The 56644-nt window shown below is 69.4% G+C and carries 56 protein-coding genes (2 of these 56 running past the window's edge); 20 read left to right on the top strand and 36 right to left on the bottom strand.

Annotated elements, in window-relative coordinates; genetic code table 11:
• Positions 1-312: the 3' portion of a VOC family protein gene (locus K1T34_RS02230; RefSeq protein WP_220242633.1), read on the top strand. 126 nt of this gene lie to the left of the window's left edge; 312 of the gene's 438 nt are visible here — the last part of the coding sequence; the start codon falls outside the window, past its left edge; its stop codon occupies positions 310-312.
• A 119-nt stretch (positions 313-431) separates the two neighbouring features.
• Here the strand turns inward: K1T34_RS02230 and K1T34_RS02235 are convergent, their stop codons facing one another.
• Together K1T34_RS02235 and K1T34_RS02240 are read right to left on the bottom strand one after the other, a co-directional pair.
• Entirely contained in the window at positions 432-851 is a 420-nt protein-coding gene (locus K1T34_RS02235; protein ID WP_220242634.1) for a hypothetical protein, read from the bottom strand.
• Positions 852-1033: 182 nt separating this feature from the next.
• The gene (locus K1T34_RS02240) at positions 1034-1813 is read right to left on the bottom strand and encodes a FadR/GntR family transcriptional regulator (RefSeq protein WP_220242635.1); all 780 of its coding nucleotides are present in this window, start codon (positions 1811-1813) and stop codon (positions 1034-1036) included.
• Positions 1814-1958: 145 nt separating this feature from the next.
• Here K1T34_RS02240 and K1T34_RS02245 point away from each other — a divergent pair, with 145 nt between their 5' ends.
• The 4 genes from K1T34_RS02245 (at position 1959) to K1T34_RS02260 (ending at position 5132) form a co-directional block, all read left to right on the top strand.
• A complete protein-coding gene (locus K1T34_RS02245) occupies positions 1959-2666 on the top strand; it encodes a class II aldolase/adducin family protein (RefSeq protein ID WP_220242636.1) in 708 nt (235 codons plus the stop codon).
• 32 nt (positions 2667-2698) lie between these two features.
• Positions 2699-3274, top strand: coding sequence for a cupin domain-containing protein (locus tag K1T34_RS02250; protein ID WP_220242637.1), 576 nt, complete (start codon positions 2699-2701; stop codon positions 3272-3274).
• Between the two features lie 99 nt (positions 3275-3373).
• A complete protein-coding gene (locus tag K1T34_RS02255) occupies positions 3374-4027 on the top strand; it encodes a class I SAM-dependent methyltransferase (RefSeq protein ID WP_220242638.1) in 654 nt (217 codons plus the stop codon).
• Between the two features lie 67 nt (positions 4028-4094).
• A complete protein-coding gene (locus tag K1T34_RS02260; RefSeq protein ID WP_220246949.1) occupies positions 4095-5132 on the top strand; it encodes a HoxN/HupN/NixA family nickel/cobalt transporter in 1038 nt (345 codons plus the stop codon).
• On the opposite strand, the gene K1T34_RS02265 is transcribed toward K1T34_RS02260, so the two are convergent.
• Both K1T34_RS02265 and K1T34_RS02270 read right to left on the bottom strand, forming a co-directional pair.
• Positions 5129-5944 carry an NAD(P)-dependent oxidoreductase gene (locus K1T34_RS02265; RefSeq protein WP_220242639.1) on the bottom strand — a complete coding sequence of 272 codons (816 nt, stop codon included), beginning with the start codon at positions 5942-5944 and terminating at the stop codon, positions 5129-5131. The genes K1T34_RS02260 and K1T34_RS02265 overlap by 4 nt on opposite strands.
• A 105-nt stretch (positions 5945-6049) precedes the next feature.
• Entirely contained in the window at positions 6050-7075 is a 1026-nt protein-coding gene (locus K1T34_RS02270; RefSeq protein WP_220242640.1) for a cupin domain-containing protein, read from the bottom strand.
• A 139-nt stretch (positions 7076-7214) separates the two neighbouring features.
• Here K1T34_RS02270 and K1T34_RS02275 point away from each other — a divergent pair, with 139 nt between their 5' ends.
• From K1T34_RS02275 to K1T34_RS02305, 7 genes are all read left to right on the top strand, one after another.
• Positions 7215-8204: a hypothetical protein gene (locus K1T34_RS02275; protein ID WP_220242641.1), complete on the top strand. Its 990-nt coding sequence runs from the start codon at positions 7215-7217 to the stop codon at positions 8202-8204.
• A gap of 349 nt (positions 8205-8553) precedes the next feature.
• Entirely contained in the window at positions 8554-9645 is a 1092-nt protein-coding gene (locus K1T34_RS02280; protein WP_220242642.1) for an ABC transporter substrate-binding protein, read from the top strand.
• Between the two features lie 44 nt (positions 9646-9689).
• Positions 9690-11471, top strand: a complete 1782-nt coding sequence (locus K1T34_RS02285) for an iron ABC transporter permease (protein WP_220242643.1) — start codon at positions 9690-9692, stop codon at positions 11469-11471.
• 42 nt (positions 11472-11513) lie between these two features.
• Positions 11514-12605 (top strand): ABC transporter ATP-binding protein, encoded by a 1092-nt coding sequence (locus K1T34_RS02290; RefSeq protein ID WP_220242644.1) that lies wholly within the window; start codon positions 11514-11516, stop codon positions 12603-12605.
• A 22-nt stretch (positions 12606-12627) separates the two neighbouring features.
• Positions 12628-14097: a hypothetical protein gene (locus K1T34_RS02295; RefSeq protein WP_220242645.1), complete on the top strand. Its 1470-nt coding sequence runs from the start codon at positions 12628-12630 to the stop codon at positions 14095-14097.
• A complete protein-coding gene (locus K1T34_RS02300; RefSeq protein WP_255638253.1) occupies positions 14094-14900 on the top strand; it encodes a CbbQ/NirQ/NorQ/GpvN family protein in 807 nt (268 codons plus the stop codon). Before K1T34_RS02295 ends, K1T34_RS02300 begins: the two co-directional genes overlap by 4 nt.
• Entirely contained in the window at positions 14897-16885 is a 1989-nt protein-coding gene (locus K1T34_RS02305; protein WP_220242647.1) for a nitric oxide reductase activation protein NorD, read from the top strand. The genes K1T34_RS02300 and K1T34_RS02305 overlap by 4 nt, the downstream gene beginning before the upstream one ends.
• Before the next feature lie 9 nt (positions 16886-16894).
• Here the strand turns inward: K1T34_RS02305 and K1T34_RS02310 are convergent, their stop codons facing one another.
• A complete protein-coding gene (locus K1T34_RS02310; RefSeq protein WP_220242648.1) occupies positions 16895-19201 on the bottom strand; it encodes a protein kinase in 2307 nt (768 codons plus the stop codon).
• Between the two features lie 156 nt (positions 19202-19357).
• Complete coding sequence (locus K1T34_RS02315) at positions 19358-20602, bottom strand: MFS transporter (protein WP_220242649.1); 1245 nt, start codon at positions 20600-20602, stop codon at positions 19358-19360.
• A gap of 97 nt (positions 20603-20699) precedes the next feature.
• On the opposite strand from K1T34_RS02315, the gene K1T34_RS02320 reads away from it, so the two are divergent.
• Both K1T34_RS02320 and K1T34_RS02325 read left to right on the top strand, forming a co-directional pair.
• The gene (locus K1T34_RS02320) at positions 20700-21770 is read left to right on the top strand and encodes a cupin domain-containing protein (protein ID WP_220242650.1); all 1071 of its coding nucleotides are present in this window, start codon (positions 20700-20702) and stop codon (positions 21768-21770) included.
• Positions 21767-22645, top strand: coding sequence for an AAA family ATPase (locus K1T34_RS02325; protein ID WP_220242651.1), 879 nt, complete (start codon positions 21767-21769; stop codon positions 22643-22645). Before K1T34_RS02320 ends, K1T34_RS02325 begins: the two co-directional genes overlap by 4 nt.
• A gap of 72 nt (positions 22646-22717) precedes the next feature.
• Here K1T34_RS02325 and K1T34_RS02330 read toward each other — a convergent pair whose 3' ends face one another.
• The 3 genes from K1T34_RS02330 to K1T34_RS02340 are packed head-to-tail and all read right to left on the bottom strand — an operon-like array spanning position 22718 to position 25466.
• Positions 22718-23698 (bottom strand): ABC transporter substrate-binding protein, encoded by a 981-nt coding sequence (locus K1T34_RS02330; RefSeq protein WP_220242652.1) that lies wholly within the window; start codon positions 23696-23698, stop codon positions 22718-22720.
• A gap of 38 nt (positions 23699-23736) precedes the next feature.
• Positions 23737-24597: an ABC transporter permease gene (locus tag K1T34_RS02335; protein ID WP_220242653.1), complete on the bottom strand. Its 861-nt coding sequence runs from the start codon at positions 24595-24597 to the stop codon at positions 23737-23739.
• Positions 24594-25466, bottom strand: a complete 873-nt coding sequence (locus K1T34_RS02340; protein ID WP_220242654.1) for an ABC transporter ATP-binding protein — start codon at positions 25464-25466, stop codon at positions 24594-24596. Before K1T34_RS02340 ends, K1T34_RS02335 begins: the two co-directional genes overlap by 4 nt.
• 178 nt (positions 25467-25644) lie before the next feature.
• On the opposite strand from K1T34_RS02340, the gene K1T34_RS02345 reads away from it, so the two are divergent.
• Both K1T34_RS02345 and K1T34_RS02350 read left to right on the top strand, forming a co-directional pair.
• Positions 25645-26379 (top strand): FadR/GntR family transcriptional regulator, encoded by a 735-nt coding sequence (locus K1T34_RS02345; RefSeq protein WP_220242655.1) that lies wholly within the window; start codon positions 25645-25647, stop codon positions 26377-26379.
• A 97-nt stretch (positions 26380-26476) separates the two neighbouring features.
• The gene (locus tag K1T34_RS02350; protein ID WP_255638254.1) at positions 26477-27715 is read left to right on the top strand and encodes an NAD(P)/FAD-dependent oxidoreductase; all 1239 of its coding nucleotides are present in this window, start codon (positions 26477-26479) and stop codon (positions 27713-27715) included.
• Between the two features lie 4 nt (positions 27716-27719).
• On the opposite strand, the gene K1T34_RS02355 is transcribed toward K1T34_RS02350, so the two are convergent.
• The 4 genes from K1T34_RS02355 to K1T34_RS02370 are packed head-to-tail and all read right to left on the bottom strand — an operon-like array spanning position 27720 to position 31558.
• Positions 27720-28706, bottom strand: coding sequence for an ABC transporter substrate-binding protein (locus K1T34_RS02355; RefSeq protein WP_220242657.1), 987 nt, complete (start codon positions 28704-28706; stop codon positions 27720-27722).
• Positions 28707-28710: 4 nt separating this feature from the next.
• Positions 28711-29709, bottom strand: coding sequence for an amidohydrolase family protein (locus K1T34_RS02360; protein WP_220242658.1), 999 nt, complete (start codon positions 29707-29709; stop codon positions 28711-28713).
• On the bottom strand, positions 29706-30416 hold the full coding sequence (locus K1T34_RS02365) for a 4-carboxy-4-hydroxy-2-oxoadipate aldolase/oxaloacetate decarboxylase (RefSeq protein WP_220242659.1): 711 nt from the start codon (positions 30414-30416) through the stop codon (positions 29706-29708). The genes K1T34_RS02360 and K1T34_RS02365 overlap by 4 nt, the downstream gene beginning before the upstream one ends.
• Positions 30413-31558 (bottom strand): zinc-binding dehydrogenase, encoded by a 1146-nt coding sequence (locus K1T34_RS02370; RefSeq protein WP_220242660.1) that lies wholly within the window; start codon positions 31556-31558, stop codon positions 30413-30415. Before K1T34_RS02370 ends, K1T34_RS02365 begins: the two co-directional genes overlap by 4 nt.
• Positions 31559-31636: 78 nt before the next feature.
• Here K1T34_RS02370 and K1T34_RS02375 point away from each other — a divergent pair, with 78 nt between their 5' ends.
• Together K1T34_RS02375 and K1T34_RS02380 are read left to right on the top strand one after the other, a co-directional pair.
• On the top strand, positions 31637-32578 hold the full coding sequence (locus tag K1T34_RS02375) for an ABC transporter substrate-binding protein (RefSeq protein ID WP_220242661.1): 942 nt from the start codon (positions 31637-31639) through the stop codon (positions 32576-32578).
• Between the two features lie 3 nt (positions 32579-32581).
• Entirely contained in the window at positions 32582-33022 is a 441-nt protein-coding gene (locus tag K1T34_RS02380; protein WP_220242662.1) for an RpiB/LacA/LacB family sugar-phosphate isomerase, read from the top strand.
• Here K1T34_RS02380 and K1T34_RS02385 read toward each other — a convergent pair.
• The 9 genes from K1T34_RS02385 to K1T34_RS02425 all read right to left on the bottom strand — a co-directional run bounded on the left by K1T34_RS02385 (position 33003) and on the right by K1T34_RS02425 (position 39844).
• Complete coding sequence (locus K1T34_RS02385) at positions 33003-33584, bottom strand: 2,3-bisphosphoglycerate-dependent phosphoglycerate mutase (protein WP_220242663.1); 582 nt, start codon at positions 33582-33584, stop codon at positions 33003-33005. The two genes, K1T34_RS02380 and K1T34_RS02385, sit on opposite strands and share 20 nt — an antisense overlap.
• Positions 33581-34435, bottom strand: coding sequence for an alpha/beta fold hydrolase (locus K1T34_RS02390; protein WP_220242664.1), 855 nt, complete (start codon positions 34433-34435; stop codon positions 33581-33583). Before K1T34_RS02390 ends, K1T34_RS02385 begins: the two co-directional genes overlap by 4 nt.
• An 11-nt stretch (positions 34436-34446) precedes the next feature.
• Entirely contained in the window at positions 34447-35289 is an 843-nt protein-coding gene (locus K1T34_RS02395) for a 3-methyl-2-oxobutanoate hydroxymethyltransferase (protein WP_220242665.1), read from the bottom strand.
• Complete coding sequence (locus K1T34_RS02400) at positions 35286-35762, bottom strand: hypothetical protein (RefSeq protein WP_220242666.1); 477 nt, start codon at positions 35760-35762, stop codon at positions 35286-35288. Before K1T34_RS02400 ends, K1T34_RS02395 begins: the two co-directional genes overlap by 4 nt.
• Before the next feature lie 19 nt (positions 35763-35781).
• Positions 35782-37065 (bottom strand): Rieske 2Fe-2S domain-containing protein, encoded by a 1284-nt coding sequence (locus K1T34_RS02405; protein ID WP_220242667.1) that lies wholly within the window; start codon positions 37063-37065, stop codon positions 35782-35784.
• Positions 37066-37160: 95 nt separating this feature from the next.
• Entirely contained in the window at positions 37161-37487 is a 327-nt protein-coding gene (locus tag K1T34_RS02410) for a 2Fe-2S iron-sulfur cluster-binding protein (RefSeq protein WP_220242668.1), read from the bottom strand.
• Between the two features lie 152 nt (positions 37488-37639).
• Positions 37640-38245, bottom strand: coding sequence for a triacylglycerol lipase (locus K1T34_RS02415; RefSeq protein WP_220242669.1), 606 nt, complete (start codon positions 38243-38245; stop codon positions 37640-37642).
• Positions 38246-38325: 80 nt separating this feature from the next.
• Positions 38326-39015: an MFS transporter gene (locus K1T34_RS02420; protein WP_220242670.1), complete on the bottom strand. Its 690-nt coding sequence runs from the start codon at positions 39013-39015 to the stop codon at positions 38326-38328.
• A 61-nt stretch (positions 39016-39076) separates the two neighbouring features.
• Complete coding sequence (locus K1T34_RS02425) at positions 39077-39844, bottom strand: DUF899 family protein (RefSeq protein ID WP_220242671.1); 768 nt, start codon at positions 39842-39844, stop codon at positions 39077-39079.
• A 136-nt stretch (positions 39845-39980) separates the two neighbouring features.
• Here K1T34_RS02425 and K1T34_RS02430 point away from each other — a divergent pair, with 136 nt between their 5' ends.
• Positions 39981-40499 carry a helix-turn-helix domain-containing protein gene (locus tag K1T34_RS02430; RefSeq protein ID WP_220242672.1) on the top strand — a complete coding sequence of 173 codons (519 nt, stop codon included), beginning with the start codon at positions 39981-39983 and terminating at the stop codon, positions 40497-40499.
• Here K1T34_RS02430 and K1T34_RS02435 read toward each other — a convergent pair.
• The 8 genes from K1T34_RS02435 to K1T34_RS02470 all read right to left on the bottom strand — a co-directional run bounded on the left by K1T34_RS02435 (position 40444) and on the right by K1T34_RS02470 (position 48509).
• Positions 40444-41214 carry a hypothetical protein gene (locus K1T34_RS02435; protein WP_220242673.1) on the bottom strand — a complete coding sequence of 257 codons (771 nt, stop codon included), beginning with the start codon at positions 41212-41214 and terminating at the stop codon, positions 40444-40446. The genes K1T34_RS02430 and K1T34_RS02435 overlap by 56 nt on opposite strands.
• Positions 41211-42254 (bottom strand): LLM class flavin-dependent oxidoreductase, encoded by a 1044-nt coding sequence (locus K1T34_RS02440; RefSeq protein ID WP_220242674.1) that lies wholly within the window; start codon positions 42252-42254, stop codon positions 41211-41213. Before K1T34_RS02440 ends, K1T34_RS02435 begins: the two co-directional genes overlap by 4 nt.
• Positions 42254-42757, bottom strand: a complete 504-nt coding sequence (locus tag K1T34_RS02445) for an SRPBCC family protein (protein ID WP_220242675.1) — start codon at positions 42755-42757, stop codon at positions 42254-42256. The genes K1T34_RS02440 and K1T34_RS02445 overlap by 1 nt, the downstream gene beginning before the upstream one ends.
• A 188-nt stretch (positions 42758-42945) precedes the next feature.
• Entirely contained in the window at positions 42946-43428 is a 483-nt protein-coding gene (locus tag K1T34_RS02450; RefSeq protein ID WP_220242676.1) for a helix-turn-helix domain-containing protein, read from the bottom strand.
• A 170-nt stretch (positions 43429-43598) separates the two neighbouring features.
• Complete coding sequence (locus K1T34_RS02455; RefSeq protein WP_255638255.1) at positions 43599-44999, bottom strand: MFS transporter; 1401 nt, start codon at positions 44997-44999, stop codon at positions 43599-43601.
• Positions 44996-46687: a long-chain-fatty-acid--CoA ligase gene (locus K1T34_RS02460; RefSeq protein ID WP_220242677.1), complete on the bottom strand. Its 1692-nt coding sequence runs from the start codon at positions 46685-46687 to the stop codon at positions 44996-44998. Before K1T34_RS02460 ends, K1T34_RS02455 begins: the two co-directional genes overlap by 4 nt.
• A gap of 94 nt (positions 46688-46781) precedes the next feature.
• Entirely contained in the window at positions 46782-47480 is a 699-nt protein-coding gene (gene npdG / locus K1T34_RS02465; protein ID WP_220242678.1) for an NADPH-dependent F420 reductase, read from the bottom strand.
• Positions 47481-47510: 30 nt separating this feature from the next.
• The gene (locus tag K1T34_RS02470; protein WP_220242679.1) at positions 47511-48509 is read right to left on the bottom strand and encodes an LLM class flavin-dependent oxidoreductase; all 999 of its coding nucleotides are present in this window, start codon (positions 48507-48509) and stop codon (positions 47511-47513) included.
• Positions 48510-48782: 273 nt separating this feature from the next.
• On the opposite strand from K1T34_RS02470, the gene K1T34_RS02475 reads away from it, so the two are divergent.
• Complete coding sequence (locus K1T34_RS02475; protein ID WP_220242680.1) at positions 48783-49811, top strand: LLM class F420-dependent oxidoreductase; 1029 nt, start codon at positions 48783-48785, stop codon at positions 49809-49811.
• Positions 49812-49845: 34 nt separating this feature from the next.
• On the opposite strand, the gene K1T34_RS02480 is transcribed toward K1T34_RS02475, so the two are convergent.
• From K1T34_RS02480 to K1T34_RS02505, 6 genes are all read right to left on the bottom strand, one after another.
• Positions 49846-50355 carry an OsmC family protein gene (locus K1T34_RS02480; RefSeq protein WP_220242681.1) on the bottom strand — a complete coding sequence of 170 codons (510 nt, stop codon included), beginning with the start codon at positions 50353-50355 and terminating at the stop codon, positions 49846-49848.
• A gap of 90 nt (positions 50356-50445) precedes the next feature.
• Positions 50446-52719 (bottom strand): M4 family metallopeptidase, encoded by a 2274-nt coding sequence (locus tag K1T34_RS02485; protein WP_255638256.1) that lies wholly within the window; start codon positions 52717-52719, stop codon positions 50446-50448.
• A gap of 279 nt (positions 52720-52998) precedes the next feature.
• Positions 52999-54432, bottom strand: coding sequence for an MFS transporter (locus tag K1T34_RS02490; RefSeq protein WP_255638257.1), 1434 nt, complete (start codon positions 54430-54432; stop codon positions 52999-53001).
• Between the two features lie 99 nt (positions 54433-54531).
• Positions 54532-55113, bottom strand: a complete 582-nt coding sequence (locus tag K1T34_RS02495; protein WP_220242683.1) for a TetR/AcrR family transcriptional regulator — start codon at positions 55111-55113, stop codon at positions 54532-54534.
• A 133-nt stretch (positions 55114-55246) separates the two neighbouring features.
• Positions 55247-56104, bottom strand: a complete 858-nt coding sequence (locus K1T34_RS02500) for an alpha/beta fold hydrolase (RefSeq protein WP_220242684.1) — start codon at positions 56102-56104, stop codon at positions 55247-55249.
• 204 nt (positions 56105-56308) lie between these two features.
• A protein-coding gene (locus tag K1T34_RS02505; protein ID WP_220242685.1) for a CGNR zinc finger domain-containing protein crosses the window boundary here: on the bottom strand, positions 56309-56644 show its 3' portion. It continues 255 nt past the right edge of the window; 336 of the gene's 591 nt are visible here — the last part of the coding sequence; its start codon lies off the right edge, out of view; the stop codon is at positions 56309-56311.

Below are 56644 nucleotides of genomic sequence, written 5' to 3' on the forward strand. Positions count from 1 at the left end.
CAGCTCGTCGGGCTGGACGACGTCCGGGCGGACCTCGCCTTCCTGCGGGCCCCGGACGGCCACGGCCGGATCGAGCTGTCGGCGTTCCGCTCGCCGGTGTCGACCGCCCCCGCGCCGAGCGCGCCGGTGAACGTCCCGGGCATCCCTCGCCTCACCTTCGTCATCGACTCCGTCGACGACACCCTCGAACGCCTGCGCGCCCACGGGGCCGAGCTCGTGGGCGAGGTCGCGCGGTACGAGGACTACTGCCGGTACTGCTACGTCCGCGGCCCTGCGGGCGTGATCATCGGGCTGGTCGAGGAGCTCGGCTGAGGCACCACGATTCCGCGAGCGCAAGCCGGTGTCGCCGCTGACGCTGCCGGGGGTGTTGCCGGATACGTTGCACAGCCCGAAACCATGGGGCGAGAACGCATCCCTCTCCCTCGCGCGGCTCAGCGCGCACCGAGCAGCGCCGCGATCCTCGGCGCCTCAGCGGTCTTGAACCGCACCTCGACGTGACCGGAGCGATCGGCGTGAAAGGTGGCGGGTTCGTACCCCCACACCAGCCGCCGTTCCTCCGTCCGGACCGTGACGCCGAAGGGCCGGCCCTCGCGCAGCGGCACGTCGATGTGCTTGCCCGTCTGCTCACCGCTGGTGAGCCACACCAACAACCGCCGCCGCGTCACCGCGAGGGCGCCCGCCGCGGCGTCGACGGCGCCGAACCGCCACACCCCCGGCGCGCGATAGCCGCGATAACGCACCGATCCGGTGAGCCCCTCCGCCAGGCACACGACGCCCTCACCCCGCAGCTCCGCACGCATCGGCTCGGGCAGCCGGCCCGATCCCAGCACGGCGCGCGCGAAGAAGTTCACGCTCTCACCCTAAGCGCGCCCCCCGCGCCCGCGAGGGCACTTTCACCGCCCCGCGCGCGCCCTCATTGCGCATTCCGGCCGGTGGGTACGCGCAGCGGCTGGGCCGGCCCGTCCGGGGTCCTCGAACTGTGTTACGTGCCGGCCGACAAATAAGGCCGGTCACGGCGGGGGTCTCGGCGAACCTACACTTCTTTGCCCTTTTCCCGCGAAGCCTGCACGCGCGCGATCCGCTGGGAAGTCCGGCGAAGGTGCTTGGCCATGATCTCGCGCGCCTTTTCCGCGTCCCGCGCGGCGATGGCCTCCACGAACTCGCGGTGTTCGCTGGTGCCCCGGTGGCCCATTAGCGGCGCGGCCACCTGGGCCTCGCGCAGGGACATCAGCAGCGGACCGTGGAACGAGTGCACCAGCATTTCGATGGCGGCGTTGTGGGTGCACTGCGCCACGCGGACGTGAAACGCGGCCGACATCTCCATGCTGTACTCGCCGCGTTTCAGAGCGGCTTGGTGCTCGCGGGTCAACTCGCGTAGGTCCTCGACGTCCTTTTCGGTCGCCCGCTCGATCACCGCGTCGATGATGCCGAGCTCCACTACCTGCCGGGCCTCGATGACTTCCGGCGCTGTCATCGGCGAGAGGTTCACGAGGTCGGCGAGGTTCGCACTGAGCTTCGTCGACGAGGGCGTCGTGACGAACGCGCCGCCGCGCGCGCCGACCCGGATCGCGACCAGGCCGGCGGCTTCCAGTACGCGTAGCGCCTCGCGGACGGTGACCCGGCTGACGCCCATCTGCTCGCACAGGGCGCGCTCGCTCGGCAGGCGATCGCCGGGACGCAGTTTGTCGGCGCGGATGAGCGAGCGGATCTGCTCGACGATGACTTCCGACATCCGGCTCGACGACACGACGTCGAACAGTCCGCTGTCCGCCCGCGGAGCAGCCGCGGATCCACCCCGCCCTGCTGGTTCCATGCGCCGATCCTCTCACAGGAACACCGAAACCCCCGCTGTCGCGGCGCCCGACCAAGGGTTGACCCGCCGCTGGAGGGCGCCTTATGGTCATATCGTCGTTCGGACTAACCAATAGACCAGACCTTCGGAACAAACAGGAGGCGCCGTGAGGGAGTCCGTCGCGCTCGCCTGCCGGGTGCTCGCCGCGACCGGCCTCGTCGAGCACGTGCTCGGCCACATCAGCGTCCGCACGTCGCCGGACGAGCTGCTGGTGCGCTGCCGTGGCCCGGAGGAAGCCGGCCTCCGCTACACGACGGCGGAGGACATCCGGCCGGTGCCGCTGCACGGCACGCCCGAAACCGGCGAGTGGAGCGTGCCCAACGAGCTCCCGATCCACACCGAGGTGCTGCGGCGCCACCCCGAGGCGACGGCCGTGGTCCACGCGCACCCACCCGCCGTGGTCACCATGGCGCTCGCCGGGCTGCCGTGGCTGCCGCTGTTCGGCGCCTACGACATCCCCGCCGCGCGGCTGGCCGCAGACGGCATCCCCGTGTGGCCGCGCTCGGTGCTGGTGAACGACCACGACCTCGCCGGGCAGATGGCCGACGCGCTCGGCGACCGGCCGGTCCTGGTCCTCAGTGGACACGGGCTGGTCAGCGTCGCCGGCGGCGACCCCGAGACCGCGGTGGCCCAGGCCGTGTTGCAGGCCATCGCCGTCGACACGCTCGCCCGGCACACCCTCGCCGTCGCCCACGCCGGCGGGAAACCGGTGGCGATCCCCGACGAGGACCTCGCGCTCCTGCCCGATCTGGGCGGGGCGTTCAACGTCACGACCCTGTGGCGGCACGTGGTGCGGCGCACCGAGAACCCCTGAAGTCCCCCGCGAGTACGACAAGGAGAGCAGCAGTGCGTGACGAGTACCTGAAGGGCGTCCTGGCCAGCGAGAAGAAGAACCTCGATTCCTCGGAGATCGCGGCCCGCGACGAGTTCAACCGGCAGCACCCGCCGAACAAGGGCCTGGTCGTGGAGGACGACCTGAGGAAGATGGAGCTGCCGGCCCGGCCGTGGCGCAACAACCGAGGCCACTACTTCGACCTCGCCGACTACGAGGTGCTGAGCGCGCACATCTCGGAGCTCAAGCCGGGCAACAACTCCGTGCGCCACCGCCACACCACCGAGGCCTACCTCTACGTGGTCAAGGGACACGGTTTCTCGCTCGTCAACTACGACGACGAGCCGATCGAGGTCGTCGAATGGCAGGAGGGCACGCTGTTCGCGCCGCCTCGGTGGGCGTGGCACCAGCACTTCAACCTCGACGGCAATGACACCGCGCGCTACCTCGCGATCCAGGACACGGGACTGCTGCGCACGATGCGCCTGCACAACATTGAGCGCCACGGCGTGCAGCTCTCCCCCGACGAGGGCAAGCAGCTCCTCGACGCGGCCGTCGAGGCCGGCACCACGCACGGCGCCCGCAAGTAAGCGATTCCCTCGGCCGTGCTCCCGCACCCGAGGCGGGAGCACGGCCGAGCCACGAACCCATCCGACCTGTGAGGAGTGCCCGTGCCCGAAGGAACACCCGTGTCCGAATGGCTGGACCCGACCGTCGCGACGTCGTGGCTGGAACAGGACAGCCTCGTCGGATTCCTCGTGCTGCCCCGGCGAATCGCCGCCACGCTGGTGGCGGGCGACCGGCCGCGGACGAAACTGGTGGCCGACATCGGCAGCGGCCCCGGTGACTTCCTGGAGGTCCTGCTCGATCTCTTCCCCGGCGCGCACGGCATCTGGACCGACGTCTCCACCGTGATGGAAGACGCCGCCCGCGCGCGACTCGCCCGCTTCTCCGACCGCGTTTCCTACCAGCTCACCGACATGACGGACCTCGCGGAACTGCCCGGTGACCTCGACGTGGTGATGACCTCGCGGGCCAGCCACCACCTGAACCCGGCGCAGCTGGCGCGGTTCTACACCGAAGCGGCCGAGCACCTGGCGCCCGGCGGCTGGCTGCTGAACCTCGACCACATCGGGCCCGGGCCGGTGTGGGACGCGCGGCTGCGCGCAGCCCGCAAGCAGCTCATCCCGCCTTCCGACAAGGCCGGTGCCCACAAGCACAACGACGCGCTGCCCTCGGTGAACGACCACCTCGAAGGGCTCGCGAAGGCCGGGTTCGGCGACGTCGAGATGCCCTGGCGCGGCCTGTACACCTGCCTGCTGGCGGCTCGTCGTGACGGTTGACGGATCCCACCGGCTCGCCCGCGTCCGCGTCGCGCTCAGCGGCCGCGAATGGGCGTCGCTGGGCGGCATGGCCACTGTCGTCCTGCTGCTGAACCTCGTCGGCTGGGGGGTGCTCGGCCTCGTGGTGGCCCCGGAGCACCACGCGCTGGCCGGCGGCGGGTTCTTCGGCGTCGGGCTCGGCGTCACGGCGTTCACGCTGGGCCTGCGCCACGCGTTCGACGCCGACCACATCGCCGCCATCGACAACACCACCCGCAAGCTGATGGCCGAGGGGGGCCGGCCGCTGTCGGTCGGGTTCTGGTTCTCGCTCGGTCATTCGACCGTCGTGTTCGGACTGTGCCTGCTGCTCTCGATCGGTGTGCGCGCGCTCGCCGGATCGGTCACGGACGACTCGTCGGCGCTGCACCGGGTGACGGGCCTGATCGGCACGTCGGTATCGGGGGTGTTCCTCTATATCATCGGGATCGTCAACCTGGTCGTGCTGTTCGGCATTCTGCGAGTGTTCCGCGAGATGCGCCACGGCCGGTTCAGCGAAGCCGAGCTCGAGGAGCACCTCGCGCGGCGCGGCGTGCTGAACCGGCTGCTGTCCGGCCTGACGAAGGCGGTCCGCAAGCCCTGGCACATCTACCCGGTGGGTGTCCTCTTCGGACTCGGGTTCGACACCGCCACCGAGGTGGGCCTGCTCGTGCTGGCGGCGGGCGCGGCCACTTTCGCCCTGCCCTGGTACGCCATCCTCGTGCTGCCGGTGCTGTTCGCGGCGGGGATGACGCTGTTCGACACCGCCGACGGCTGCTTCATGAACTTCGCCTACGGGTGGGCGTTCGCGAAGCCGGTGCGCAAGGTCTTCTACAACCTCACCGTGACCGCGCTTTCGGTGGCTGTCGCGCTCGTCATCGGGACGATCGAGCTGCTGTCGATCCTCGCCGACCGGCTCGGGATCGTCTCGGGCCCGCTGGCCGCGATCGCCGACCTCGACCTGAACAACGTCGGCTTCGCGATCGCCGGGTTGTTCGTCGCGACCTGGCTCGTCGCCGTGCTCGTCTGGCGGGTCGGCCGGATCGAGGAGAAGTGGTCGGCCCACCTCTCCGTCGACCCCGACCGTTAGGCGGGCGGCCCGCCGAACAGCTCCGCCACGCCCGCGACGGTGATGCCCTCCATCACCTCGCGCGCGGTGTGCGCCACCGGCAGGTCCTGGCCCACGCCGTCGGCCATGCGGAACGCATTGGCCAGATCCTTGCGGTACCAGGTGAAGCGCATCAGTTCGAGCTGCGCGAGCGTGGCGCTCGCGGCCACTCCGTCGAGCAAGGCCCGGCGCAGCTTCGCCGGCTCGACGCCGAGGCTGCGACCGAGCCGCATCGCCTCGACGATCGCCGTGATCTGGCCCCAGTGACACAGGTTGTTCACCGTCTTGCCGACCTGGCCGGAGCCGAGCGGACCGAGGTGGTGCACCGCTTTCGTCCACGGCTGCAGCGCCGGGCGCACCCGGTCCAGCACAGCTTCTTCCCCGCCGACCAGCAGGACGATCTCGCCGTTCTCCGCTCCGCGGACACCGCCGGTGAGCGCCGCGTCCAGGACGGCCACTCCGGCGCCTTCGGCCTCGGCCTCGACGCGGTGCGAGGTCTCGGGCGTCACCGAACTGCAGATCAGCAACGCGGAGCCAGGCTTCGCCGTGGTCAGCACGGCCGCCGACACCTCGAGCACGTCCTCATCAGACGGAACGATCACGAGCACCACGTCGCAACCGCCGAGCCCGGCCGCGGACCCGGCCGCCCTCGCGCCCGCGCCGACCAGTTCGTCCACTGTGGAGCGATTGCGGTCGAATACAACCGTGTCCCAGCCGGCGCCGGCGAGGTGCCGCGCGATCGGCGCGCCCATCGCACCCAGCCCGGCCACGCCAACGCTTCCGTGATCCGACATCAGTACCTTCCTCCCCGCCGACGGGGCCGCACCCCGCGGCAGTCGAAGCGAAAGGGGCCTGCCTCGCGATGAATCCACGAGACAGGCCCCTTCTTCACGGACGCCTCAGACGGCGCTGGCGGCTTCGGCCAGTTCGCCGGTGTACTCCGGAGCGTTTTCGAAGTAGTGCACCTTGTCGTAGCCGATGTGCTTGAACATGCGGTTCTGCGCGGACAGCAAGCGCAACGGAGTGCCGTCTGCGGCGTAGTGCACGGCGATCGTGTTCTGCGGAACGTAGAGCGTGTCGCCCTTCGTGATCTCGTGCCGGGTCGGCGTCTTCGCGACTCGCGCGTAGTACTTCTCCGCGATCTCCTCCTGGACCTCCCAGTGCAGCGAATAGCCGGAGCCATCGAGCACATAGAGGACCTCGTCGGCCATCTTCCAGTGCTTGCCCGAGCGGCTGCCGGCCGGGATGTCGAGCTCGAAGACATCGACGGAGAACTGACGCAGGTCCGTCCGCTCGGGACTGTTGAGCACGCGGACGCGGCCCATCGGGGTCGTTTCCCAGACCGTGTCCTCCTGCCGCACGACCTTCTTGCGCTCCAGCACACCGTCGGTCCAGATCCGCGACCAGTCCTCGCGCTCACCGAACTCGTCCGGCCGCTCGATCGGACCGCCGCGGCCCTGCTGCAGCAGACCCAGGAACATCCACGTGCACTTGGCCTTCATCACCAGCGCGACGGCTTTTTCGTCGTAGGGGTTGTAGTGCCGGTGCACCGAGTCGGTGTGCACGAAGACCAGTTCCCCGGCCTTCCAGTCGTAACGCTGGTCGTCGTGGATCTCGTAGCCGGCACCTTCGAGGATGTAGAAGGACGCCTCGTTCTGGTGTCCGTGTCCCCGGTTGGAGCTGTGCGGCGGCAGTTCGACGAAATGCACCTGCAACGTCTGGGTCAGGAAGTCCTCGTCCCCCGGCCCGATTCGCCACCACGTGCGGGACTTCTCCGAGTCGCCGGAGTGGCCGACCTTCGCGTCGTCGACCACCACCGAGTCGTCGCGGACTCGTTCGGCGGCCAGCTGGGCCTGACGGAACTGACCGAGCCCGTAGGTCTCAGAAGTCAAGCCACGTACGAACACGCGTCCCTTCTTGCCCATGCGTTCCTCGCTTTCCCGCGCCTTGGCGCTTTTCGACGGAGGCAGAAGATGTTCCTCCCGGGCGCCCCGCCCGGGTACGCTCCGAAGTATAGGCCTAACTGTCCTACCAATCCAGAGCCCGACCTTCCGGGAGGCTTCGTTGAGCGACGTCCACCTCAGCATCGCGACCACCGACTACGACCATTTCCGCGACTTCCGCACCGGCGCCGTGCGCGCCCAGGGCATCGACCACACCTGGTCGATGCTGAGCCACCACGAGATCTTCGCGCGGTTCACCGCCAACCGTGAGTGGGACGTGGCCGAGTTGTCCTTCGCCAAGTTCAGCGCCCAGATCACCCGCGACGAGCCGGACATCGTGGGGCTGCCGGTCGTCTGCTCGCGGCTGTTCCGGTTCGGCTCGTTCTACGTCAACCGCCGCAGCGGCATCCGCTCCGTCGAAGACCTGCGCGGCAAGAAGGTCGGCTCGCCCGAGTGGGCTCACTCGGCCGCGGTGTACATGCGAGGCTGGCTGCACAACGACATGGGCGTCAAACTCGATGAGATCGAGTGGTACCAGGCCGGCGCGAACGCCCCGGGCCGCGTCGAGAAGGTGGAGCTGAACCTGCCGCCCGGCGTACGGCTCACCCGCGTGGCCGACCGGTCGCTGTCGGACCTGCTCGCCGCGGGCGATATCGACTGCGCGATCATCGCGCGGCCGCCGACGTGCTTCCTCGAAGGCCACCCCGACGTCGTGCGCCTTTTCCCGGACTACCGGGAAAAGGAACAGGAGTACTTCGGGGACACCGGCATCTGGCCGATCATGCACTTGATCGCGATGCGCCGCCAGGTCCTCGACGAGCACCCGTGGGCCGCTCGCAACCTCTACAACGCCTTCCTGGAGTCGAAACAACGCAGCGTCGAACGGCTTCTCGACCCCGCCGTCTCGCGCTACCCGCTCCCCTGGCTCGCCACCTACGGCCGCGAGATGCGCGACCTGTTCGCCGGTGACCCGTTCCCGTTCGGCATCGAACCCAACCGTGCCACGTGGGAACAGCTGCTCACCTACGCAGCCCAGCAGGGCATCGCGCACCGGCTCGCCACCGCCGACGAGATCTTCCCAGCCGGGATCATGACCGAGGTGGTGGTGTGAACCCGGTGCGGTAATCCGCCATTCGGCCCTACGGTTTCCGCCGGGCTTTGGCAGAATGGCTGCCACTTCGACGCAGGGACGCGCCCGCCCGCACTCACCGCGCACGGGCCGTCCCGCGCTGCGCTCACCGTCCGAAGTGGATCCGCGGGCCGAGGATTTCGATCGGGACCAGCATCGGCATCAACGGTTGACAAATGGTCATACCATAGGTCCATACTGCTCGAACCGAACGGCCCATGGCCTCAGGCACCGGACCCTCGGCACCCGAAGCTCCGCGACAGTTCCGCACTCACATCGTGGTGAGCCCGCCTTGTTCCCGGCGGCGGTCCGCTCACCGAAGGGAACCGCAATGCACAAGAGGCGAAGCACCCGACGGACCGTCTCGGCCGTCCTCGCCGGCGGCCTGGCGTTGACGATGGCCGCCGCGTGCGGCTCCGGCGCGGCCAGCTCTACCGACGAGGCCCAGACGACGGCCGACCAGCGCAACCCCCAGCAGCTCGCCGAGGTGGCGGCGAGGGAAGGCCAGGTGGTCTGGTACACCACGTTCGCCGACACCGACGTCGCTCCGATCATCGCGTCGTTCAACAAGGTCTACCCGAAGATCAAGGTCAACGCCCTGCGGCTGAGCGCCGACAAGATCCCGCCCCGCGTGATCACCGAGCAGCGCGGCGGCAAGTACAACGCCGACGTGGTCTCCGGCGACTCGCCGCAGATCGCCCAGCTGCTGCAGGCGGGCGCGCTGCAGCCCTACAAACCGGTCGACGCCGCACCGCTGCCCGCCGGGCTCAGCCTGCCCGACGGCTACCAAGGTGTCGTGTACGCCGTCACCACCGTGCTCTCCTGGAACCCCCAGGTGCTCACGCAGAAGGGCCTGACCGCACCGAAATCCTGGGAGGACCTCACGAAGCCCCAGTGGCGCGGGCAGTTCTCGATCGACCCCGGCGCGGTCAACTGGTACGACAGCCTGATCGCGGCGATGGGCCACGACAAGGCACTGGCGTTGCTGAAGGGGCTCGGCGACAACGCGCCGGTGTTCGTCGAGAGCCACACCCAGTCGCTGACCAACGTGCAAGCCGGCGAGCCGCTCGCCGCCGCGACCGCCTACGGCTACAAAGCCTCCAGCCTCAAGAAGAAGACGCCGAACACCCTGGACTTCGTCAACGGCACACCGCTGCCGGCGTCGCTGAACCTCATCGACGTCGTGAAGAACTCGCCGCACCCCAACGCCGCCCGCCTCTTCGACGACTGGATGGTCTCCAAGGCCGGGCAGCAGGAGATCGTCGACGTCACCAACCACACGTCGGTCCGCCCGGACGTCACCAACGACGCGAAGGTGTGGGACGAGACGAAGTGGCCGGCCGCGTGGGGGCACCCGAACCTCTCGCAGGCGGACTACAACAACGAGCTCGCGGAAATGAAGTCGGCACTCAAAGCGCCGTGACCCCCTGACGGCCGTGGCGGACCCCGCCGGCGAAAGGACCCACGATGACCCTGCTGGACACCCGACCCGGCGACCCGGCACCCACCGAGACCGGCCGGTCCGCGAAGACCTCGCGCCACCGGTCCTGGCGATCCCTGCTGCAGCCGCGCTACCTCACGCTCGCCGTCGCGGCGATCGCGGTGGCCTACCTCGCGCTGGTCCCGGTCGGCACGATGATCTACGCCAGCTTGCAGACGTCGTTCCTCGGCACCGGCGTTTCGTCATGGACACTGCACAACTACGCCACGACCTTCGCGTCCGACGGGTTCGGCACGCTGGTGCTCAACTCGTTCCTCTACGCCGGGCTCACGGCGATCGTCTGCACGGTGATCGGGTTCGGGCTCGCGTGGCTGGTCAGCCGGACCAACACCCCGTGCAAGACGTTCGCGCAGCTGGCGGCGCTCGTCCCACTGATCGTGCCGGGGATCCTCAACACGGTGGCGTGGGCCCTGCTGCTCTCCCCCGAACGCGGGCCGCTCAACGGCGTCCTGCGGTCGGTGGGACTCCCGACATTCAACATCTACTCGATCGCCGGCATGGTGTTCGTGCAGTCCATCCACGTCGCGCCGGTCGCGTTCCTCATGGGCACGGCGGCGTTCAGCTCGATGGACTCGTCGCTGGAGGAGGCCTCGCTCGCCTCGGGCGCCTCCCCCGTGCGCACCTTCCGCGTGATCACGCTGCGGATGGCCCGGCCGGCGATCCTGTCGGCCGCGCTGCTGATGTTCATCCAGACCATCTCGACGTTCGAGGTGCCGCAGCTGATCGGCGTGCCGGGCCACACGTACGTGTTCGTCAGCCGGATCTACAGCGCGCTGCAGGCGTTCCCTGCGGATTACGGCACGGTCGGGGTGATCGGGGTGTTCGTGCTGGTGATCGCGTCGATCGGGCTGATTCTGTCGCAACGGCTGAGCCGGCGTTCGGCCACGCAGACGATCACCGGCAAGGGGTTCCGCTCGACGGTGCAGGACCTGGGCAAGTGGCGCTGGGCCGGACTGGCCGTGTTCATCCTGTTCTTCGTCATCGCGGTCGTGCTGCCGCTGGCGATGCTGATCTGGTCGTCGCTGCTGCCCGGCTACGAACCGCCTTCGCTGAAAGCGCTGGGAGACCTGGGATTCGGCAACTACGCCCAGATCTTCCGGCAGCCGGCCCTGATCGAGTCGGTGCGCAACAGCGTCGTCACGGCGGTGAGCTCGGCGGTGATCGTCACCGCGCTCAGCGCCGTGGTCGCCTACCTCACGGTGAAGACGAAGGTGTTCGGCCGCGGGCTGCTCGACGGGCTGGCGACGGTGCCGATCGCCGTACCCAGCATCGTGATGGGCGTCGGCATCCTCTACTGGTACCTCGCCGCGCCGCTGCCCGTGCACCTCTACGGCACGCTGACCATCCTGGTCGTCGCGTTCGTGACGATCAGCCTGCCGTACGCGATGCGCTACCTCGTGCCCGGCATGTCGCAGATCAAGGACGAGCTCGAAGAGGCGGCGACCGCGAGCGGCGCTTCCTGGGCCCAGACGTTCCGGCGGGTGTTCATCCCGCTTCTCATGCCCTCACTGCTGGCCGCGTTCCTGTACACGATGATCGTCGCGTTCCGCGAGATCTCCGCGGCGATCTTCCTGTACTCCTCCGGGTCGGAGGTCGTGTCCGTGAGCATCTACGACCTCTATTCCAACGGCTCGTACCCGGTGGTCGCCGCGCTCGGAGTGGTGATGGTGCTGTTCCTGACGATCCTCGTCGCCGGTGTCCGGCTGCTCGGGCGCCGCTTCGGGATCCAGGGCGCGAATCAGAGCTGAGCACACCCGACAACAACCCCCGCGGGAGAGTGGGATCCGAAGATGATCAGGCTGACCGGACTGACGAAACGATTCCCGGGCCGGACCGTGGCCGCCAACGCGGTCGACGGGATCGACCTGGAGATCGCCGAGGGCAAGCTGGTGACCCTGCTGGGCCCCAGCGGCTGCGGGAAAACCACCACGCTGCGGCTCATCGCCGGGCTGGAACGCGCCGACGCCGGCTCGATCGAGCTCGACGGCAAGGTCGTTTCCGATCCCCGCAACGGGGTGTTCGCCGGCGCGCACCGCCGGCCGATCGGGATCGTATTCCAGTCGTACGCGATCTGGCCGCACATGTCGGTGGTGCAGAACGTGATGTTTCCCTTGCGGGTCAACAAACCCCGGATCCGCGCCGCGGCGGCGCGCAAGAAGGCGCTCGACGCGCTCGACCTCGTGGGCCTGGCCGACTTCGCCGAACGCCCGGCCCCGGCGTTGTCCGGTGGCCAGCAGCAGCGGGTCGCGCTGGCCCGCGCCCTGGTGCGCGAGCCGAAGGTGCTGCTGCTCGACGAGCCGCTGAGCAACCTCGACGCCGGGCTGCGGGACCGGATGCGCGACGAGATCCGCGCCGTGCAGCAGCGGCTCGGCATCACCACGGTTTTCGTCACCCACGACCAGGACGAGGCCCTCGCGGTCTCCGACGACGTGGTCGTGATGAACAGCGGCTCGATCGTCGAACGCGGCCGGCCGCAGGAGATCTACGCCCGGCCACAGCAGGAGTTCACCGCGCGCTTCCTCGGGGTCTCCAACACGCTCACCGGCGTCGTCACCGAGGTGCTGGAGACCGGCGTGTGCGTGCAGGTCGGGCCCGGCCGGCTGGTCTGCAGCACCAGCTCCGAGCTGAGCGCGGGCGACGCGGTCAGCGTGTTCATGCGGCCCGAGAGCTTCGGGTTCTCCCGCAAGCAGCACGACGCCGAAGCGTGGAAAGGCACCGTGGAGTTCAGCATCTACCACGGCGACTGCTGGGACTACTACGTCCGGCTCGGCGACGACGTGCTGAAGGTCCGCGTTTACAAGGAGAAGGTCGGCCTCGCCCACGGCGACCCGATCTTCCTGCAGCCCGAGCCCGAGGACGCGATCGTCCTGCCCGCACACTGACCCGAGAGGAGCACGGCCGCCGATGACCGCCCCGTACCCCCTGTCCGCGCAGGCTCCCGGTGTCCCCGCTCCGCTGCCGGGGTTCGACTACCCGGCGCCGCGGTTCCCGGGATACCTCCTGCAGGAGCGCACCGACGACCTCGAGGAGCTGATGCCGCTGGCGCGGGCGCACGTGCGGCGCCGCTACGGCCGGTCCGCGCTCGGCGACGTCCGGCCCGGCGACGAGTTGCTGATCGTCACGTTCCCGCACCAGCACGAGCTCGTGTTCCAGGCCATCCGCGAGGCGCTGCTGGAGATCGGCGTCGCGAAGGTCGACCGGATCGACGTCACCGACCTCGGCATGGAGGTGAAGTCCTACAGCGCGGCCGAGGGGTGGCGGGAGATCACCGACCGGCTGCCGCCGATGATCGAAGAGGGCATCGAGTTCAACGTCGCGGCGGCGGCGCTGAAGCGCTACCTCGACGATCGCCCCGGTTACACCGGCGTCTACGCGGGTGAAGCCGGTCGCTCGCACTGGAAACGCGCCGCCGGCAAGCGGATCCGGAACAACTGGGTGTACTCGACCTACGAGGACTTCATCTCCCGCGCCAACGGGATCCCCGACGAGATCTGGCGGACCGTGGACCTCATGGTGGTGGACGCGTTCCGCGACGCCGCCGAGGTCCGCATCACGAGTCCGGAAGGGACGGACCTCGGCTGGCAGGTGACGCCGCAGCAGGCGGAGCTGTGGCCCAAGGGCGCCTACATCTCGGGGCACATCCTCGGCTCGACGATCCAGGGCATCCGGTTCGGCCACCCGGCGGAGACCTTCCTGCGCGAAGCGAAGACTTTGATGCCCACGCTCAACGGCGTGATCGGCGGGACGAGCAACCACACCGGATACTTCCCGCACGCGTCGGTGACCATCGAATCGGGGATGATCACGAAGATCGAGGGCGGCGGCCGCTACGGCGAGCTGTGGCGCGAAGTCGTGGAACGCTACCGGGACACGCGCTACCCCGGCTTCCCCTATCCGGGCTGGGCGTACTTCAACGACGCGTCGATCGGCACCAACCCGAAGAGCTACCGCCAGATCGAAACCCTGTGGAACTACAACGACTCCTGGACGAACCTGCCCGAGCGCGCGCAGGCCGGCGTGATCCATTTCGGCTTCGGCGCCGAGCACTGGGACCAGACCTTCCTCTCCTACGCCAAGGAGAACAAGTTGCCGACGATGCACTTCCCCCACGTGCACAACCTGTTCGCCACCTACGAGATCCGGCGGCGCAGCACCGGCGAGTGGGTCAAGCTGATCGACAAGGGCCGGATCACGGCGCTCGACTCCGAGCGCGTGGTGCGGCTCGCCAGCAGCCTCGGCGGCACGCACCACCTGGAGTACGACTGGATTCCCGCGGTGCCGGGCATCAACTACCCCGGGGACTACCACCGGGACTACGCAGCCGATCCGGTCTCGTGGATCCGCCGCGAGCAGAACGGGGAGTTCGCCCGGTGACCGCGCCGTTCTACCTGCCCGCCGGCGACGAGGTCGACCTCTTCCGCGCGGCCTACGACCAGCGCATCCCGGTGCTGCTCAAGGGACCCACCGGGTGCGGCAAGACCCGGTTCGTCGAGTACATGGCGTGGGAGATCGCGAAACAGCGCACCGGGGCGCCGCCGGACGAGCCGCTGGTGACGATCACCTGTCACGACGACCTCACCGCGGCCGACCTCGTCGGCCGGTACCTGCTCTCGGCCGAGGGCACGACGTGGCTCGACGGGCCGTTGACGCGGGCCGCGCGCACGGGTGCGATCTGCTACCTCGACGAGGTGGTCGAAGCCCGCAAGGACACGACCGTGGTGCTGCACTCGTTGACCGACCACCGACGGATGCTGCCGCTCGAACGGCTCGGCACCACCGTGGCGGCGCACCCGGACTTCCTGCTGGTGGTGTCGTACAACCCGGGCTACCAGGTCACGAGCAAGGACCTCAAGCCGAGCACCCGACAGCGGTTCCTCGCCATCGAGTTCGGCTACCCGGACGCCGATCTGGAGGCCGAGATCATCGCGCACGAAGCGGGCGTGCCCGCGGACGTGGCCGAGGCACTGGCCGCGCTCGGCGCCCGGATCCGCAACCTCGACGCCGCCGATCTCGTCGACGGCCCGAGCACCCGCCTGCTCGTCCACGCCGGCGCGCTCATCGGTCGCGGGGTCGCACCGCGGCGCGCGTGCGATCTCGCGCTGGTGCTGGCCACCAGCGACGACCGGGACGTGCAGGACGCCGTCCGGCAGGTGACGCACGCCGTGTTCGCGGCATGACGGCGCTGGCGCCGCTGACCGGCTCACTCTCGCTGTACTACCGGGCGTTGTGCGGGCGCGGCTGCGAACTGGTGCCCTACGACGACGATGCCGAACTTCGCCAGCGGCCCGACACCGCGACGACCGTGCGGCTCCCGTCGCACGTGCACTCGGGACCGTCGTGGTACCAGGTGGCGCTGACGCACCGCGCGCTACACCACGAACTCGGGACTTTCGAGCTCGCCCTCGACCGGCCGGAGCCGTTCTTCCGGCGGCTGCGCCCGGCCGGCCTGAGTGGCGGGCTCGACCGCTTCGCCGGCCTGTTCGGCCGAACGGCGCTCGCGGTCGAGGTGTTCACCGTGCTCGAAGACCTGCGCGTGGACACCGCGGCCCTGCGGCTGTTCCCCGGTCTGGCACCGGCCTACGAGCGGGTACGCGACGACGAGCTGGCGACGAGGCCGGACCTCGCCGAGCTGCCGCCCCGCTCCGCCGCGGCCGAGGCGCTCGTCCGGCTGAGTCTCGGCGCCACCTCGATCCGGCTGCCGCAGCCACTGCATCCGGCAGTCACCCGAATGGCCGCCGTGGCCAAGGTACTGGCCGACCGAGAGTCCACTGTGGAATCGACGGCCGAGGCGGCGATCCGATGCTACGGCGTGCTGGCGCGGCTGCCCAACCTCACGCCCGCGGCGGGGCCGGACGAAGATGTCGCGTTCACCGAGTCCGCTGTGGACGACGGGTTCACGCTGCCGGGCCAGGAGTTCCGACTCGAAGGCGACGAGGTGTTCGACGTCCGGTTCGCGCCCGTGCACTACCGCGACGTGCCCGGTCCCCGGTATCTCGGTTTGTCGGCTTCCGGCATGCCGCTCACCGAGGCGATCCTGCGGATGACCGGCGAGGAAAGCCAGGCGGCCGACGAGTTCACCCAACGCTCGCTGGCGGCCGAGAGCGGACAGGTCGACGTCACGACGGTCCAGCGCCCGCCGGAGCCGCTGCCGCACGACCACGGCCCCGACCTGGAAGACCACCACCACGGGGAAACCGGGCCCGTCCACGCGAACGGACGGCACGAGTTCGCCTACCCGGAGTGGGACCACCGCGCCGGGGAGTACCTGGCCGACTGGTGCCTGGTGCGCGAGAAGCGGCCCCGTTCGGGGCGCAGCGGCCGCGCGCACCGCGACGCGCTCAAGCGCAACCGCGCGCTGCTGCCCGCGCTGACCGCGCAGCTGGAACGCATGGCTCCGCTCGGGCGCCGCCGGCGCACGCGGCTGCGCCACGGCGACGACCTCGACCTCGACGCCTGCGTCGAAGCCATGGCCGACTTACGGACCGGACGGACGCCGGGCGAGGCCGTGTACAGCGCGCTCGAACCGGTGGCCCGCGAGGTGGCCGTCGCGTTCGCGCTGGACCTCAGCTCGTCGACGGCCGAACGTCTGCCCGAGCGCGACGACGGGATCCGCCGGATCCTCGACCTGGAGCGGGAATCGGTCGCGTTGCTCCTCGAGGCGGTGGAGCGGGTCGGCGACAGCTACGGCATCTACGGGTTCTCCGGCACCGGCCGCGAGGACGTCGTGGTTTCGGTCGTGAAGTCCCTCGACGAGCGGCGCACGCCGGCAACCCTGCGGCGGCTCGACGGGCTCGTGCCGCAGCACACCACCCGGATGGGCCCGGCCATCCGCCACCTCACCCGCCGGCTCGCCACGCACGGCGCCCCCTCGAAGCTGCTCGTGCTGGTTTCCGACGGTCGTCCGTTCGACCTCGACTACGGGCAGCGGTACGGCCAGGACGCCGTGCTCGACTACGCGCTCGCCGACACCACCCGCGCGCTCGCCGAAGCCCGGCTCGCCGGCGTCCGCCCGTACCTCATCACCGTCGACCCGGCCGGCGGCGACTACCTGCGGACGATGTGCGACCCCGACGAGTACCACGTGATCGCCGATCCGCGTGACCTGCCGGTCGCCCTCGCCCGGCTGTACGTCACCGCCCGGCGCGCCTGGCCCGTGACGTAGAGCCGGGAGTCAGTGCGGCCGTGAGAGGTCGCCGGGCCGGAAACCTTCCAGCGTCGAGCTGACGAGCCCGTCGAACTGGTCCTTGTCCTCACGCGGGTAGACCCAGCGCAACGCGGCCATCGAGGCGGATCCCGTGAACCCGCGTTCGTAGAAGATCTTGCCGTCGCCCTGGTAGCCGGAAACCGAGTACCGGTCGCCCTCGACCTTCTGGTAGGTCACTCGCCCGCCGCCCGCTTCCACCTCGGCGGCCGCGCCGGCCAGCGCCTGGGCCGCGGACTGGTTCGAGTTGGCGCCCCACACCGTCAGCGTCGCGTCGACATCGGAGTTGGTGAACGTCATCCCGTCCCCGTTCGCCGGGGCGTACGGGGTCGCGAGGTAGCTCTCGGAGATCAGCGCGGTGAAACCGAACCGGGGGTTCGTGTACGTGGGCCCCTCCGCAGACTGTCCCGTAGAGGGCACAGAGGACGTCGACGGCGTCGGGGAGAGCGAGGGCGAAGCCGGTGGCGGCGAGGCGGGCGCCGGCTTGCCGAGCATCGTCAGGAACTTCGGCTGCATCAGGTCGCCGACCTCGGCGTACGGCAAGGTCACGGTCTCCTGCCCGTCCGCCGTGCTGGCGCCGAGTTCATACCACAGGATCTCGAACTGGACCCCGGTCTCGGTGAACCCGAAGTCGGCGCCCGGCACGTGGTCGCCGCCTGCGGTGCTGTTCGCGGCGTCGATGTCCACCTTCCGGCCCTCCTCGCCGACCCCCGGCTCGCGGCGGAACCCGTACTGGGTGTGCGGTTCGAGCCGTTGGGTGAGCGTCTTCATCCCGGCCGCGGTCAGCACTTCGGGCCGGAACACCTCCCGGGGGCCGAGGATCTGCCCCGTACCGAGGTCGACAGTCGTCGTTTCGGGGAACCGCCAGGTCGGGTGCGACAGCACGGCCGAGTCGAGATCATGCTGGTACCGCACGGAAAGCAGTCTCGGCGTCTGCAGCAGGATCCGCGCCGTCGTGTGCGCCGCGGCCGTGTCGCCGGCCTCCTGGAACCGGTCGCGATTGCCGGCCACCCCGTCACGAATCGCCTTCAGCCGCTTGTCGACCGGGGCGCGCAACGCCTCGTTGATCCGTTGCCGGACCGCGGGATCGGGGCCGCCGGACACCTGCGGGAACTGGAGGTCGTAGGTGACCGGCATGGCCTGGTCCCGCCCCGACGTGGTCTGCAGGCTGACGGTGAGCGCCGCCGCTTGCGCGGGCGGATCGTCGTGGTTGCCGAAAATCGCCACTCCCCCGGCGACCAGCGCGCCGACGATCAGCACCGCGGCGGCGATCTTGCCGGCGATCACCGCGGTCGCGCCCACCCCGGTCCCCGTGGCCGGCACCCCGCCCCCGACCCCACCCCCGACCCCGGCCGCCACGGCGCCGGCGCCGACCGGTGCGGCGGCCGTGCCGGCGGTGGCCAGCAACGCCAAGGGCGTCAACGCCGTCAACGCGGCGGCCGACGCGGCCAGACGCTTCCAGCCGCGTTTCTCCCAGTTCTTCCCGTAGGCCTTGCGGGCGACGATCTCCAGCTCCGCCACGAAAGCATCAGCCCGGGCCGGCCGCCACGCCGGATCCTTCGCCATCCCTCGCGCGATCAAGGGGCGCAACGCCTCGGGCACCGCCTCCACGGGCACCGGTGCTGCTTGGTGCAGCGAGCGCAGCCCTTCGGTCGTGTCCGCCCGGAACGGCACCTGTCCGGTGACGCACTGGTAGAACACGCAGGTCGCCGCGTACACGTCGGTGGCGGGCACCCCGGGCTGCCCGGACCACTGCTCCGGCGCCATGTACGACGGTGAACCGGCCGTCAGCCCGTTGTGGCCGTCCAAAGTGGCGAGTCCGAAGTCGACCAGCTTCGACTCGCCTTCGCGGGACACCAGCACGTTTCCCGGTTTGTAGTCCCGGTGGACCACCCCGGCCGCGTGGGCGTCGGCGAGGCCGAGCAGCGAGCCCTTCAGAATGGCCAGCGCGGACTCGGGGGCCAGCACGTTCTCCGTCGCCAGCAGCGCGCGCAGCGACACACCGGGCACGGCCTCCATGACCAGGGCGGCGCCGTCCGGCGTCTCCACGAAGTCGAAGAGCCGGACCACGTGCGGGCTCCGCACGCCCGACAACAGCCATGCCTCGCGCCGGAACCCGTCCGCGATCCCCGCGTCGGCGAGGTACTCCGCGCGCAGATACTTGATCGCCGCCATCCGCCCCGAGGCCTCGTGCTTGGCCAGCACGACCCGCCCGAAGCCGCCGATGCCGAGCACGTCCACCTCGGTGAACCCGGGCACGCGCCAGGTGTCGCTCATCCCCGCCGATTTCCCCTCACGGTCACGACCTTCCCTCGCGAATCGCGGAGGTCATCAGACCACGGCCAGGGGATCCGCACTACCGGAATGTGGCATTTTGTGCGAAGTCGTCACACTCGCGTGGCCGCGGGCCCCGCGCTCCACGTCGGCCGCAGATCAGGCCTGCGTCGGCTCCTCGGCCCGTGCCGCGGCGTAGGTGCGCACCGGGTTGGCCCGGCCGAAGTGAGCGATGGCGAAGGCCGCGGTCGCGAGCCCTCCGATCATCAGCGCGAGCACGGGACCGGCCGCCGCCGCGACGCCACCGATCACGGTGTCGCCCAGAGCAGGGCCGCCGCGTGAGGCCATCTGGTAGATCGCGGAAACCCGCCCGCGCAACGAATCCGGCGTCTCGAGCTGCACCGCCGCCTGCCGGATCGTCGTGGCCATCGCGTCGAACGCGCCGAGCAGCAGGCAGGCGACCAGCGCGACGACGAGCCCGGCGGACCAGGCGAGCAGGACGGCACTAAGGCCGTACGCGATCGTCGAAGCGAGGAGGACCTTGCCGAGCCGCTTGCTGCGGGCGACCACCCGGAAGACCGTGTACGTCGCGATGAGAGCTCCCGCCGACGGTGCTGCCGAGAGCAGCCCGTACGCCGTGGCGCCCAGGTGGAATCGGTCGATCGCCAGCGTGGGCAGGAGGACCCGGTAGGCCGCGAAGACCGTCGCCACCAGGTCGAGCAGCACCATTTGCCACACGATCCGTCTCCCCAGGACGAACCGGACGCCCTCCACGAACTGCTCGCGCAGCGTGATGTGCTCGCCCGACCCCGGCAGGTGCGGGATCCGGAGCAGCGCCAGGGTGACCATCAGCAGGAGGTAGGTCACCGCGTCGACGGCGTACATCAGGCCTGGCCCGCTGACGGCGATGAGCACACCGGAGAGCGCGGGGCCGAGGAGCACGGCGAGCTCTCGGGAAGGGTTGAGCAACGCGAAGGCCTGCGGCAGCTGCGCCCGTGGGACCAGGGCCGGGATCAGGGCTTGGCGGGCGGGCTGGTCGAAACTGGCCGCCGCGGTGGTGAGCACGACCGAGCCGACCACCTGCACGACGTCGACGTGGCCGGCGAAGCTCGTCGCCGCGAGCGCGAGCGCCACGACCATGGCCACGGCCTGCGACCACTGGAGGAGCTTGCGCCGGTCCACCCGGTCCGCGTAGACGCCGGCCAGGGGACTGAGCACCACCAGCGCCACGACCTGCGCGGCTCCCACCAGCCCGGTTTGCGCCACCGAACCGGAGAGCTCGTAGACCTGGTAAAGGTTGGCCGCGATCGTTCCCCGGCTGCCGATCTGCGAGAGGACGACGCCGCCCCAGTAGAAATCGAAGTCGCGGTTGCGCAGGACCTCGGCGACCTTCATGCCCGCCATAATGCCTGATGGTATGACCAAAAGTCCACGCTTGCCGCAGGGCCCCCGGCGGACCACAATGCGAAAGGTAAAATGGTCCGGCCAATCTGGAGGCTCGGTGTCGACGAAGACCACGACGAAGACCACCCACTATCACCAGCAGAAAGCCCGGCGGGCGAAGTTCCTCGAAGACTGGCGCGACAACCACCGCACGGTCATCCGCGGTGAGGACGTCAAACTCGAGCAGACCGCGCGAGGCATGCGCACCGGCGTCTACATGGGTGAGGACGGCGACAATCCGACCCGCTCCATCGACGCCCTCGTGCACGAGGTCGACCACGGCGTCGTCACCACGATCCACCGGCACTCCTGGGACGCCATGGTGCTCGGCGTCGGCGGCCGGGGCTGGCTCGAGGTCGACGGCGAGCGGGTGACCGTCGCCCCCGGCGACTCGGCCCACATCCCGGCGTGGGCGTGGCACCGCTCGGGCAACGACGGCGACGAGACGTTCCGCTACCTCACGTTCTCCAGCGAGCCGCTGCTCGCCACGATGGGCATGTCGGTCCTCGACGACCGCGGTCACGAGCCGTTCGAGAACCTCCCGGGCCGGCCCGAGTTCAGCGCTCCCGACGTGCAGGGAGACGACGCGTACGCCCGTCGTCTGCGCCGTCTCGGCAAGGAGCAGCAGAAGCGCCGCAGCGGTCGGCTCCACACCGACTGGGACGAGCTCGAGATGCTCAACACCCCGCGCGGCACCCGCACGACCTTCCTCCTCGACCGCGCCATCGGGTACCAGGCTTCCGGTATCACGATGGCGATGTTCGAGATCGGCCAGGGCCGCCGGCAGTCGATGCACCGGCACGCCGGCGAGGCCTGGCTGTACGTGCTCGAAGGCGAGGGCCACTCCTACCTCGGCACCGAACCCGAGGGCGGGGAGAACCACCCGTGGAAGAAGGGCGACCTGATCGTGGTCGACCACTTCCTGTGGCACCAGCACTTCAACGACTCCGCGGAGAACACCGCGCGGGTCGTGCGCATCCACATGTTCGACAGCCTGCTCGAGACGATGCGGGCGCTGATGGATCCCGCGGTGCTCTTCGAAGAGCCGCCGGACCACATCCGCGATGCCCAGGCCGGCGACGTCAACACGGTCGTGTGGCCCGCCCTCGACCGGCCGTCCTGGCCGTGAGCGAGCGGACGCTCCCGCCCGGAGTCGTCGGACTGCACGCGCTCCCCTCGGACCACCACGACGGGCCGTGGGACTCGATGATCGTGCCGGCGGGCACCAAGGAGAGGCTGCTCGGCACCGCGCTGCTCGTCCTGCGGCAGGGCCGGTTGCTGAGCGGGCTCTCCGGCGCGCCGCACGGCCTGATCGTGCTGGCCGGCCCTCCGGGTACGGGAAAGACGACGCTCGCGCAGGGGCTCGCGCAGGCCGCCGCACGGAAAATGGCCCCGCGTGGCGCCACGACGCTGGTCGAGGTCGACCCGCACGCGTTCCCGAGCGACATGCTCGGCGAAAGCCAGCGGGCCGTCTCGCGGCTGTTCCTCGACACCCTGCCCGAGATCGCCGCGCGGAGACCCCACACCGTGGTGCTGATCGACGAGGTCGAAGCTCTGGCCGTACGCCGGAGTTCGGCGTCGTTCGAGACCAACCCGGTCGACGTGCACCGCGCGACGGACGCTGTGCTGTCCGGTCTCGACCAGCTTCGCGCGCAGTGCCCGCACCTGGTTCTCGTGGCCACGACCAACTTCGTCGACGCGGTCGACGAGGCGGTGCTCTCGCGGGCCGATCTGGTCATGAACACCACGCTGCCCGACGACGAGGTCATCGAGCAGATCGTGGCGTCGTCGCTGGCCGAGCTGGCCGAGCAGTGGCCCGGCCTGACGCCGCTCGCCCGGGACGCCGATCTCCGCGCGGAGCTGGCCAAAGGCCTGCGGGGTCTCGACGGCCGGCGGGTCCGCAAGTCGATCCTCGCCGCGCTCACAGTGCGCACCGAGGTCGCGCTCGACCCGAACCTGCTCACCGCCGACGACCTGCGCCACGCGACGCAGCTCGACGGCTGACGCCCTGCGACGGACGAACGCGCGGTGCCGGGTCGACGACCGACCCGGCACCGCGCGTTTCCCGTGCGCTGTCTACTTGCTCCCGAACGCCTTGTCCACAAAGGACGAGTCGATCAGCGACGCGAGGTCGACCTTGTCGACCCCGTTCACCGAGCCCTCCAGCGACTGCTGGGACGACTTGAGCTGGTCCACCGTTGCCACCGGGGGGTCGGTGAGGACCTCGCCGGCGTAGTACTTCCAGGTCGCGTCGAGCGCGCGCTGGTCGGTGACCCCGAGGTGGGCGCCCAGGATCTTCGTCGAATACGCCTCGTCGGAGCGCTCGCGGTCGAACCCCTTCTTGAGGCCGGCCATGAACTTCCCGACGACGTCCGGGTGGTCCTTGAGGTACTCGGACGTGCTGGAGATGCCCACGTTGATGTTGGGGATCTTCTCCTTGGCCATGTCGATCACCATGTGCAGCCCGGCGTCCTCGAACTTGAGGCTGGCCGGCGGGTGCGTGGCGGAGGCGTCGATGGTCTTGGCCAGCAGCGCGTTGTTGACGTTCGTCACCGAACCCAGCGGCACCAGGTTCACGTCGGTCGGGTTGATGCCCAGCTTCTTCAGCGCTTGCAGAGTGCCGATGTACTGGGAGCCGCTCTTCGTGGTGTAGCCGATCTTCTTGCCCTTCAGCTGTGCGGCGGTCGGCACGTTCGCGTAGATCTGGTACGGAAGCACCGGGGTGAGCGCGGCCAGCACCTTCACGTCACCGCCCGCCGCGGTGCCGGCCACGATCTGGGAACCACCCATCGAGGCGAGCTGCGTCTGGCCGGCGATGAGCGCCGGGTACCCCTGGTTGCTGTCGAGCTTGATGAGCTTGACGTCGAGCCCTTGCTCCTTGAAGTAGCCGGCTTCCGAAGCGATCCACAGGGGCAGCTCGTCAGCGACCTCTTCGCTGTAGCTGACGGTGATGACACCGCCGGCTCCGGCGTCCGACGAACCGCCGCAGGCCGTGAGAGACGACGTCGCGAGCGCCACGGAAATGGCGACGCCGAAGGCGCCAGACTTGAACTTCATTGTTCTGTCCTTCTGGGGATGGGCGGGGACGGGAAACGTCAGTCGTTGCTCAGGCGCCAGGCCGCGTAGTGGTTCTCCACCCGGCGCAGCAGCGCCGTGAGAATCACTCCGGCCGCGGCGAAGATGAACAGGCCGGCGAAGACCGTGGCAGTCTGGAACTGCTGGCCGGCGGTGTTCATCGTCATGCCGACACCGTGCTGCGCGCCGCTGAGCTCGGCCACGAAGACACCGATCAGCGCCTGGCCCACCGCGAGCCGCATCCCGCTGGCGATGAAGGGGACGGTGCCGGGCAGGGCCACGGTGCGGAACAGCTGGAGGTCGCTCGCCCCGAAACACCGCGCTACGCGCACGGTTCCTTGTTCGAGCGACTGGACGCCCTGCGCGGTGTTGATGAGCACCGGGAAAAGCGCCATCAGGAAGACGATCGCGATCTTCGAAGAACTGCCGATGCCGAGCCAGATGATCAGCAGGGGCGTCAGCGCGATGCGCGGCGTGGCGTAGAGGAAGTTGACGAAGGGGTTGAGCGCCCAGGCGATGCGCTTGTACCAGCCGATCAGCAGCCCCACCGGCAGCCCGATCACCACCGCCAGCGCGAGGCCGGCGAGCAGTTCCTGGGCGCTGGTCCACAGGTCGATCCAGATCTGCCCACCTTGGATCATCGCCCCGAAGGCGTTGATGACGTCGACCGGCCCGGGCAAGATCAGCTGCGGCTGGATCCGCAGCAGCGCGATGATCTCCCAGACGACGAGCACGACGACGACGGCGCCGACGCCGAACAGGCGTTGCTCGCTGAGCCACGACGGCAGCCGGCGGCGGGCCGCCTGGCCCGCGCGAGGGCTCCGGCGCGCCGGCCGGGACTCGATTCGCGAGGCCGGCCTTGGCGAAGAGGTGACGCTCATCGGGCTCCCTCCCCGGCACCGGCTTTGGCGCCGTAGAGCACATCGGCGATCTCGTCCCGCAGCTGCGCGAACTCGCGCGTCCGCCGGATCTCGTGCGACCGCGGGCGAGCCCACGGCACCGTGATCTCCTTGACGATGCGACCGGGCCGCGGGCTGAACACGCACACCCGGTCCGCGAGGAACGCGGCCTCGGTGATGTCGTGGGTGACGAACAGCGCCGTCACGTCGCGTGCGGCGCAAACCCTGAGCAGTTCGACCTGGAGCACCTCACGAGTCTGGGCGTCGATCGCGGCGAACGGCTCGTCGAGCAAGAGGATCTCCGGCTCGACCGCGAGCGCGCGGGCAAGGTTGACCCTGGCCTGCATGCCACCGGAGAGCTGCGCCGGGTACTGCTGCCCCACGCCGGCGAGTCCGACCAGCTCCAGCAGCTCGTCGGCGCGCTGCTTGGCCGCCGGCTTCTTGACTTTTTTCGTGAGCTCGAGGCCGTAGCTGACGTTCGCCTGAACGGTCCGCCACGGCAGCAAGTTGGCGTGCTGGAACACCATCGCCCGGTCGGGCCCCGGACCGGGGATCGGCCGCCCGTCGAGCTCCAGATCGCCCTCGGCGAGCTGGACGAACCCGGCGACCGCGTTGAGCAACGTGGTCTTGCCGCAGCCGGAAGGCCCGACGAGGCAGACGAAATCCCCCCGCCCCAAGGTCAGGTCGCACTGCTCGACGGCCGTCGTCACCTCTTTCGACCCAGGCTTGGCGTAGTCGATGGCGACACCCCGGGCCTCGAGGTGTGCGATCCCGCCCGTGGCCCCCACATCGATGTGCGCAGCATCACGGCCTGCCGTTCTGGACAGTGCCGGCTTGTCTCGGCTCAGCATGGAGGGGAGCGTAGGACTAATTGTCAGTCCAAAGCAATGGTCCAACTGAGTTTTCTGGCCAGGTCGTGACCGGCCGGAGCAGCGCGGCCGTCCCTGACCAGGGCTAGTGCCGTAAGGTCAGACCATTGACTGTTAAACTACGGTGCATTTCCGGCATCGACCATGACGAGGTGGAGACATGGCTGCAACAGGGCGCGGTGCGAAGGACGACCTCTTCAGCCGCGTGAGCACCTCGCGGGTGTCGCAGGTCATCGTGGACCAGATCAAGGTCCTGATCCGCGACGGTTCTCTCATCCCCGGCGACCGGCTGCCGAGCGAGCGCGATCTGTGCCAGCGCTTCGGCGTGAGCCGGGTGACCGTGCGTGAGGCACTTCGCGTACTGGAAGCCACCGGACTCGTCACCATCCGGGTCGGCGCCCACGGCGGCGCCTTCCTGACCGCGCCGAGCACGGACCGCGTCGGCGAGGGTCTGGCCGATCTCCTTTCGATGTCCGTGCTCACAGCCGGCGAGGTGACCGAGGCGCGCAAGATCGTCGAGATCGGCGCCCTCCCCCTGATCGTCGAGCGGGCGACCGACGAGGACATCGACGCGCTGTTCAAGCTCGTCGAGGAGGGGCAGACCGCCGTCGACGAGGGCGTGCACGCGGTGGACATCTCGGCGCGGTTCCACATCCGGCTCGCCGAATGCGCCCACAACACCGCGCTGACGATGCTGATCCAGAGCTTCCACGGCCCGCTCCTCATGTCCCTGCGGGAGGCCCGCGAGCAGGCCCCCATCATGGGCGCGCGCGGGACCGGCGAACACCGGGAGCTCGCCGAGGCCATCCGCAACCGCGATCTCGCGGCCGCTCAGCGGGTCATGAGCGAACACATCGCCCGGACCGCGCAACGCGTGTCGCACGAGGCCGAGTAGCACCGGGAAAACCCGCGCCACCCTCGGAAACACCCCTCGCACCGGACGCCGTCTTCCGCTAAGGTCCAATGGACTAGCCAATGGAGGAGTAATGGCGGTGAAGGGAAGCAGCACCCTCGTGGTGGGCGCGAGCCAAGCGGGAGTGGAGCTGGCCGCCTCGCTGCGCAAACTCGGTGCTTCGGGACCGATTACGTTGCTCGGCGGGGAAAACCGGCTGCCCTACCAGCGGCCCCCGCTCTCCAAGGCGTTCCTCAAGGGGGAACTGCCCGAGGAGCGGCTGGCACTGCGCGGCCGGGACTTCTACGAGGCTCAGCGGATCGAGCTCGTCCGAGGTGAATGGATCGACGAGATCACCCTCACCGATCCCGAGCTCGGTGAGGGCTTCGCGGTCACGCGGTCCGGTCGGACGGTGGAGTTCGACCGGCTCGCCCTGGCCACCGGAGGCACGCCACGCCGCCTCCGGATCCCCGGGAGTGAGCTCGCCGGCGTCCACTACCTGCGCGATGTCGACGACGCGATGGCGCTGCGACACGACCTCGCGGCCGCCCGCGACGTCGTGGTCATCGGCGGGGGCTTCGTGGGGCTCGAGGCCGCCGCGGCCGCCACCACCGCCGGCCGGAACGTCACCGTGGTCGAAGCGGCCGACCGGTTGCTCGCCCGCGCCGTCGCGCCGCAGATGTCGGGCTTCTACCTCGCCGCGCACCGGCGGCGCGGCACCGAAATCGTGCTGTCGACCGGCGTGACCGAACTCCTCGGCCGCGACCGGGTGACGGGTGTCGGGCTCTCGGACGGCCGCACCATTCCCGCCGACGTCGTGGTCGTCGGGATCGGCCTGGTGCCCCACACCGAACTCGCGGAGCAGATCGGGCTCGCCTGCGCCGGCGGGATCATGGTCGACGAGTCCGCCCGGACCAGCACCCCCAGTGTGGTCGCCGCGGGCGACTGCACGATCGTCGCGCACCCCGACCACGGCGCCCTCCGCCTCGAGTCCGTACCCAACGCCATCGCGCAGGCGAAGACGGCGGCCGCGAGCCTGCTCGGCCTGGCCGCTCCCGCGCCCGGGATCCCGTGGTTCTGGTCCGACCAGGCCGATCTGAAACTGCAGATCGCCGGGATCAGCAGCGGCTACGACGAGACCGTGCTACGGGGCGACCCCGGCAGTGAACGGTTCTCGCTCTTCTACTATCGCGGCGGGCGCCTCATCGCGATCGACGCCGTCAACGCACCACGCGACTACATGGCCGTGCGCAAGCTGCTCGAGGCCGGCCGCACCGTCCCGCAGCACGTCGCGGCCGACACCGAGGTGGCGCTGAAGGAATTCCTGCGCGCGGCTTGACGAGTCAGATGACGAAGGACTCCGTCGACTCCGGCGCGAACAGTTCTTCCGCGGTGCGCAGGCGAGCCGAGAGCCCCTGCTCGTGGTGGTAGCGGAGGAACACGTCGAGCACGTGCCGGTTGGCGTCCAGCCCGTAGGACCAGTAGTCGGGGCCGAGCAGGCTCCGCGCGTCCTCCAGGTGCTGGTTGAGCCACGGCTCCATGAACCGCAGTGCCGAGGCATCGTAGATCCGCGCGTACGCCTCGTTCTTGGCCGCTGTGAACGCTTTCGTCAGGGACTGCGCGACCCACGGGTGCCGCTCGTAGACCTCGCGGCGCAGGGCGACCACGTGCATGATCGGGAAAATCCCGGTCTCCGCGTAGTACTCCTTCTCCGCCGCGACAGTGTCGGGGAAGAGCCGGGCGACGCGACCGTCGCCGGCGACGTACGAGCTCGGGATCCGCGGACTCTGCAGCGCGTCGATCTCGCCGGTGGCCAGCATGTCCGAAAGCGTCCGGCCCGCCGGGATCGACTGGACGTCGAAGCGGGTCGAGACGGCACCCTTTTCGATCCGCCCCGGCGTTTCCTGGCCACCGGTGAGGTAGGTGACCGAGTCGAGTGGCACGTCGTACGCGTCGGCGAGGATGCCGCGGATCCAGACGCCCGCGGTGAGCTGGAACTCGGGCGTGCCGATGCGTTTGCCGACGAGATCGGCCGGTTTCTCGATGCCCGCCGCGGTGTTGATGAAGACGCCGCCGTGGCGGAACATCCTCGACGTGAACACCGGCAGCGCGACGAACGGCGCCGGGTCGCGGTCGAGCGAGGCGACGTAGGTCGACAGCGACATCTCCGAAGCGTCGAACTCGCCGTGGCGCAGCATGCGGAAGAACGTCTCCTCGACCGGGAGCCGCAGGTACGTCAGGTCGATGCCGTCGGGCCGGATCGACCCGTCTTCGAGGGCGCGCGTGCGGTCGTAGTCGCCGCACGCGAATGTCAGGTCCAGTCGGCTCATCGGGTCACCTTCCTGCGGCGGCGAGCCGCCGGTCGAGCCGGGGGTAGACCCGGCGAGCGTTGTTCTCGTACACCGCCGCCAGGTCCTCGCCGGCGAGCCCGGCGCGGTCGACGTACTGCAACGTGTCGTCCCAGGCGATGCCGGTTTCCGGGTCCGCCCCGCGCACCGCGCCGAGCATCTCGGACGCGAAGAGCACGTTCTTCGCGGGCAGGACATCGAGCAGCAGGTCGATGCCGGGCTGGTGGTAGACGCACGTGTCGAAGAAGACGTTCGGCAGGAGCTCGGCCGGGTCGCGCCAGCCGTTGCGCATCGCCAGGCCCCGGTAGCGTCCCCAGTGGTAGGGCACCGCTCCCCCGCCGTGCGGGATCACCAGTCGCAGACCGGGAAACCGGTCGAAGAGCTTCGACTCGAGCAGCTGGGTGAAGACGCTGGTGTCGGCGTTGAGGTAGTGCGCTCCGAGCGTGTGGTGGTTCGCGTTGCACGCCGTCGAGACGTGCACCATCGCGGGCACGTCCAGCTCGGTCAGGACCTCGTAGACACCGAACCACGACTCGTCGGTGATCGGCTTGCCCGCCCAGGTGCCGGACGGGTCCGGGTTCAGGTTGACGCCCACGAAACCGAGTTCGCCGACGGTCCGGCGGATCTCGGCCGTGACGCCGCCGAGATTGCCTTCAGGCGTCTGCGGAAGCTGCGCGACCGGGGCGAAGTGCTCGGGGTAGAGCTCGGCGACGCGGTGGACGAGGTCGTTGGACGCGCGCGCCCAGGCGTTCGCCACGCCGGCGTCGGGCACGTGGTGTTCCATACCGGATGCTTTGGGAGAGAACAACGTCAGGTCGCCGCCACGCTCCCGCAGCACACGCAGCTGGTTACCCTCGACGCTCTCGCGCAGCTCGTCGTCGGTCACCGGCGCCAGTGCCGCCCGCTCACCGTCGAGCTGGGCGTCGCGGAACTGTTTCAACGCCGGCGGGGCTGTCGTGTAGTGACCGTGGATGTCGATGATCACCGGTCGCGCACCTCCTTGAGGTACGCGTCGTGCTCCACGTACCGCAGGCCCTTGCGGGCGAGGCGCTCGCGCATCGAGTTGACGTCAAGGCCCAGCTCTCCCGCCGCGTAGCGGGCCCGCAGGCGCGCTTCCTTGTCCTCCCGCGCAGCCGACGCCGCGAGGATCTCGTCCGCGTCGGCGCGGCGCACGACCACCACCCCGTCGTCGTCGGCGACGATCACGTCACCCGGCTCGACGAGCCGGCCACCGCAGACGACGGGGATGTTCACCGAGCCGAGGGTTTCCTTGACCGTGCCCTCGGCGGACACGGCCCGGGACCAGACGGGGAACGGCAGCTCGCGCAGCTCGGCGATGTCGCGGCAGCCGGCGTCGATGACCAGGCCCCGCACCCCACGCGCCTTGAGCGAGGTCGCCAGCAGCTCGCCGAAGTAGCCCGCGTCCGACGGCGACGTCGGAGCGACGACGAGCACGTCACCGGGCTGACTCTGCTCCACGGCCACGTGGATCATCCAGTTGTCGCACGGCGCCACGCTCACCGTCACCGCCGTGCCCGCCACGTGCGCACCCGGGTAGATCGGGTTCAGCGTGGACGCCATCAGCCCGGTGCGGCCCTGAGCTTCGTGAATGGTCGCGACCCCGAACCGGCCCAGGCCGTCACGCGTCTCCGGGCCGGTTCGCGGCGGGTTCGTGACGACGATCCCGCTCATCGGACGACCGCCCCACCGGCCTGGCCGACCAGCGAGGGCATCAGGGAGATGTGGATCGCGTCCTCGTCGGTCTCGCCGGCGAGCACGCGGATGGCGTGGTCGACCTGGTCGATGCCGTAGCGGTGGGTCGCCAGCTTCTCCAGCGGGAAGCGGCGCGAGGCGAGCTGGTCCACGGCGAGCTCGCAGGCGCGGAACGAGTGCCCGCGCGCGGACTTGATCGTGATCGCCTTCTCGGTGACCTTCTTGACCGGAAAGTCCGGGAACGCGGCCAGCTCACCCTGGATGAGGAGCGTGCCTTCGCGACGCTTGAGGACGTCGACGCCGAGCAGGACCGGCGCGGTGCCGGCGCGCGAAGTGCAGTCGAGCACGATGTCGACGCCGCGGCCGCCGGTGAGGTCCATGATCTTCTCGCGGGGGTCCTCGGTGACCACGTCGATGACCTCGTCCGCGCCGAGTTCCTTCGCGAGGTCGAAGCGGTGCTTGTCGCGCGTGGTGCCCGACACCAGGATCTGGGCGGCACCGGCGGTCTTGGCCGCGACCAGCTGCGCGAGGCCCTGCTGGCCCGGGCCCTGGATCAGCACGGTGTCGGCGTATCCGACGCCGGCGGTGAGCAGCGCCCACTCGATGCCGTTGGACAGCGGCATGACCATGCCGGCGAGCTCGGGCGTGACCGTGTCGGGGACCTTGTGCAGCACGGAGTTCCACGGCAGGTACATGTATTCGCTGAACCCGCCCCACAGCGTGCCGGGGTTTTCCGCGGAGGTGTAGCCGAACCGCCGGCCGTCGGGGTTGGTGCGCCAGTCCGTCGCCTCGCAGTGCCGGTACTCGCCGAGGCGGCACCAGTCGCAGTTGAAGCAGCCGACGTAGTGCTCGACGAACACCCGATCGCCTTCGGAAAGGCCGTGGCGTCGCTTGAACCGCGCCCCGGCCTGTGCGATGACGCCGACGTTCTCGTGGCCCATGATCACCCGGCCCTGGATCACCGCGGGCGGATTGGCGTACATCTTCACGTCCGTCCCGCAGATCCCCGCGACCTCCACCTGCAGCAGGGCGGAGTCCTCGTCGATCGACGGGAGCCGGAATTCCTGCATCTCCGTCGTGCTCGCCGCGACGCGGACGGCCGCCTGCACAGTCTGGACCATCGAATCTCCCTCGTTGGCAGAATGGACAGCCCAATATACCATCAGCGAGGTAGTCCACCAGACGAAGCGAGGAGCCGCATGGCCGAGCACCTGCTGACCGTGACGCGTACCCAGGGCAACAACCGCGCGCTGACCGACGGCGAGGTCGTCCCTGCCGGGTTTCCCTTGGCGTTCAGGGAAGAACCAGTGCTCGTCAACGGGTTCCGGCGGATGGTCCGAGAGCTCGCCTACGACGTCTGCGAGATGGCGCTGACGACCTATCTCACCGCGCGTGAGCACGGCGTGGGCTTCACCGCGCTCCCCGTCTTCCTGGTCCGCGGGTTCCACCACGGCGCGGTCCTCGTACGGAAGGACTCCGGCATCACCGAGCCTGGGCAGCTGGCCGGGAAACGCGTCGGCGTCGGCCGCGGCTACACGGTGACCACCGGCGTCTGGGCGCGCGCGATCATGGCGCTCGAACACGGCCTCGATCTCGACTCGGTGACCTGGGTCCTCAGCGGTGACGAGCACGTGGAGTCCTACCGTCCGCCCGCGAACGTCGAGCCGGCCGGATCCGGGAAGAAGCTCGAGGACATGTTGCTGGCCGGAAAACTGGACGCGGTCGTCAACGCCAAAGTGGACTCTCCCGAGGTCGTGCCCCTGATCGCCGAACCGGTCGAGGCAGGGTTCGCCGCGCTGCGCGAACGCGGCTTCTACCCCATCAACCACCTCGTCGTCGTCAAGGACGAGGTCCTCGACGCGCACCCGGACGTCGCGAAGGCCGTGTTCGACGCGTTCGCCGAGTCCAAGCGCAACTACGTCGAGCAGCTGCGGGCCGGCGTCGTCGAAACCGCCGACGACCGGATGTACGCGCGGGTGATGGCCGAGACCGGCACCACCGACCCGCTCCCCTACGGCATCGAACCCAACCGCGCGATCCTCGAACTCCTGGCCGAACAGGCGGCGGCGCAACACATCCTGACGAAACCGGTGGACGTCGAGTCGATGTTCGCCCCCGCGACGCGCGAACTGGTGGGCTGAGCCATGCGCATCGCGATCGCCGCCGACCACCACGGCGTGAACCTCAAGCAGCGCCTCACCACCTGGCTCACCGACCACGGTCACGAGGTGGACGACCGCGGCTCGCACAGCGCGACGGACACCGTCGACTACCCACCGCTGTGCGCCGACGTGAGCCGGCGGGTCGCCGACGGCCGCGCCGACGCCGGCCTCGTGCTCGGCGGCAGCGGACAGGGCGAAGTCATCGCCTGCAACAAGATCCGCGGCGTGCGCGCGGGACTCGGGCACACCACGTTCATGGTGGAGATCTCGCGCGGCAACAACAACGCCAACGTGCTCGTGATCGGCACGAAGGTCATCTCGGACGACGAAGCGGAACGACTGCTCGCACTGTGGCTGTCGACTCCGTTCAAGGGCGGCCGGCACCAGGACCGGATCGACCAGATCACCGCGCTGGAAGCCTGATTTCCGGCCGGAACGCGACGGCGGTCGGCACCTCTGCGCCGATCGCGTCGGCCACGTCCAGCCCGCTCACGTGGGCGAGCAGCATGCGCAGCGAGTTGCCGTGCGCGACCACGAGCACTGACCGGCCCGATTCCAGCAGCGGCAGCAACTCTTCGAGCCAATACGGCCGCAACCGCTCGTGGAGCATCTGGAGGCTCTCGCCGCCGGGAGGCAGACCGGCCGGCGAACGCCGCCAGCAGGCGACCGCTTCGGCACCGAACCGCGCCCGCGCGTCGGCCCGCCGAAGTCCTTGCAGCGCACCGTAATGCCGCTCGACGAGAGCCGGGTGGTACTCGGCCGCGACGGTCGGCGAGAGCCGGCTCCTGACGATCGCGGCGGTGTCTGCGGCGCGGGCCAGCGGCGAGCAGTGCACGATGTCCGGGACCCAGCCGGCCAGTCCTTCCGCGGCGGCTCGCGCTTCGAGGGCGCCGGCCGGCGTCAGCGGCACGTCGAGGTGCCCGGCGAACAGGTCCCCGGCGTTGGCGGTGCTCTCACCGTGGCGCAGCAGGACGAGCGGAGTCACCGGTCGTGCCCGCGGAGGAACTCCAGAACTCGCGCGGGCGCGGTCTCGGCCGTCTGCTCGGAAACCGGAACGTCCCAGTATTCGTGCACCGGCAGGCACTCCTGGAGGTAGCGCGCGGCCGAAGGGGCGTGCGAGCTGTCCTGCCCCGGCACGATCAACGCGGGCACGTCGCAGGTCATCAGGTCCTCCGGCTCCACGCCCGGAACGGTGTCGCGGTCGAAGAGGCCGCGCACGGAGCCGGTCACGAGCAGGTCGTAGCGCGCCGGGTCGAAGGCCGCGTACGCCTTCGCGAAGGCTTCGTCGCTGCGCAGCGGCGCGGCCCACGGACCCACCCGCGGGTCGGTGCTGAAGCCGGCGGTCGTCGACCGGGCCAGGTCGACGACGGCCGGCAGCCCGTGCTCGGCGACGTAGGCGAGGTGCCGCACGAACCGGCGGTGCTGCGCCATCCGGTAGCGGGGCCCGCCGGCCGGCGAGAACAGGACCATGCTGCGCACGCGTTCCGGTGCCGCGACGGCGAGCGCCGCGGCGGTCGAGCAGCCGACGCAGCCGCCCATGGTGTGCGCCGCGTCGATGCCGAGGTGGTCGAGCAGCCCGAGCGCCTGGCGGACGTAGACCGGCCACTCCAGCCGCTCGATGCGGCCACCCGAGCGCCCCGATTCACGTCGGTCGAAGACGACGCAGGTGTATTCGGGAGCGAAGGCGTCGACGAAGCCGAGTTCACGGTAGCGCCCGAAGCCGGTCCAATTGTCCAAACTGGAATCGAAGCCGCCCGGACTGAACATCAGCAGCGGCGGGCCGTCACCGACGGTCTGGTAACGCGTAGCGATCCCGTCCAGCACGGCCACGGGCATGCTCGTACTCCTCAGCTCTGCGGCACCTTGATGCCACCGCGGATCTGCCGGCCGCCCCGGATGTCCGCGGCGCATTCGGTCAGCGCGTCGAACGTGATCCGCGCGACGTTGGCGTAGGTGTCGATCTCTTTGTCGACGTTGGCGGCGTTGTAGCCGATGGCCGCGGTGGCCATGCGGATGCGCCCGTCGAGCCACGGACCGCCCCCGAACCCACCGAGTACGGGGATCGACACCGCGTCCACCACCGCCGGCCCCACCACCGGGCCGGAGTTGGTGAAGTTGAGCGCGACGGCTCCCGCCGACTCGAGCCGCTTGGCCTCCGCGACCAGCTCGTCGAGCATCCCGTCGGGCACCTGCGCGACGCTGGCCGCCGAGTATTCGATGCCGTACTTCAGGGCCGTCTGCGGCGTGATCCCGAACTGCGCGAAGACCGGAATGCCCGCCCTGGTCACCGCCTCGACCGCTTCCGGGAAGTCGGCGGCCCCGTCGAGCTTCACCAGGTCGACGCCCGCCTCCTTGACCAGCCTGATCGACGCGTCGACCGCACTGGCCGCGCCCTGCTGCAGCGGGCCGAACGGGAAGTCGCAGCTGAGCAGCGCTCGCCGGACTCCCCGCCGAGCCGCCTTCGCGACGACGAGCACCTCGTCGAAGGTGATCTCGAGCGGATGCGGCTGCCCCCAGAGGTTGACCCCGACGGTGTCGCCAACCGAGACGATGTCCACGCCGACCCGGTCGGCGATGCGCGCCATCTGGTAATCCCAGGCGACGATGCAGACGCTCTTCTCGCCACGCGCCTTCATCGCCTGCAGAGCCGGGATGGTGACCTTGCCGGCCGGATCGCTCTGGGGGCTCATGCGCGCGTCGCTTTCAGCAGTTCCAACAGATCGTCCTCTTCGGCGGGCACCAAGAGGATCCGGGCGTGCGGACGCAGCGAGAACAGTGCCTCGTTCGCGACTCCGTCGGAGGTCACGACCAGGCCGGCCGTCATGATCCCGCGCACCGTGCAGGCCGCACCGATGGTGGCCGCCGCCTCCGCGTTCTCACCGGTGGTCGAAACCAGCACGACGGTGTTGCTGTCGCGCAGCTCATCGGTGAGCGCCACCCGGTCGCCGGTCATGGTGACCAGCTCGTCACCGGCGCCGGAAGCCGAGTAGAACCGCGCCTGAGCCCACTCCTCGGCGGCCGCTCGCCCGACGATGTCCTTCGCCGCTTCGTCCAGCGCCACCACCCGCGTGTTGCGGGCGGCGGACAACGGGTAGTCGATCCGGAAAGCCGCTTCCTCGGCGGTCGCCGCGCGGGCACAACTGCTGACCAAGCCACGTTGCAACACTGCGTTCCTCGCCGTCTCAGACCGTGGTCTGCCGCACGCCCGGCTTGGCGACCATCGCCTCGCCGATGCCGTCCACAAAGGACTGGTCGGCGGGCAGCACGACCGCGACCGAGCGCACCTTCTGGTCCTGGGCCCGGTTGCCTGCCGGCTCGACCCCGTCCTCGGCCAGCGCGAGCGCGGCCTTGCGCAGCTTCTGGCGCGCCTTGATGATGCCCGCGTCGGTGGCGACGAGCCGCTCCTTGGTCCGGTCGACGATCGGCCCCATCGACTCCTGAAGCGACGAGTCCTGCAGCGCGATGCCCTTGATGCCGGAGTAGGTCTCGCCGCGCCGCTGCGCGTCGCGGTCCATGAGGTAGTCGTTGTCCTTGTTCGCGAGCGGCCGGTAGTTCTCGTCGTTCGCGCTGTGCACGCCCAGACCTGCCCGCATGGCCGACACCTCTTCGCTGTCGAGCTGGCGGGTCGGGTGGTAGTCGAAGCTCCAGGCCCAGCAGTTCTCGTCGTCGATCGGCACCCAGAAGTGGCCGTGCATCGGGTGGTCGGCGCGCGGCGGGACCATGGTGAAGTTCGGCAGCACCCACGGCGTCACGCGCCAGTAGTAGTGCCCTTCCTCCGCGCTGCGGCGAGCGGCGATGAGCAGGCCGCCCTCGTAGTCGACGACCTCGAAGAACGGCTTCAGGTCCGCGCGGTTGTAGGCGTTTCCCTTGGAGCCCTTGAAGAGCGGGTCGCTGTCGAGGCTGCCGGAGTGCAGGAAGGTGACGTGGCTGGAGTCGATGCCGCCTTCGAGCGCCTGCAGCCAGTTGCACTCCTGAAAGCGCTTCGACGTGAAGGCCTGCCCCTCCGGAACGGTCACGAACTCCCACTCCGGCAGCGGCGGCTGCGTCTCCGGATCACCGAAGTAGGCCCACAGCACGTCGCCGCGCTTGACCATCGGGTAGGACTTGAGCTTGACGTTGGCGCAGAAGTTGCTGGTCTCGGGCTCGCTCGGAACCTCGATCGCCTGACCGGTGTAGTCGTACTTCCAGCCGTGGTACGGGCAGCGCAGGCCGCCGGCCTCGTTGCGGCCGAACCAGAGCGAGACGCCGCGGTGCGCGCAGAACTCGTCCATCAGGCCGTAGCGGCCCTCCGAGTCGCGGAAGGCGATCAGCCGCTCCGAAAGGATCTTGACCCGCACCGGCGGGCAGTCGTCGGCGGGCAGCTCCTCGGCCAGCAGAACGGGCTGCCAGAAGCGCCGGAACAGGGCGCCCATCTTGGTGCCCGGCCCGGTCTGCGTCAGCAGTTCGTTGATCTCTGTTCGGAGCACGCTGAAGTCCTTTCGCACCGGCGATCGCGAAGCCGTTATAGGATTGAATATCAGACCATTGAACCACTGGCAATGGCGAGTTCTCCGCGCCGAGGTCAGACGACCTGCTCTCCGGGCACGTCGACGGTGAGCCCGTCGAGCCGCGGCGTCACCTCGATCTGGCACGAGAGGCGGCTCCCGGCCCGCCGGTCGCCGATCGCGAGGTCGAGGAGGTCGTCCTCCATGTCACCGACTTCGCCGACCTGATCCAGATACTCCTCGCGCACCCATACGTGGCAGGTGCCGCACGAAAGGCAGCCCCCGCACTCGCCGATGATCCCCGGCACCCCCGCGCGCACGGCCGCGCTCATGACGCTCTCCCCCACGGAGGCGTCGACCGCCCGCTCCTCGCCGGCGTCGTCGACGTACACGACCTTCGGCATGTCCACTCCTAGCCGCTGACTAATGGACTTACCAATATACCGGTTGATCCCGGGGGCGCAAGACGCCAGGAGAGCCACAGACAACCAAAAAAGCCCAAGTCGGTGACTTGGGCTTTTTTGCTCTCCGCCAGGACTCGAACCGGGAACCCCAGTCAAGCGCCGACTTCGCTTGGGCCGACAGCCGGGGAGCCTGCCGGTTCGGCGAGCCGGTGAAACACCTCGGCGAGCTTCTCCGGCTGAGACAGGAGGCTTTCCGCAACCAGCTGGTCAACCGCTTCGCGGACGACCTCGGGCGCGCAGGCACCGAACAGGACCTTGGGTGCATGCTCCGCCGGCAACGTGTACACGCCCTTGCCGAAGTCCCGGCGCTGGTACCGCGCGGCCAGCGACGACCGGAACTCCGGCCGCGCGGTGAGGTCGGCCAGGATTTGGCCGTCTCCCGGCACGAACGCGCACAGGAACACCAGCCGCGCGATCCGGTCGGGCACCTGCTCCGCGACCTGGGCGACGGTCAGCCCGCCCATGCTGTGCCCGACCAGCACCACCGGCCGAGCGGCCGCCTCGACGCGTTCCCGCACCGTCGCGACGCAATCGTCGAGCGTCACGGTCTCGATCGCCTGGCCGCCGTCACGGCCGGGCAGGTTCACCGCGTCCACGGTGTGCCCCGCCGCCTCGAGCAGCGGGACGATCTTCTCCCAGCACGAGGCCTGGTACCAAGCTCCGTGCACGAGCACGAAATGCGCTCCGGCGTTCTTCACGTTCCTCCTCGTCTCGCCGCGTTCGCCGTCGAAACCGGCGACCCGGTCCGGCTCCTCAGGTGAAGCCGGACCGGTTCTCCTCAGTCCACCACCGCGGGTTCGGGCACTCCGGGCCGGAGCTCTCCGGCGGCCAGCCGGGCGGCGACGCGCGCCGCGTCGCGGCCAGGGCGGATGAAGACGATGGCGAGGACGCCCGAGATCACCAGGAGCACCGCCAGGATCAGCCACGAGGTCTGCAGGCCCGACACCTCGCACTGGGCCGAGGCGATCCGGCCGGTGAGCGCCGGGGCGATCACGCCGGCCAGCGAGTACACCGCGCCATACGCGCCGAGGACACCGGCGCGCTGGGTGATCGGCGTGATCTCGGCACACACCGTTTGCGACACCGCGAAGATCACCACCGCCAGCACACTGAGGCAGCTGAACACCAGCTTCCCCACCACGCCCGGAACGAGCACGAACGCCGCTGCCGAGGCGCCCGAGACGAGGAGGCACACGCCGGAAACCGTGCCCCGCACGTGCCGGGTCGACACGCCGCGGCGGATCATCGCCTTCATGAGCGCGCCGAGTCCGATGTAGACCACGACGATCGCGAAGCCCTGCTTCACCGCGATGAACGCGCTCGCCTGCCCCAGCGAGAGGCCCAGCGAGTCTTGCAGGTACAGCGGCGCGAACGCCGCGTCCTGCCGCGGCGCCGGCCGCTCGGCGGCCGAACACGTCGAGATCAGCGCCGCCGCGGCGGCGCTGATCTCGGACGAGCTGTGAACCACTGGCTTGCCGAAGCCGTCAAGGGGGCTGCGAGCCGCTTTTACGTCCCCACGGGTGACCGGTCTAGTACTGCAGCGAGGGGTAGGCGGCCAGGTCCCCACGGCCTTCCGGAGTCAGGTCGAGCGCGCCGAAGATCGGCGAGATCGCGTCCACGGCGCTGGAATCGCCGCGGGCGAAGACCTGCTCGCTCGTCCACCGGTGGTGAATGCCGTCCTCGTCCTTGGTGAACACGTGCAGAAGCGGGATCTGCACGCCGTCCGGGGTTTCCGCGTGGTAGTCGCGGTTGAAGGTGTTGTTCTTCGACGACACCGCGCGGATGGTGCGCCAGTGGCGTTCCCGGGCGTAGGCGCCGAGCCGATCGGCGTCGGCCTTGGCCACGACCACGAGGTTGACCCGCTCGGCGAGGTGGAAGGCCGCACCCTCGAGCCCGTCCACGATCGAGGTGCACGACGGGCACGGCTGTTCGACCAGCGGCAGTTCGGCGGTCTTGCCCTCCGCCGCTCCCGCTCGCGGGTCGTCCGCCCAGCGCGGGAACATCATGTTGTAGACGACCAGTGTGTTCCGGTCCGGCTCGAACAGCTCCGAGAACCTCACCGGAGCACCGTCCACTCCGGACTCGAAGACGTAATTCTCGGCGATGGTTCCGCCCACCGGCAGCGAACGGCGCTGTGCCGAGACCTGCTCGGCCAGCAGCTTGAGCTGCGCCTCGGATTCCAGCAGCCGATCCCGCGCCTCGCGGTATTCGCTCGACTCACCAGGGAATCGGACGCCCGCGTCGCGAAGGATCTCCGACCACTTCTTCATGTCACGCGGACCGCCCACGAGGGCCATGACTGCCGTCCTTTCCGTGGCTCCACGCCCGCTCCACAGGCGCGTCGCCGAGATAGTTCGTTGACCAGACTCTCTGGGGCCATTAGAGCACGACGAGATGGTTCGGTCAACGAACTCTCCCTGCTAGCATGAACGTATGGCCCTCCCCAAGTACTACGCGGCTCAGCAGTGCTCCCTGGCGCGCAGCCTCGAGATCGTCGGCGAACGCTGGACGCTGCTGATCGTGCGCGACGCCTTTTTCGGGGTGCGCCGCTTCGGAGATTTCCTGGCCCACCTGGGCATGTCTCGCGCCGTGCTGACCGAGCGCCTCGAAGGCCTGCTCGAGACCGGCGTACTGGCGGAGACGCCCGGCAGCCACGGTTACCGCGAATACGTCCTGACCGGCAAAGGGGTGGACCTGTGGCCGGTCGTCCGCGACTTGCTCGCCTGGGGCAACGAGCACTGCTCGGAGAACGGCCCGCGCCGGGTGTTCCGGCACGTGCCGGATTCCGGACTCCTCGCGCCGGACGGGTCGTGCACGGCGTGCGGCCGCACGGTCGCCCCAGCCGACCTCGTCGTCCTTCCCGGCCCCGGCTACGACGATCACGCCGACGACTTCGTCAGCGAAGCGCTCTCCGAAGCGCACCGCTTGCTGGAGCCCCTCCGCACTCGGTGATTCCGGCCGCACATTCGCACGGCCCGCCGGAGGTGACCCGGCCCGGCAACCGGGTCTCCAGGTCGAAGACGGCGTCGTCGTGGTCGGACGTCGCCGGGTCGAGGATCCAGATGTTGTTGTCGTAGGGGTGGAAGCCGAGGGAGGCCCAGATTCTGCGGGCGCGGCAGGGCACCCGGCCGCGGGTGTTCACGGACGGCGCCACGGCGATCAGGCGGGGCTCGGCACACAGCCATTGCAGCAGCCGGCTCGTGAGGAGCCTGCCGACGCCGCCGGAACCGCGCCACGCCGGCGCGAGCACCACGTGTCCGATGAGGACGACGTGGCTGCCCGACGCCGTGATCGACCCGTCGAGCGCTTCGGAGAGCCGGCCGTACCCTGAACCGTCCGGCTCGCCGAAGAGCACGCCGAACGCGGTGAAGCCGCGGTGGGAGCCCAGTTCGCCGACGACGTCGCCCGCGTTCTGGAGGTCGACGAGGAGCCCGCCTGCTTCGAAGAACGTGCCTGTCACGCTGCCGTCGGCCGCACGGCACTCCGACAGGAACGCCCCCTCGGCATCAGCCCGGTCCGCCAACGCGATCGTCACGCTCGCCTCGCCCGACCACACCGCCACACCGGAGCTGCTCAACGTGTCACCGGTCAGGGACGTGGTCGTGCCGACGGTCATCCGCGCGCGGCCGAGCAGATCGGCGAGGCCGGGCGGTGAGCTCGGGGTCACGAGAGGTTGCGGGCGAGGTCGATGGCCCGGCCGAGATTGTCCAGCTTCTCCGCAACGGTCGCGCCCGCCGGATAGAACCGCACAGTCGTGATACCGCGGTCCCGCCAGGCGGTGAGCCGCTCCCGCACCATGTGCTCGGTGCCGATCAGCGTGGTCGAGAAGATCATGTCGTCGGTGATCAGGGCGGTGGCATCCGCGTGCCGCCCCGCCTGCCAGAGCTCCCGGACCTCGGCTGCGATTTCCGACCAGCCTTGACGGCTGTACGCGCTGTTGTAGAAGTTCGTGGTGGCCGAGCCCATGCCGCCGAGGCTGAAGGCGAGATCCTTCTTGCGCGTCGCGGCGACTGCGGCGAGCTGTCCTTCGTCCTCGACGAAGTGCACCTCGGCTCCCTGGCAGAGATCGATTTCGGCGAGCGTCCGCCCTCCGCGCGCAGCCCCGGCGCTCAGCGCGTCGAGGTAGGCGGAAGCACCTTCGGGCACGAAGCTGCTGCCCAGCCAGCCGTCCGCGATCTCACCGGCCAGCTCCAGCATCTTCGGCATCAACGCTGCGACGTAGATCGGAATGTCCGGGTTCGCCGGCAGCGAGGTGCGCATCGGAACCCCCTCGCCGCCTGCACGCGGCACGGAAAAGACTTCTCCGCTGTGCTTGATCTTGACGCCGGCGAACACCTGCCGGACGATGTCGATCGTTTCCCGCATCCGGCGCAGCGGCCGGTCGAACGGCACCCCGTGCATGCCCTCCACGACCTGCGGGCCCGAGCTTCCCAGGCCGAGCACGAACCGGCCGCCGGACAGGTCCGCGAGCGTCATCGCCGTCATCGCGATGAGCGTCGGGGTGCGCGTCGCCAGCTGGATCGTGCCGCTGCCGAGGGTCATGCGGTTGGTCCGCGCCGCCAGGTACCCGAGCGGCGAGGGCGCGTCCGAACCCCAGGCCTCCGAGATCCAGCAGACGTCGAGGCCGAGCTTTTCCGCCTCCACGGCCAGCGTGACGTTGTCCTGCCACGAACCGACCAGCGCTTCGATCGTCGTCGCCGTGCGCATCAGCGCGCTCCCTCCGCCAGCTCCTTGATGAGGCGCAGGTTCGACTCCAGCCCGGCCTGGAATTCCCCGATCCGGTTGGCGACGATCTTCTCCTCCTTGTGCGGCAGACGGTCGATCGCGTGGTTGAGGCCGGATCGGCCCGGGCCCATCTGCCCCCACTGGCTCAGCTCGGTGCCCACCGCGCACGGTTCGACGGAGAAACCCCAGACCGACGACGGTCGCACGTCCTGGCCGGCGTTGACCTCCCACGTGAACGCGGAGTTCGGCTTGAACTCGATCACCGTCGAAGTCGATTCCCACTCGCCCAGCGCTTCGTGGAAGCTGCGCCCGCGGAACCTCGTGCCGACGCCGGGTTCGCCCGCACCGTCGAGCCAGGTCACTTCCAGCAGCTCTTCACTGAGTTTCACCATCAGGTGGATGTCGCTGACAAGAGCCCAGACCGCTTCGGTGGTGGCGTTGATTTGGACAGTGGCCCGGGCAGTCGGAAGATCGGCATACATCATCGGAGCCGCTCCTTGATCGAATTGTCAATGAGTTCTATTATAGAACTTACAAGCTGCGTCCACAATGCAGCGAAACCCGCCGAGTTTCTGCGACTTCTCTTCGCTCGTACCAATCCGCTCCACAAAAAGGGCCCGCCATCGCGTGTCGCGATGGCGGGCCCCGGGCCGGGGTTCGTGGTGAGCCCGGATCAGGAGGCGAATCGCCTCCCCTTCTGCCGGACGTACGGGGCATCGCGCCCTTCGACGGTCCGCCCGGTGAACGGCTCGCCGCAGTGCGAGCACGTCTCGACCGCGTGGGCGTCGTGGCCGCACGTGGTGTGGTGCAGCAGCACCGGGGGCCCGTCGGGGCCGGTCGCCCACGCATCGCCCCAGTTCAGCAGCGCCATGATGATCGGGAACAGGTCCTTGCCCTTGCGGGTGAGGTGGTACTCGTACCGAGGCGGGTTCTCCTGGTACGCCCGCTTCTCGACCACGCCGTTGCGGATCAGTCCTTCGAGGCGCTCGGTGAGGATGTTCCGGGAGATGCCCAGATCTTCCTGCAGCTCCTCGAACCGGTTGTGCCCTTTGAACCCGAACAGGTCGCGGACGATGAGCAACGTCCACCACTCGCCGACGACCTCGAGCGTCTGGGCGATCGAACAGTCGAAATCAGCAAAGCTCTTCCTGCGCATGATGCAACTATACCTCGGACGAGACCAGTACTGAAGGGTGTAAAAATCGCTGTGCTCGGGGCGTGAATGCGTGCACTGTCAGCGCTTCCGCCGCCCGTGGCCCACAGGTGCTCACGGATGAGCATTCGATCAAAGAACTGTCGCTCCCGAGCTTTCGCGGGAATTCATGATCAGCCCGAGCCGTAGCCCGCCGACGGTGCCGGGACCTCCCGGCCCGGGTCACCGGCTTTTGTGGTCCGAGCATCACCCTGACCCGACCACGAAGGCCGCAGGGCGAGCAACGCCCCGATCGTGATGAAGCCCATCACGATCACGTAGCCGGCCACCGAAGCCGAGGTCCCGGTGGACGCCAGCAGCGAGGTCATGACGAGTGGTGCGAATCCGCCGCCGACGACGTTCGACAACTGGTACCCGAGCGAAGCGCCGCTGTAGCGCACCGCCACCGGGAACAGTTCCGAGAACAGCGCCGCGGTCGGTCCGTACATCACGCCGTTGATGAACATCGCGACAGCGATCGCGACACCCACGACCGGCGGCGAGGCGGAGTCGAGCAGCGCGAAATAGGGGAAAGCCCAGAGGATCGTCCCGACCGCGCCGACGAGGAACACCGGGCGCCGGCCAACCCGGTCGCTCAGCCTCGACGCGATCACGATCGACACGGCCATCGCGGCGGCGCCGATCATGATCGACACCAGCATCGTGTTCCGGGAGATCTTCAGAGCCTGTGTGGCGTAGGCCAGCGTGCCGGTCGTGTAGACGTAGAACGACCCGCCCACGACCAGGAAAACGCCGATGGTGACGACGATGCGCCGGGGATGTTCCCTGATCACCTGCAGCACCGGTGACCGGTGCGCTTCACCGCGTCGCTTCGCCGCACGGCGGAAGGCGGGCGTGTCGTCGATCCTCATCTGCACCAGCAGCGCCACGACGACGAGCGCGCCGCCGAGGAGGAAGGGAACCCGCCAGCCCCAGGCGAAGAAGGCGTCCGCGCTGGTGGCACCCGCGGCCACGAAGAACGCGGCGCTGGACACGATCAGCCCGAGCGGCAGCCCGAGCTGGGCCCATGCTCCGTAGGCGCCGCGCTTTCCGCGTGGTGCGTACTCGGTGGCGAGCAGGACCGCGCCACCCCATTGGCCGCCGAGCGCCAGCCCCTGGCAGATCCGCAGGACGAGCAGGGCCGCCGGCGCGGCGATGCCGATCGCGGCGAACCCGGGAAGCAAGCCGATGGCGAAGGTCGCCGCCGCCATCAGCGCCAGCGCGATGACCAGCGCCTTCTTGCGGCCGTGCCGGTCGCCGAGGTGGCCGAACAGTGCGCCGCCCACCGGGCGCGCCACGAACCCCACCGCGATCGTCGCGAACGAGGACAGCGTCGCCGCCAGCGGGCTGAACGACGCGCTGAAGAAGACCCGCGGGAAGACGAGCGCCGCCGCGGTGGTGTACAGGAAGAAGTCGTACCACTCGGTCGATTGGCCGAGCAGGGTCGCGATCCGCACTCGTCTCAGCTCGGCGGGACTGATCGCCGGTTCGTCCGGCGGGGAGCCCGAGGGAAAGCGGGCGTTGTTCGAGTTCAAGACAGGCCTCCGGTTGTTTGTTGACGCGCGGTCGCGATCGGTTCGGCGCCCCGGAACGGCGCCGGGGCGGGGCCCGGCACGTGCTCGATCCGCAACTCCCCCGATGCCGCGACTGCGCGAAGTCGCTTCTTGTCGATCTTGCCGACGCTGGTGCGGGGCAGCGTTTCCGCCAGTACCCACCGTTCGGGCAACCACCAACGGGGCACCGACGCCGCCAGGTGGCCCCGCAGATCGGCCATCGACGCGGTGGCGGTCTCGCACAGGACGACGACCGCGAGCGGACGTTCCTCCCAGCGCGGGTCGGGCACGCCGATCACCGCGGACTCGACCACGTCCGGGTGCGCGTCGAGCTGGTTCTCCAGCGCCACCGAGGAAATCCACTCGCCTCCGGACTTGACGACATCCTTCGACCGGTCGGTGATCCGGAAATACCCGCGGCGATCAAGCGCACCGAGGTCGCCGGTGCGCAGCCAGCCGTCGGCGCTGAAGCGGTCCTCACTCGTGCCGCCGACGTACGACCCGGTGACCCACGGCCCGCGCATCTCCAGTTCGCCGACAGACTCGCCGTCGCGAGGGAGGACGTTGCCGAACTCGTCCACGGCGCGCATCTCGACGCCGGGCAGCAACCGGCCTGACCAGTCGCGCCAAGGCTTCGCGGGATCGGCCAGGTCACGCGCCGCCGGGAGCGAAATCCCGCCCCACGGGCTGACCTCGGTCATCCCCCAGCCCTGGAAGAGATGCGTGCCGTGCACCCGCTCGTAGTAGTCGATGAGAGCGGGAGCCACCGACGAGCCGGCGCACACGATGGAGTCCAAAGAGGACAGGTCCACCGGGTGCGCTTCCGCGTAGACCTTGACCTGTGCCCAGATGAGCGGAATCGAAACCGCCAGTGTCGGCTTCGCCGCGGCGGTCAGCGCCGTGATCGCCGCGGCACTCACGTCCCGGCCCGGGAGCACGATCCCCGCGCCGGTGAGCAGGGCCGCGTGAGGCAAGCCCCAGCCGTTGACGTGGAACATCGGGGTGATCTGCAGGATCCGGTCCCGGTCGGAAAGTGCGAACGCGGCGCCGGAGCTGATGGCGAGCGCGTGCAGCCAGATCGAGCGGTGGCTGTAGACGACGCCCTTCGGCAGTCCCGTCGTCCCGGTCGTGTAGCAGACCGCGGCCGGCGCGCGCTCGTCCAGCTCGGGCCAGCTGTCGGGGGCCGTGACGCTCGCGAGAAGGTCGCGGTAACCCACTTGTTCTCCCCGATCCTCGCCGACCACGACCAGCGTGTGCACCGAGGGAAGCTGCGGGAGCAACGCGGTGAGACGGGGCAACAGATCGTCGTCCACGATGATCACGCCGTCCTCGGCGTCACCGATCACGTAGACGAGCTGCTCGTCCGAAAGGCGCGAGTTGATCAGGTGTAGGACGGCACCCATCGCCGGCACGCCGTAGAAGGCTTCGAGATGGGGCTGGTGGTTGCAACAGAAGGTGCCGACCCGGTCGCCGGGCCGAACGCCGAGGCCGCGCAGAGCGGTTGCCAGCCGGGCCGCGTTCCCGGCGACGGTACTGAAGTCCGTTTCCCGGACCACCCGCCCCGCGGAGCCGCTGACGACCGGGCTGTCGGGGTGTACGTCATTGCCGTGACGCAGCATGGCCGCCATGGTCAGCGGGAAATCCTGCATCGTGCTCATGAGCTCGCTCATGGCCCGAGTACCTCCACTTCGTTGTGCGAGGTTGGGGTTCGGCTGTGCCACCTGTGCCGCAGCCGAGTTGTCCTGGTGTGCCGGCGCGGCCGGCTCAGGCGATGTCCACGTCCTGGTCCATCTCGGGGAGGTTGACCCCGACCAGCCGTACCCCGGCCTGGGTGCGGTACCGCTTGTTGACGCTGATCAACGTGGCGGTGAGGGGCTCGAGCTGACGGGCCAGCCGCAGCGGGCCGGCGACGACTCCGGGCTTGCCCGTGACGGCGGCGCACAGTTCGCCCGCGACGTCGAGCGCGTGCTCGTCGTCGCCGACCATCAGCACGTCCTCGTCCGTGAGGTCCTCCTTGGCGCTCCACAGCGTCACCGCGGACAGGTGGTGGAACGCGCCCACCACCCGGGCCGCCGGCACGAGCAGCTGCAGCTCCTCCGCGGCACTGCCGTCCGGTACGTCCAGCCCGAACGGGCCGCGCCGATCGAAGCCGAGCGGGTTGCAGCAGCTGACGATGACTTTGCCGGCCAGGGAACCGGCGAGCGACCGCACCAGGTCGGCGTGACCGCGGTACGGGACGGCGAGGATGACGACCTGCGAACCCGCCGCCGCTTCCCGGTTTTCCGCCCACGTAACGGGTTCCGTGCCCGAGAGCCGCTCGTTGACCGCCCGGGCGCCCTGCTCGGCGCGCGCCACGTCACGCGAACCGATCACCACCCGGCGACCCGACCGCGCCAGCCGGTAGGCGAGTCCTCTGCCCTGCGGTCCGGTGCCACCGATGATGGCGATGCGCTCTTCTTCCACCCGTTCCTCCTGTTGGCTCTGAACCGGCGATCACAGATCTGCGATCGCGGGGATGACGCTGTCGCCGATCCGGCGCATGGAATCGAGAATCAGCCCGTGATCGCCGACGATGTGGCGAACCAGTACCGTTTCGAATCCGATCTTGCGGTAGAACCCCAGTCGTTTCACGACGGTTTCCGCCGACCCGACGAGTGAGGTGTCCCGTTCGCGGCCGAATCCGCGATATCCGGCCGCCACGACCGGTTCGACCGCCTCCCACGCCTTCTCGTCCGTTTCCGCGACGAAGATGTCGCGGCGCAGGACCGCCTTGGGCACGCGGCCGTGTTCCGAACAGAGCCGGCTGTAGAGCTCGAGCTGTTTCTCCAGTTCCTCCGGCGGCGTTCCGGGGGCCGTTTCCCAGGCGTCGCCGAGCCGTCCCGCCCGTTCGACGGCCTTGCCCGCCATGGCCGCCACCCAGATTTCCGCCGGGGTGCTCGGGATCGGGTTGATCTGCAGGTCGTCGAACTGGAAGAACTCGCCGTCGTGGCTGAACCGCTCCCCGGCCAGGAGCCGGCGGACGACAGTGATGAACTCTTCGCTGCGCCGGCCGCGGGAACCCTTGGCGATCTTGAACCCGTCGAACTGCTCGCTCACGTCACCGTTGCCGACGATCAGCGTCAGCGGTTCCGGCGCGAACGCCGCGAGCGTGCCCACCTGCTCCGCGGCCAGCACGGGGTGGTGGAAGGGCGCGAGGTAGAGCAGGCCGACGGGCATGTCACCGGTGACGGCGAGCATGCGCGCCAGCGTGGGGGTGGGCGCGAAAGCGTTCGCGTACGACGAGGCGTGGCTGTCGCCGACCATCAGGAAGCCGAAGTTCCACTCGGCGGCGGTCTTCGCGATCTCGAGCAGTTGCCGGGCCTGGAGCCTGACGTCGGTGACGCCCAGCGGGATGTCGCTGAACTCTCCGCGGTCGACGACGATTTCGTGGTACTTGCGCAGGGATTCATCGGACGCGGCGAAGATGAAGCGAAGTGAAGTTCCGAGCTTCATTCACGTTCCTTCCGGTGGGGGCGGCGGTGCCCTCCGGCGCGAGGGGAGTGGGCTCACGCATGAGGATGGAGTGCGTTTCGTCATAGAACTCTAACCTCGGCCAGCGCGCGGAAGCAAGCGTCGCCGAGCGAGGATTTTTCAATCGATCTTGCAGGTCACAGGGTTCCGTCATCGAACGCTCTGTGGTTTCATCAAGCAACGCTTTGGGGACTTTGCTGGTGAAGGTTCGCCGCAATTGGCCGAAAAAGATCAATTACCGTCGAGGAGGATGGCGTGCGCCTGGGTTGGGACATGGGCTATTGGAGTTCGGCACCGCATCCGTTCCTCGAGGAAAGCTCACGGGAAGCCGAACGGCTGGGCCTGCATTCGATCTGGGCCGCCGAGTCCTACGGCTCGGACAGCATGACGCCACTGGCGTGGGTGGGTTCGCGAACGACCAGACCGGCGTTGGGTACCGCGTGCACGCAAATGGCGGCGCGTACGCCCACCGCGACCGCGATGGCCGCGATGACCATGGATCACCTGTCCGATGGCCGCTTCATTCTCGGGCTCGGGTCAAGCGGGCCGCAGGTGGTCGAGGGCTGGTACGGGCAGCAGTACCGCAGGCCGTTGCAGATGACGAGAGAGTACGTCGAGATCGTGCGGAAGGTGATCGCGCGGGAAGGCCCGGTCGAGTTCCACGGGGAGCACTTCACGATTCCCGCGGCGGGCGGCACCGGTTTCGGGAAGCCGCTGCGGGCCAACATCCGGCCGCGGCGGCCCGAGATCCCGATCTTCCTCGGTGCCCAGGGCCCGAAGAACGTCGCGCTCGCCGCCGAGATCGCGGACGGCTGGCTCTCGATGTTCTTCGGCCCCAAGCTCGACGCGTACTACCGCGCGGCACTCGGCGAGGGCTTCAGCCGTCCGGGCGCGCGCCACACCGCCGAATCGTTCACCGTAGTCGCCAACGTCAACGTGCGCGTCGACGACGACGTGGAGCACGCGGCGGACAGCCTGCGCCCGCTGCTGGCGCTCTACATCGGCGGCATGGGCGCGGCCGAGGTGAACTTCCACCGCAACATGTTCACGCGGCTGGGCTATGAGGCCGAATGCGAGAAGATCACCCAGCTGTACCTGGACGGCCACCGGGCTGAGGCGATCGCCGCGGTCAGCACCCGGATGGTGGAGGAAGTCGCCTTGATCGGCCCCCCGCACAAGATCCGCCACGACCTCCAGGCCTGGGAGACGACCGTCGTCGACGTCATCAGCGCGAACATGGCGGACCCTGCGACGCTGCGGACTCTCGCCGAGCTGATGGCCTGATCCCGGAGCCGGACAACTGTCGCGTTAGGACGGTTCAGTTCGCCGCGAGCGAGACGGCGAACTCCGGCGGTGTCCGCAGCGACTGGAACACGACGCAGTAGCGTTCGGTCAGCTTCTTCAGCGTCGCGAGCTGGTCGGGGTCGGCGTCGGTGTCGAGGTCGAACGACAGCCGGATCGCGCGGAAGCCGACTGGGGCGTCCTTCGCGACGGCCAGCGTGCCGCGGAAGTCGAGGTCGCCCTCGGCCCGGACGCGGCCGCCGCGCACTTCGAGGCCCAGCGACGTCGCCACTGCCCGCAGCGTCACCCCGGCGCACGCGACGAGCGCTTCGAGCAGCATGTCACCGGAGCAGGCGAGGGTGCCGTCGCCGCCGGTCGCCGGGTGCAGCCCGGCCTCGACGATCGCGCGGCCGGTCTCGACCTTGCAGGAGATGCCGAGGCCGTCCAGTTCGGCGTCGGCGTGCAGAGTGACGAGCGCGCTCTCCGGTTCGTCGCGGTACTTGTCCTTCAACGGGGCCTGGGTCGCGCGCAGCGCTTCGGAGTCCATGCGCTCGATTGTGCCTGCGTTTGCCGGAAAGCGAAAAGGCGGGGAGCCGGACTCCGGTCTCCCCGCCTTCTCAGTGCGGATTCAGGTGCGTCAGCTCAGCGTCACCGCGGCGTCGTCGATCACGAACGACGTCTGCAGCGAGCTGTCCTCGGTGCCGGTGAACTTCAGCGCCAGGGTGCCGCCGGCGGCCGACGAGACGTCGATCGTCCGGAGGGTGTATCCCGAGGCCTTGTTCAGGTTGGAGAAGCTGCCCAGCGTCGCGCTGCCGTTGGTGACGGTCAGCTTGTCGTAGGCGGTCGTGGTGGTCGTTTCCGCGGAGTCGATGTGCAGGTAGAACGTCAGCGTGGCGTGGCACCCGGCCGGGATGGCCACCGACTGCGCGATCGACTCGGTGTGCGTGCTGCCGTACCCGTCCAGCCAGGTGCTGTAGCTTCCGCCGTGCGCGGCCTGGCCCTGCGAGGCCCACTGGCCGATGGCGCCGGTGGTGCCGGTCCAGCTGCCGATGCCCGACTCGAAGCCGCCGTTGACGAGCTTCTGGCCGGAGCAGCCGCCGGTGGTTCCGACGGTCCAGGTGAACGACGCCGTGCCGGTCTTGCCGGCCGAGTCCCTCGCCGTCACCGTGACGTTCGAGGTGCCCGCGGTGGTCGCGGTGCCCGAGATCGTGCCGGTGGAGGTGCTGATCGACAGGCCGGCCGGCAGGCCGGTGGCCGACCAGGTGTACGGAGTGGCGCCGCCCGAAGCCGACAGCGGCAGGTTCACTGCGGAGCCCGTCGTGGTCGACTGGTTGCCGGGGCTGGACACGGTGACGGTGCCGGTCGCCGAACACGTCGGGTCGGCCGACTGCGCCGGCACGGAGATCGCGTCCCACGCCGCCTTGACGGTGTTGAACTCGGCGCAGCTGCCCGGGAACAGGTTCTTCGCCGCGGTCAGAGTCCAGGTGCGGTACTTCAGGTACGAGCTACCCGAGGTCTTGAGCAGCATCGCGTTGTAGAAGATCTTCACCGCGGTCTGGACACCGAGACCGGTGACCGTGGAGTTGTTGCACGTCGTGCTGGTCGGTTGCCCGTTGGTCGGGTTGGTTCCTTCGGCCAGCAGGTAGAACCAGTGGTTGCCCGGGCCGGCGGCCGCGTGCACCTCGCCGCCCGGGACCGAGCTGTCGTAACAGTTCTTGTCGCCCAGCGCCGACGGGTTGTACATGTTGCGGATCGGGCCGGAGCCGACCAGGTTGACCTGCTCGCCGACGAGGAAGTCCGGTTTGTCATACGGCGCCGGCTCGTTCGCGAACCACTCGGTCGAAGCACCGAAGACGTCCGCGACGAACTCCTGGGTGCCCGCGCCCGAGATGCCGCCCGGTGTGTGGTCGTCGATGCCGTGGCCGTGCTCGTGCGCGACGACGTCGATCGAGCCGATCCACTGGTTCTGCGTGTTGTGGCCGACCTGGACCTGGGTGCCGTCGTAGTAGGCTTGCTCGTCGTTCAGGCCGACGCGGATCGGCCAGCCGCCGCCGTTGCCGTCGAAGCCGTTGCGGCCCAGCCACTGCGAGAGCATCTTGTTCTCGGTCTGGGCGGCGAACAGCGCGTCGACGCAGCCGGTCTCGCGGCTGGTGGCGGTGCCGGTGCCCCAGGTGTCGTCCGGACCGCTGAAGGTGGTGTTGGAGGCCGCGTCCTGGCAGGACGTGTTGGTGATGGCCGGGTCCTTCATCGTGTAAGTGCTGCCCGAGTGCGTGGTGTCGAGGTGCACCGGGTTCGGGCCGTTCCACGCGCTGGTGCCGTCACCGTTCATGACGTGCTCCTGCGTGTGGAGCACCTTCCCGGTGGCCGCGTCGACGATGACGTCGAGCCGGCTCGGGCCCTCGGCGTCGCGTCCGACGGCCGTGCTCTTCCACGCCAGCTTCGGCGAGCCGAGCGCGTAAACGACTTGCTGGGCCGCGCTCACACTGTCCACGGAGGACAGCTGCTGCCGGGCAGTCGCCTCGGCCGCGGTCTTGGTGACGGCCGGAACGGACGTCGCGACGTTGATGGTCTGGTCCTGCGCGGCCGAGGTGGCCAGCACCTGGCCCGTCGAATCGGTCGCGACGACGAAGTCACCACCCACCACAGGCAGGCCCTTGTAGGTGCGCTCGTACGCGATGTACTGCAGTCCGTTGGTCGAGGAGATTGCCTTCTGCTGCACGAAAACATCGTCCGCGCTGGCGTGCAACGCGGCCGGACGGCTCGCGACGAGACCGGCGGCGGCGTTCACCGCCATGGCTTGGGCGTTGGGTACCGCGTTCGGGGTGGTTTGCGCCTGCGCTGTACCGGGGATACACAACGCGCCGACAAGTACGCCGGTCGTGGCCAAGACGGCATAACGTCTCAGTTCCATAATTCCTCCGGGCAGGGTGAACCAGGCCCGGGTTCGAGGCCGGGCCGTGGTCAGGGGAACGGGAAGTGGCGCTGCGCAACGGAAAACAGAATCCGGCGCCCGAGCCTCGCGAACAAGCTACTAACGTACGGTCTTACTGATACTTCACCCTGTTGCCCATAGCGGACACAAATAATTAAGATTACATTTCGGGCTCGCTCAGTCCACCGAGGACACTCGATCCGAGTGGCACCCGTTCGCCGGTTGACCCCAGCCCCGGCGCGTTCCGGAAGCCGGCGATCAGGTCGCCGAGCGTGTGCCGGTTCTCCGGGAAACCCGTGCGTAGATCGGGATCGCGATGCCGACGACAAGGGAGATGGCGGCGCAGATGGTGACGGGGGTCGCCCATGAGTGCAGCAGTGCTTGTGGTGACGACGGGTCGACTGTCGAGGTCACGACCGCGACGCCGAGGCCGGAGCCGAGGTAGCGGGCGGTGTTGTTGACGCCGCTGCCCATGCTCGCGTGGTGAGCGGGGACGGTGGCGACCGCTTGGGCGCCGAGCGAGGCGTTGAGCAGACCGGTTCCGATCCCGGCGATCGCGAAGCCGGGAGCCAGGCGCAGCAGCGTGGCGTGGTCGTGCAGAGGTGCGAGGGTCGCCAGGCCGGCGCCGATGATGATCAGCCCCGCGGCGAGTTGGGTTTCCGGCGTGACGCGCCCGCGAAGGTGCCGCGCGACCAGCGAGACGAGCACGCTCAGACCGGACCAGATCACCAGCGGAACGGAGCCGGCCAGCGAGGAGCCGTGCAGTCCTTGCTCGACCAGGGTCGGAGTGTAGGAGGTCAGTGAGATCACGCCGAACCCCGCGGTGAACGCGGCGACGGTGACCGTGACGAACTGCCAGTTGGTGAACAGCCGGATGTCCACCAAGGGGAATTCCGTGCGGCGTTCGTGAAAGACGAAGGCGGCCACGATGAGCACCCCCGCGGCCAGGAACGCGAGGACCGTCGGTTGCAGCCAGCCTGTTCGGCCGAGGACCAGCCCGGCCAGCACAGCGCTCGGGCCGGCGATCAGGGCCGCCGCACCGACATAGTCGATTCGCCCGCCGGCCGCGGCGGGGCCGGCGGGGTTGGCCGGCAGCGCCCGGAAGAAGGCGATCAAGCCGGCACTGAGGAGGCCGACGAGGAGGTAAGGGCTGCGCCAGCCGGCCGCCGGTTCCAGGAGCGCTGCGAGCAGGGGCCCGATGAGGATGCCGACACCGAGGCTTGCTCCCCAGAGGCCGGTGGCTCGCGTGCGCCGGTGTCCGGGCGAAGTGACTTGGGCGATCAGTCCCAGGCTCGTCGCCACCAGGGCCGCGGCGCCGAGTCCCTGACCGATGCGAGCGATGGTGAACAGGGTCGGGCTGGGCACACCGGCCCCGGCGAACAGGAAAAGTGCTTGGACCGCGGCTCCGATGACGAAGACGGTCCGGCGTCCCAGCCGGTCGGCCAGCGCACCGCCGACGAGCAGGCCCGCGCCGAGTCCGATGCTGGCGGCGCTGAGCATCCACGTGCGCCCCATCACGCTCGCGCCCATGGTGTTCGCCAGCGTCACCAACGTGCTCATCGGCAACGTGAACATGACCATCGCCAACACGGTGGCAACGCACGCCAACGCGACGGTCGGCCCCTCCGCCCGAGGCCGTTCCCGGGGCGCCGCAGCCGCTGCCCGCGGCGCCGCGTGCTTCTCGACCTCCACTGTTCTCCCGCCCTCTGTCCGAAATATGTCGCTCGTCAGATTTTGCTCAGCGCCCGTGTCGCGCCCCGAGAACGCCTGCCGTCACAACGGCCGCGAACGCTAGGGCGCGCCTGCGGCGAGGGCCCGCTCGACGAGCACACTCCGCACGGCGTCGAACGGCTCCGGACTGCGCAGCGCCCGCGAGGTGATCTCCGCACCCTGGACCGCCGCGATCACGGCATGGGCGAGCCCCACCGCAGCCGTGTCACCCAGGCCGAACACCACGAACTGGACCGCGATCGCCTCGACGATCTCGGTGAACCCGAGACGGCACGCCTCACCGAGCTCCTCGGAAGCCTCGCCGACCTCGGTCACCAGCGGCGCGATGGCGCAACCACGCCCGTAAACGCTGGCGATCATGCCGTCGCGCGCCCGATCCACGTACCCGCCGACCAAGTCGGCGGCCGAGGTCGCGGCGCCGGCCAGCCGACGGATCTCCGCAAGCTGCTCGCCCGCGTGCACCCCGGCCGTCTCGGCAGCGATCTGCTGCTTGCCCTGGGGAAAGTGGTAATACAACGAACCCCGCGGCGCGCCACTGCGCTGCACCACCTCGGCGAGCGACATGGCGCGGTAACCCCGCTCCCGGATGATCTCCCGAGCGGCGCCGATCATCCGCTGCCTGGTGCCGGGCCCCTGACTCACGACGCCATTCCCTTCACACCCAGGCATGTATGATGACCGACATAATCTCTCTCTCCGCAGAGTGCCCGTCGGCAACCACGGTGTCAAGGCTGCCCCTCCCTCGTGCGAGCCGAGGCCGCGAGCTGATCAAGGCTCAACCGAGGAACTTGAGCAGGTGTGCCACCACCTCTTCGGGCTGTTCCTCCGGCAGGAAGTGGCCGCAGTTCTCGAGGCCGGCGCCGGTGACGTTGTCCGCGTAGTCGCGCCAAATGTCGAGCGTCGGGAATTTGCCGAGGAGGCCGGCCAAGCCCCACAGGGCGAGCACGGGCTGCGTGAGGCGCTTGCCCGCCGCGTAATCGGCGTCGTCGAGGTCGGCGTCGTCCGGGAAGGCCGCGCGGCAGTCGTCGAAACCGGCGCGCAGGGCGCCCGGGGCGGAGAATGCGCGCACGTACTCGTCGACGTCTTCTGCGGCCAGGCCCTGGCGTTGGAACGTCCAGCGTTCGTAGAAGTAGCCGAGGTACGCGGCGATGTTGCTGCCCGCCAGCAGTTCCGGCAGGTCGGGCTGCAAATGGAAGAACCAGTGCCAGTAACCCTCCTTTGCAATGACGGAATCCATCCGCCGCCACATTTCCCGCGTCGGCGCGATGTCGAGCACGGCCAGGCGCTCGACCTGGTCCGGGCGATCCAAAGCCCAGCGGTGCCCGACCCGGCCGCCGCGGTCGTGCCCGACGACGGCCACCCGGTCGAAGCCGAGCTGCTCGGCCAGCTGCGCGAGGTCGGCGGCCATCGTGCGCTTGTCGTAACCGCCGCGCGGCTTGTCGGTGCGACCGTAGCCGCGCAGGTCAGGCGCGATCACGGTGTGGGTTTCGGCGAGCGGCCCCGCCACGCGGTGCCAGCAGTGCGACGTCTGTGGCCAGCCGTGCAGGAGGAAAATGGGCGGGCCGTCGCCGCCACACTGGTAGTGCATTCGCAGGTCGCCAACCTGGGCCATCGAAGATTCTAACTGGCTCATGGGGTTAGACCTTACGGGATACGGTTGACCGATGACAAGGGTGGGAATTGTCACCGTGGAATGGTTTTTCGAGGGCGGGCGAAGAAACCGTCAGGGTGTCCGAAAAATGTCTTCACTGGTTTCAGCATGCCTCCGAATGGTGTCGTGAACGCGTGGCGACGCCAGTGTCCACTGTGGTCGGAAAACCCGCCGTGAGCACCGCGGTCACCGGCGTGGCCGCGCAACGCCGGCCCGGGCGGCGGCGCGCGCCCGGGAGGCGCGCAGGTTGATGGCGTTGCCGCAGGCGCGGACGTCGTGCCAGACCGCGCTGTTGTTGCGCGACCGGTCGTAGAACACGGCCAGGCAGATCGGGCTGCGACAGGTCTTCACCCGCCGCCACTCGTCCAGCAGCTGCGCCCGGTGGACCTCCAGCAGCACCGCACCCGCGACGACCTGCCACCCGGTGCCCGCAGGCTCGAGCACCAGCCGGCCGCCGGCTTCCCACCCGGCGACGACACGCAGCTCGGCCGGCAACGGTTCGCCCCCGGCCCCGGCCACAAC

The sequence above is a fragment of the Amycolatopsis sp. DSM 110486 genome (assembly GCF_019468465.1).
Classification (GTDB): domain Bacteria; phylum Actinomycetota; class Actinomycetes; order Mycobacteriales; family Pseudonocardiaceae; genus Amycolatopsis.

What these genes read in the sequence shown, in the direction of transcription:
- K1T34_RS02315 (WP_220242649.1), bottom strand. Translation starts at nt 20,602, where the DNA reads ATGGCGGGCATGAAGGTCGCCGAGGTCCTGCGCAACCGCGACTTCGAT.
- K1T34_RS02460 (WP_220242677.1), bottom strand. Translation starts at nt 46,687, where the DNA reads ATGAGCGAGCTCATGAGCACGATGCAGGATTTCCCGCTGACCATGGCG.
- K1T34_RS02330 (WP_220242652.1), bottom strand. Translation starts at nt 23,698, where the DNA reads ATGAAGTTCAAGTCTGGCGCCTTCGGCGTCGCCATTTCCGTGGCGCTC.
- K1T34_RS02410 (WP_220242668.1), bottom strand. Translation starts at nt 37,487, where the DNA reads ATGCCGAAGGTCGTGTACGTCGACGACGCCGGCGAGGAGCGGGCGGTC.
- K1T34_RS02335 (WP_220242653.1), bottom strand. Translation starts at nt 24,597, where the DNA reads ATGAGCGTCACCTCTTCGCCAAGGCCGGCCTCGCGAATCGAGTCCCGG.
- K1T34_RS02365 (WP_220242659.1), bottom strand. Translation starts at nt 30,416, where the DNA reads ATGAGCGGGATCGTCGTCACGAACCCGCCGCGAACCGGCCCGGAGACG.
- K1T34_RS02380 (WP_220242662.1), top strand. Translation starts at nt 32,582, where the DNA reads ATGCGCATCGCGATCGCCGCCGACCACCACGGCGTGAACCTCAAGCAG.
- K1T34_RS02480 (WP_220242681.1), bottom strand. Translation starts at nt 50,355, where the DNA reads ATGGACTCCGAAGCGCTGCGCGCGACCCAGGCCCCGTTGAAGGACAAG.
- K1T34_RS02340 (WP_220242654.1), bottom strand. Translation starts at nt 25,466, where the DNA reads ATGCTGAGCCGAGACAAGCCGGCACTGTCCAGAACGGCAGGCCGTGAT.
- K1T34_RS02285 (WP_220242643.1), top strand. Translation starts at nt 9,690, where the DNA reads ATGACCCTGCTGGACACCCGACCCGGCGACCCGGCACCCACCGAGACC.
- K1T34_RS02260 (WP_220246949.1), top strand. Translation starts at nt 4,095, where the DNA reads ATGGCCACTGTCGTCCTGCTGCTGAACCTCGTCGGCTGGGGGGTGCTC.
- K1T34_RS02355 (WP_220242657.1), bottom strand. Translation starts at nt 28,706, where the DNA reads ATGAGCCGACTGGACCTGACATTCGCGTGCGGCGACTACGACCGCACG.
- K1T34_RS02270 (WP_220242640.1), bottom strand. Translation starts at nt 7,075, where the DNA reads ATGGGCAAGAAGGGACGCGTGTTCGTACGTGGCTTGACTTCTGAGACC.
- K1T34_RS02280 (WP_220242642.1), top strand. Translation starts at nt 8,554, where the DNA reads ATGCACAAGAGGCGAAGCACCCGACGGACCGTCTCGGCCGTCCTCGCC.
- K1T34_RS02500 (WP_220242684.1), bottom strand. Translation starts at nt 56,104, where the DNA reads ATGAGCCAGTTAGAATCTTCGATGGCCCAGGTTGGCGACCTGCGAATG.
- K1T34_RS02240 (WP_220242635.1), bottom strand. Translation starts at nt 1,813, where the DNA reads ATGGAACCAGCAGGGCGGGGTGGATCCGCGGCTGCTCCGCGGGCGGAC.
- K1T34_RS02445 (WP_220242675.1), bottom strand. Translation starts at nt 42,757, where the DNA reads ATGATGTATGCCGATCTTCCGACTGCCCGGGCCACTGTCCAAATCAAC.
- K1T34_RS02375 (WP_220242661.1), top strand. Translation starts at nt 31,637, where the DNA reads ATGGCCGAGCACCTGCTGACCGTGACGCGTACCCAGGGCAACAACCGC.
- K1T34_RS02310 (WP_220242648.1), bottom strand. Translation starts at nt 19,201, where the DNA reads ATGAGCGACACCTGGCGCGTGCCCGGGTTCACCGAGGTGGACGTGCTC.
- K1T34_RS02305 (WP_220242647.1), top strand. Translation starts at nt 14,897, where the DNA reads ATGACGGCGCTGGCGCCGCTGACCGGCTCACTCTCGCTGTACTACCGG.
- K1T34_RS02485 (WP_255638256.1), bottom strand. Translation starts at nt 52,719, where the DNA reads ATGGAACTGAGACGTTATGCCGTCTTGGCCACGACCGGCGTACTTGTC.
- K1T34_RS02470 (WP_220242679.1), bottom strand. Translation starts at nt 48,509, where the DNA reads ATGAAGCTCGGAACTTCACTTCGCTTCATCTTCGCCGCGTCCGATGAA.
- K1T34_RS02395 (WP_220242665.1), bottom strand. Translation starts at nt 35,289, where the DNA reads ATGAGCCCCCAGAGCGATCCGGCCGGCAAGGTCACCATCCCGGCTCTG.
- K1T34_RS02370 (WP_220242660.1), bottom strand. Translation starts at nt 31,558, where the DNA reads ATGGTCCAGACTGTGCAGGCGGCCGTCCGCGTCGCGGCGAGCACGACG.
- K1T34_RS02440 (WP_220242674.1), bottom strand. Translation starts at nt 42,254, where the DNA reads ATGCGCACGGCGACGACGATCGAAGCGCTGGTCGGTTCGTGGCAGGAC.
- K1T34_RS02425 (WP_220242671.1), bottom strand. Translation starts at nt 39,844, where the DNA reads ATGGCCCTCGTGGGCGGTCCGCGTGACATGAAGAAGTGGTCGGAGATC.
- K1T34_RS02345 (WP_220242655.1), top strand. Translation starts at nt 25,645, where the DNA reads ATGGCTGCAACAGGGCGCGGTGCGAAGGACGACCTCTTCAGCCGCGTG.
- K1T34_RS02430 (WP_220242672.1), top strand. Translation starts at nt 39,981, where the DNA reads ATGGCCCTCCCCAAGTACTACGCGGCTCAGCAGTGCTCCCTGGCGCGC.
- K1T34_RS02295 (WP_220242645.1), top strand. Translation starts at nt 12,628, where the DNA reads ATGACCGCCCCGTACCCCCTGTCCGCGCAGGCTCCCGGTGTCCCCGCT.
- K1T34_RS02265 (WP_220242639.1), bottom strand. Translation starts at nt 5,944, where the DNA reads ATGTCGGATCACGGAAGCGTTGGCGTGGCCGGGCTGGGTGCGATGGGC.
- K1T34_RS02450 (WP_220242676.1), bottom strand. Translation starts at nt 43,428, where the DNA reads ATGCGCAGGAAGAGCTTTGCTGATTTCGACTGTTCGATCGCCCAGACG.
- K1T34_RS02290 (WP_220242644.1), top strand. Translation starts at nt 11,514, where the DNA reads ATGATCAGGCTGACCGGACTGACGAAACGATTCCCGGGCCGGACCGTG.
- K1T34_RS02390 (WP_220242664.1), bottom strand. Translation starts at nt 34,435, where the DNA reads ATGCCCGTGGCCGTGCTGGACGGGATCGCTACGCGTTACCAGACCGTC.